The organism is Micromonospora sp. DT68 (genome assembly GCF_049847245.1).
Taxonomy (GTDB): domain Bacteria; phylum Actinomycetota; class Actinomycetes; order Mycobacteriales; family Micromonosporaceae; genus Micromonospora; species Micromonospora profundi.
In genome coordinates, this window is record NZ_JBNCNZ010000006.1 from 57,672 (window position 1) to 115,342 (window position 57,671).

Sequence of the window (57,671 nt, forward strand, 5' to 3'; positions counted from 1 at the left end):
CCTCACCATTGGAATTGCCCCAGCCGTTACCGATGCCCTGCGGGGCGACGAAGATCGTGGTGATGTTCGACTGCGACTGCATGCCGTAGTAGGCCCACGCGGCCCCGTCGGTGCCACCCGACGCCACCTGCTCGGCCGTGCCGCCCAACCAGTGGAACCCGAAGGCCAGCCGGTGGGCGTAGGTGTTGTTGTAGTTGTCGGGCAGCCGAAGGATGAAGCTGCGGCTCTTCCCGCTGCTCTGGATGGTGTGGGTGCCGCTGTTCAGCCCGGGCGCCCTGCCGCAGCCGGCAGTGGTGGCCGCGGCCGCCGACGCGGCGGTCGTGAGGACGTACGCTCCGACGGCGACCAGGGTCATGAGCGTCAGTGCCGCCCCTATCCAGGGGGTGGAGAGTTTACGAACTAACACAGTTGAGCCTCCCTATGGGAAGAAAACTCCGTGGGATCGTCGCCCTACCGGGGCGCTCGGCGGGTCAGCCTCGGCTCCATCGTTGGCTGGCAGCGCCTGTGCAGTCCCAGATCTGGATCCGTGTCCCGTTGGCGGTGCCGCTGCCGACCACGTCCAGGCACCGGCCCGAACCAACTCCGGTGATCGAGCCGTCGGCGTTGAGCCGCCACTTCTGGTTGGACTGGCCGTTGCAGTCCCAGATGATCACCGGGCTGCCGTTTGCGGTACCGGCGCCGCTGACGTCGAGGCACTTGCCGCCGAAGACCCGCAGCTCCTGGGAAGCGGTCGAGGTCCAGCTCTGGTTGGTCTGGCCGTGGCAGTCCCAGATGATCGCCGCGGTTCCGTTGGTCTGGGAGGCGCCGTTGACGTCTAGGCACCGTCCGGAGGACGTGTTGCGCAGGGTCGACGTGCCGCTCGGGGGCGGCGTGGTCGGGGGCGCAGTGGTGGGGCCGGGCGTGGGGTCGGTGCTGCCGAACTGGGTGAAGAACCTCCACACCTCGCCCTTGGTCCAGGTCCTGGCGCCGCTGTCCCCGCCGCCGTCGACCGGGCCGGGAGTGTGCCCGCCGTCGAAGGCGGCCCACACCACCGGATAGCCGGCGCGGCAGCCGGAATAGGTGGTGGTGATGTGGGTCAGGCTGCCCGACCTCGGCTCGGGTGGGTTCTGTGCGGTGCATCCGTTGTTCCGCACGAACCTGTCCCGGAGAGACCGTCCGGCGGAGATGTTGAGCACCGAGTCCCCGAGGCCGTGGATTCCCATGTACGCGATCGGCTCGGTGCCGCCGCTGCACCCGCTGAGCTGCCCGCCCGAGTAGACCGCGACAGCGCGGAAGACACCGGCTCGGGAACAGGCGAGCGAGAAGCTCATGCCTCCGCCGTAGCTGAAGCCGAGCGCGAAGCGCTGCGTCGTGTCGACACAGAGGTCGGCGTCGATCAGCCTGATCATGTCGTCGACGAAGGTGACGTCCTGGCCTCCGGGGTTGGCCCAGCCGTTGCCGTTGCCCTGGGGGGCGACGAAAATGGTGCTGTTGTTCGCCTGCTGCCGTAGCCCGTAGTAGGACCAGGCCGCCCCGTCCGACCCGCCGGAGTCGACGTCGTTGGCGGTGCCGCCGTTCCAGTGGAATCCGAAGATCAACCGGTAGGCGTGGTTCCGGTCGTAGTTGTCAGGGATCCTCAGGATGAAACTGCGGTTCTGGCCGCTGCTCTGGATGGACCGTTGTCCGCTTGTCAACGTGGGTGCCTTGCCGCACCCGGCGGTGGCCGCGGCCACCGCGACGTTCGCGGCCGACGCGGTGCCGCGCACACCGCCGGCCAGTGCTGTCGCGCCCACGGCCACGACGACAGCAGCGGCCGTCGCCAGAGAACGAAGGAGGGGTCTACGTCTTGTCATGATGGGGCTCCCGCCACTCGGCACGGATTGATCCACAGGTGAAAGATGCGCGGCGTCGTGTCCGGGTGCCTCCGCTGACCACTTGCCGCAACGGAGCCCGAGAGGACGCGCTGTGCACGGCGTCCGGCCGGCTCATCGGCACCAGATCCCGCCACCGGTCTCGCCGCCCATGCGGGACCAGTCGGTGGTCGAATCGGTTCGGCCAGACGCTAGATCAGGCAGAGAAGTGTGTCAATGCTGTGTCCGGCAGGTTGCGGGCCGTTGGGCCGGGCGTGCCTGGTGCCCGCGGCGATGCGGGCTGAGGCGTCGGTGGGCCTCCACCGACGGCCTCGCGGCCCTGCTCCATGCCGGTGTGTTGATTTCTTGACACGCATCGATGCGATCGCTAACACTGTTCGCAACGCGAAGGTAACAAGCGCAAAACATGCGCCGCGATTCGCGTGATGTGCCGAAAAAGCAACCGCTCCACTGCCGGTCGCCGTGGCCCAGGCCCCGGTGGTCAATGATCCCAACCGGGATGATCTTGTTAGCGCTAACATAGATGATCATCCGGGACGCGATGCTCGTGCTCTCCTCCAGCTGACTCGTATGGCCATCCGCGAAGGAGAAACACCATGTCGAGAGCCCTCTCCCGGCTGTGTGCGGTGGCGGTTGCCGCGTGCCTGCTGTTCACCACCTGGTCGGCGGCGACGCCGAAGCAGGCGTCCGCGCTCGACCCGACCGTCGGATACCTGATGGCGCACTTCACCGGAGAGTCGTCGACCGACCAACAGATCTACCTCGCCCACAGCACCGACGGCCTTCGCTGGACGGATCTCAACAACGGTGGCCTCGTCCTGCGTTCCCCAATCGGCACCCGCGGCGTCCGCGACCCGGTCCTGGTCCGCTCGCCCGGCGGCGACAGGTACTGGATCATCGCTACGGACCTCTGCATCGGCTGCGGCCAGGACTGGTCGACGGCGATCAACAACGGCAGCCGCAACTTCGTCGTGTGGGAGTCCACCGACCTGGTCACCTGGTCGGCGCCGTGGCTGCTGAACGTCGCCGGCGCCATCCCGGACGGGCGCAACGCCTGGGCACCCGAGGCGATCTGGAATCCGGCCACCGGTGACTACGTCCTCTACTGGGCGACGAACGTCCCGCTCAACGGAGTCACCAAACACCGCATCTACTACGCGCGGACGACAAACTTCCGCAGCATCACCACACCGCAGGTCTACATCAGCCGACCCGGCAACCAGGAGATCATCGACACCCAGATCGTCGAGGTTCCGGCAGGCGTCGGTGCCTACCGCTACGTCCGGGCGTCCCGGGACGGCCAGATCACGCTCGAAGGCAGCAACTCGATCCTCGGCACCTGGACGACCCTCGGAAACCTGTCCGGCATCGGGCTGACCGGCGCCCAGGTCGAAGGCCCGATGTGGATGAAGTTCAACACCCGCAACGAGTGGGTTCTCTACCTCGACCAGTACGCCAGCGGGCGCGGCTACCTGCCCGTGCTGACGACCGATCCGTCGGCCCCGGGCGGCTTCCGGCTACCGGCGTCCGGCTCGTACGCCCTGGGTGGCACCAAGAAACGCCACGGATCGATCCTCAACCTGACCGCCGCCGAACAGAGCCGCGTGCTCGCCCGCTGGCCCGCCACCGCTGTCAACCGGATCCAGTCGTACAACCTCCAGGACCGGTACGTGCGGCACGCCAACTACGACGCCCGCGTCGACGCGAACGTCAGCCCCGCCCAGGACGGCCAGTGGCGGTTGGTGCCCGGCCTCGCCGGCTCCGGCACGGTCTCCATCCAGTCGGTCAACTACCCGGGCTACTACCTGCGCCACTACGGGTTCGACTTCCGGCTGGAAGCCAACGACGGCACCACCACCTTCGCGGCCGACGCCACGTTCCGGCAGGTCGCCGGCCTCGCCAACTCGTCGTGGACGTCGTTCCAGTCCTACAGCCACCCCGACCGCTACATCAGGCACTACAACTACCTGCTCCGGCTCGATCCGGTCACCGACGCGCAGAGCCGCGCCGACGCCACATTCCGCGTGACCAGCTGAACGTCGTCCGAGCCCACACCGATTGGACATGTCATGACACGGATCAGGTCGGCACGGCGGCTGGCGATCACTCTGGTGACCGCGTTGACCGTGCTGGCCGGCGTCATCGTCGTCACGTCGTCGCCGGCCACCGCCGCCACCAGCCAGTTCCGAGGCATGAACTGGGCGGTGCTGGGAGACAACTTCAGCACCGGCCCGCTCGTCGTGCAGGGACTGAATGCCTCCGACAGCAATGCGACGGTGCGGGCCAAGGCCAACGCCCTCTACGACGACATGGCCTCCACCATGGGAGTCAACACCGTCCGGCTGCCCATCAACACCCACACGGTCGGGACGGCGTGGTGGGAGGCGTACCGAGGTGCCATCGACGCCGCCACCGCGCGCGGCTTCAAGGTCATCCTCGCGTACTGGGAGGACGGCGCCGCCTCCGGCGGAAGGATCACGAACCTCGCCGCGTGGAACGCCATGTGGTCCACAGTGACGAACACGTACGGGGCGAACACGAACGTCTACTTCGAGCCGATGAACGAGCCGCACGGTTACAGCTCGGCGGAGTGGCGCAACGTCGCGGCGAACTGGCTCAGCTACCACTACTCGGCGGTGCCCGGCCGGGTGCTCATCGGCGGCACCGGCTTCAGCCAGGACCTGCGGGACATCTGCAACGACAGCCGCTTCGCCTCGACGCTGCTGTCCTTCCACCACTATGCCTTCTTCTACGGCGCGATGACCTACGACGCCTTCCGGAGCCACATCCAGACCCGCCTGGGCAACTGCGCGTCGCGGGCGGTCGCGACCGAGTTCGGCGCCCCAATGAACGACGGCCGCAACTACGCCGACGCGGGCAGCAGCGACAACTTCGTGCGGCACATCCGCGCCATGGCCCAGGTCATGCGCGACAACCAGATGGGCGGCACCTACTGGCCCGCCCTTGGCGGCAAGCCCGGCACCATCGGCTACGACTGGTACTCGATGTTCTCCCTGAGCGGTACCGGCACCGACCTCAACCTCACCGTGCGCAACACCTCCGGCGCCGACCAGATCCGGTACGCGTGGGGCGACACCGTCGGTGGCGGTCCCACGACGCCTGCGCCAGGGACGTCAACGTACTACCGGATCACCGTGCGGCACAGCGGCAAGGCCATGGACGTCCAGCAGCCGAACACCGACAACGGTGCGCGCATCGGCCAGTACACGTACGGCGGCAGCGCATGGCAGCAGTGGCAGTTCCAGGACGCCGGCAGCGGCTACTGGCGCATCATCAGCCGGCACAGCGGGAAGTGCCTCGACGTGGTGGGCGCCTCGACCGCCGACGGTGCCGAACTCATCCAGTACACCTGTGGCGCCGGCGCCAACCAGCAGTTCCAGATGGTCGCCAGCGGCAGCTACTTCCAGCTCCGGGCACGACACAGCGGAAAGTGCGTGGACGTGCCGGCCGCGTCGACAGCGGACGGGGTGGTCCTCAAGCAGTACACGTGCAACACCGGCGCCAACCAGCAGTGGTCGCGCACCGTCGTCTGACGGGGAGCCCATCAAGAGCATCGACCGAGGTGTGAGATAAATTGGCGATCATCGATGTAGTGCGCCATCGTCGAGGTATGACAGGCGTCTTCTCGTCCTCGCTGTTCCGCCGCCTGCGGCCGGGTCTGCTGGCCGCCGCCGCGCTGTCGACGGCGGTGCTCGCGTCCGCTCTGAGCGTCGCACCGGCGGCCGACGCCGGCACGGCACCGGCCGCCGCCGCTTATCCCGGGGTCGCACCGGCGCCCGCTGGGGCGGCCGACCCGACCGGGCCCGCGTCGCCGACCACCACGCCGAGCCTGCCGAGCACCTCGCCCTTCCCGCCGAGCGTGCCCACCAACCTGGCTGCCAGCCAGGTTCGCGCCGCGTCGGTTACCCTCACCTGGACGGCCTCGAATCCGGGCTGCTGCCCCATCGTCGGCTACGACATCATGTACTACGAGGCGTTCAGCGACGTCATCTACAGCGCCAGCGTCGGGCCCGTCACCACCGCCACGATCACCAACTACATCCGGCCGGGCTGGCAGTACTCGTTCCGGGTGTCTGCCCGGAACAGCCACGGACTCCGGTCGAGCTACGGGGACGTGCTGACAGTGGTCACCCCTGCGACGGACACCGGGCCGGACACGACCCCGCCGAGCGCCCCGCAGAACCTGACCGTCGGCGCCGTGACCGCCTCGACCGCCACGCTGTCCTGGTCGCCGTCGACGGACAACGTCGGCGTCCTCGGGTACGACATCTACCGGTTCGACGGCTGGTTCACCTCAAGGCTGATCGCCACCGTGAGCGCAACGACGTACACGGCATCTCTGCCCGCCCCGACGCCGCTGCACAACCTGTACTACGTGCGGGCCCGGGACGCGGTGGGCAACGTGTCGATCGCGTCCAACACGGTCGAGCTGCCCACGACGTCCGATCCGACGTCGCCGCCATCGTCGCAGCCCCCGCCGCCTCCGCCCCCGCCGCCCTCTACCTGCCAGGTGACCTACCGGAACCAGTCCCAGTGGCAGGGCGGTTTCGTGGCCACCGTGACGATCCAGAACTCCGGGGCGACACCGATCGACGGCTGGGTCGTCACCTTCGGCTTCCCGGGAGACCAGCAGGTCACCTCGGGATGGAACGCCACTATCGCCCAGACGGGTGCCACGGTGACCGCCCGCAACGTCGACTGGAACCGCGTCATCGTGCCGAAGGGCTCCGCGGCCTTCGGCATCCAGGGGCGGTGGAGCGCCAGCAACGCGCCGCCGACCGGCTTCTCGCTGAACGGCGCGCCCTGCACTGTGGGTTGAGCGTGACCCCGTCCCCCTTGTGCGAAGGAGTCTCGTGAGCACGCATCCGGCCACACCCCACCGCCTTCGCAGGGCCCTGATCGGCGCCGTCACGGCCGGCATCCTCGTGGCCTCCACCACGCTCGGTGGCACGCGGGCATCCGCCGCGAACACGCTGAGCATGCGGGGCGCCGACGTGTCCTCGTTGCAGCGCAGCCTCGACCTGGGCGCGAAGTACTACGACGCCGGCGGCGCAGCCCGCGACCCGCTGGACATCCTGAAGTCCGTCGGCGTCAACTACGTACGGCTGCGCGTCTGGAACAACCCGATCAGTGGCTACAACAACAAGAGCAAGGTGTTGGGGCAGGCGAGGGCGGCCAAGGCGATGGGTCTCAAGGTGCTCATCGACTTCCACTACTCCGACACCTGGGCCGACCCGGGCAAGCAGTACAAGCCGGCCGCCTGGGCCGGCCACAGCCTGAGCCAACTGCGCAACGACGTGTACGCCTTCACCTACGACGTCTGCGCCAGCCTCAGGGGGCAGGGCACCACTCCGGACAGCGTGCAGATCGGCAACGAGATCAACGTCGGGATGCTGTGGAACGAGGGGAAGGTCGTCAACAACGACTTCGCCCCGCTGGCCGGGCTGCTGAAGCAGGGCTACAACGCCACAAAGGCGTGCGGCAGCGGCATCCCCGTGATGATCCACACCGCGAACGCCGACAGCAACGCCAACGCCCGCTGGTTCTACGACGGCATCCGCGCACAGGGCGTGCAGTGGGACATGACGGCACTGTCGTACTACTGCATGTGGCACGGCAGCCTGTCGAACCTCTACAACAACATCGTCGACGTTCGCGGCCGCTACGGGAAGCCGGTGGTGATCGTGGAGACCGCGTACCCCTTCACCCGGAACAACGCGGACAGCGAGCCGAACGCCATCGGCGACGCGACATGCGACGGGATCAGCGCGACCTGGGCCGGGCAGGCCCAGGAGTTCGACTGGGTCCAGAACACCGCCCGCAACGCGGGAGCCATCGGGGTCTTCTACTGGGAACCGACCTGGTACGCCGTCAACGGCAACGGCTGGGACCCGGCCAACATCAACGGCACCGGCAACCAGTGGGACAACATGGCCGTCTTCGACTGGTCCGGAAGGGTGAACCCGGGCGTGCGCTGGACGCCCTGACCCGCTGCCGAGCGCCGGCTTGATCGACGCCCATCACTCAGGCCGGCGCGTGGCCCGCGGAGGCCGGCGCAAATCGTCGGCGCTGTCGGTTGCGCGGCAGTGTCCGAGCACGGACAGTGCGCGCCATCCGACCTCGGATCGGGCCGATGATGGATCACGTCGACGTGCCGCCACGACTGGCCGGCGGGCGTGGAACTCCGGGCAGGGGGATGGGCATGCCGTTCGAGGTTGACTTCAACTGGGCGTCACAGGCGATCATCGAGACGGTGGCGGTGCCGTTCCCGTCGCTGGAGACGCCGCGCGAGGCGGGCGTCGCCGACCCTGCCGTCCCGCAGTTGGAGTTCAAGCAGTCCGGTCCGGTAACTGTCACCATGTTCGGCTGCGGCCGGTGGAACCGGGACACGAGCTACCGGTTCAACGCCGGCTGCAACCCGGATCGGCACCGCGCGGCGGAGGTGGGGGACGTCGGAGTGCTGCCCCTCGCCGAGGCGCAGCGGCTCGAGCAGTGGTTCCTGGAGCGGTATCCGGAATCCAAGCCGGACGTGCTCAAGACGGGCGAGAAGTGGAATTTCGTCCTCGTCCGCAACAGCGCGGTCTTCAACTTCCACCTCGAGGTGCAGTAGGCCCACGGGTAGCGCCAGCCTCGATGCGGGTCGGGCCGAACCTGGAGCTTCACCGGGCTGGTGGCACGACACGACACAATGGAGGGCGGGTCGCGGATGTCCGGCGCGACCCGCCGCTGCCATACTCGGCTCTGAACAGGTGGGGATCGTCGTTGTGGTGATGGCGTGCAGTTCCGGGTGCTAGGTCCGCCGGAGGTCGTCCGGGACGGGCGGGTGGTGGCCCTCGGAAGTCCGAAGCAGCAGGCGCTGCTGGCCCTGTTCGTGCTGCGGCCGAACCGGTTCGTCGCCGCCGACTGGCTGGTCGAGGCGCTGTGGGACGGGCGACCGCCGGCCAGCGCCCACATGACGCTGCGTACGTACGTGGCCGGGTTGCGTCGGGTCCTGGAGCCCGAGCGGTCCCACCGCGAGCCGGCGCGATTCCTGCGTAGCCGCCCCAAAGGGTACGAGCTGCGGGTGAAGATCGAAGCCATCGACGCGATCCGGTTCGGCAGTCTTGTGGATCGGGCGGCGGACGCGCTCGCGGCCGGGGAGCCGGCGACCGCCGAGTCCGGCTACGCCGAGGCGTTGGCGCTGTGGCGGGGCGATCCGCTCGCGGGCGTCGCCGAGCTGGCTGCGGTGCGCCCGGAGGCGGCACGCCTGACTGAACTGCGGTTGAGCGCCGAGGAGGGGCGGTTGACCGCCGCTGTCGTGGCCGGTCGGCACGCGACGCTCCTGGCCGAGCTGCGTCGGTTCGTGGCGGCACACCCGTTGCGCGAGGGGGCGCGGGCGCAGTTGATGGTGGCGCTGTACCGGTCCGGCCGGCAGAGCGAGGCGCTTGCGGTCTTCGACGAGGGGCGCCGGGTCCTGGCCAGCGAGTACGGGCTCGATCCCGGCGAACAGATACGGGCGGCGTACCGGCTGATCCTTGAGCAGGCCGTACCGGCGGAGACCGGTCCTGCGCCGACGCTCGGTAGGCAGGCTGTGCAGGTGGCCGGCACCGCGCCGCCTGCCGCCGAGACCGGGTCGAGCCCGGCGCCGCCCACCCCGACCGATCCCGGAGCGCGGCCGAGCGATCCTGGACCGCGGCCGGTCGAGCCCGAACCGCAGGCGGGCGAGCGCGATCCGCAGCCGTCCGGACCAAGGCCGACCGAGCCCGAACCCCTGCCGACCGAGCCTGGAGCGCAGGCAGGTGAGCGTGAGGGCGGGCCGTCCGGGCGAGACCAGGCGGGGGCCGGCGCGTCGCCGGACCGGGACGCGGACCCGCTGGTGGGTCGCAGCGCGGAGATGGCGCGGCTGCGGGAGACGCTGCACGCGGCCAACCGGCACGGCGGGCGGATGCTGGCCCTGGTGGGGGAGGCCGGCATCGGCAAGACCAGCCTCGCCGCGGCACTCGGCGCGCAGGCCGCCGCTAGCGGCGTTCCGGTGGTCCGGGGCCGCTGTCCCGACGTCGGGCAGGCGCCACCGTTCTGGCTGTGGAGCCAGGTCGTCCGCGCGCTCGTGGCGATGCCGGAGGCCAACGCCACAGGCTCGGCGAGCCGGCTGGACGGGTTCGCCGCCGGGTCGCTGGCCGGCTCCGCCGACAGCGGCGGACTCGACCCGACGGCGCGGTTCCAGGTGTACGAGGCGGTGTCGGAACTGGTGCACGCGGTGGCCCGGCGGCGGGGCCTGCTCGTCGTGCTTGACGACCTGCACGCCGCAGACCCGGACTCGCTGCTGTTGCTGCGGTTCCTCTCGGCCGATCTGTCGGCGTCGCGGGCGCTCGTGGTCGCCACCCTCCGGCCGTACGACCACGATCCGGTCCTGGTGGCGACGGTCGCCGAACTGGCTCGCGGCTGGGGTTTCGGTCAGCTGCGGCTCGCCGGGCTGGACGCCTTCTCGGTTGCCGACCTCGTCCGGGACCGGACCGGAGTGTCACCGCCGGAGCCGGCCGTGGCCCGACTCGTCACCCGTACCGGAGGAAATCCGTTCTTCATCACGGAGCTGCTCAGGTCTCGGACCGACCCGGTGGATGCCGGGGAGCTGCCGCCGAGCATCCGGGACACCCTCCGGCTGCGGCTCGGCGGGCTGCCCGACCCCGTCCGGCGCTGCCTCGACCTGCTCAGCGTTGCCGGACACGACCTGGACCTCCAGGTGCTGGCGGCGGCGTTGGACACCTCAGCGTCGGCGGTCGCCGAGCAGCTCGTCCCGGCGTACACGTCCGCACTGGTGACCGAGGCCGGACCGGGCGCGGTCACCTTCCGCCATCCGCTCATCGCCGAGGTCACCTACGCCGAGCTGTTCCCGCCGCACCGGGCCGCGCTGCACGCCCGGCTGGCCCTTGCCTACGAACGGACCGCCGACGTCGCACCGGCGGAGCTGGCCCACCACTACGGTCAGGCCATCGGGATCGGCCACGGCGAGGACCACCTGCGGTGGTCGCTGCTCGCCGCCGACGACGCGACCCGGCGGGTCGCCTACGAGGACGCGCTCGGTCACCTCGAGCGCGCCGCGCACCGGCTGGCCCCTACCGCGCAGGTCTCGCCCGACAGGGCGTTCACCGAGCTGACAGTCCATCTGCATCGCGCGTCGCTGTTGCAGATGACGGTAGGCGTCGGCAGCGACGCGGTCGACCAGGTCTGCGCTCGCGCCCGTGAGCTGTTGACGCTCGTGGGGCCGGACGCCGACATCCGTTCCGCGCTCTGGGCACTGGGCGAGCTGGCCGCCAACCGGGCCGAGTTCGCGATCTGCGCCGACCTCGCCGAGCGGCTGGTACGGGCCGAGGACGACGGCAGCCGGCTGATCGCCGTGGCCGGCGAGTACCTGCTGGGCGCGGTCGGCTACTTCACCGGACGACCGGCCGACGGCGAGCGCCGGCTCACCGCCGCGATCGACCGGCTGCGTACCGTCGATCGTGGGCTGCTGCGCCGCGAGGTCGGCAGGCGTCCGGTCCTGGGCTGCCACAACTTCCGGGCGCTTGTCCGCTCGGTGCGCGGCAACCCCTCCGGCGCCTGGGCGGACATCGCCGACGCCGAGGCGCTCGCCGAGGAGATGGACGACCCGTACGGCCGGGCGAACGCGGCACTCTACGCCGCCTGGCTGGCGATGCAGGAACACGACGTCGCCGCGGCCGACGCCGCCGGGCGGCGGTGCCGGAACATCGGACAGGCCACCGGGCTGCCGCACATGATGGCGACAGGCGCGTTCTTCATCGAGTGGGCTGCCGCGCGCGGCGGCGACCACGGCCGGCTCGAAGCGATGCGCGCCGCAGGTCACGAAATCTACCGTCCCGGGCTGCGGTCCACCCGGACCATCACGCTCTGCGCCATGGCCGAGGCGTACCTGACCGCCGGTCGCCCGGAGACCGCGGCGACGCTGGCCGAGGAGGCGCTGGCCGTGGCCGAGCGGTTGGGCGAGCGGGTGTTCGCCGCGGAACTGCACCGCATCCGCGGCGTCGCCCGCCGCGACCGCACGGAGTGGGACCTCGGCGCCCGGATCGCCGCCGCGCAGGGGGCTGGGCTGTTGCTGCCCCGGTTCGCCGGTTTCTGACCCGGCCTGGAGGCCCGCCTCCACGCCGTCTCCACACCTTCTCCACGCCGGCCTGGTGCCCTGGTTCACGTCGGAGGAGGACGGCCGGGTGCCGTCCCCACGGGAACGTGTTCCGAGAGGCACCGCCATGCGTCCAGTTCAGTCGTCGGCCCACCACCCGGTCCAGGATGTCGACGTGGCCGTCATCGGCTGCGGGCCGGTAGGTGCGCTCACCGCCAACCTGCTCGGCGCCCGCGGCGTCACCACGCTCGTCGTGGAGCGCAGCGCGGCCCCGCACGGCCAGCCGCGGGCCTTCTCCTGCGACGACGAGGCGCTGCGCATCTACCAGCAGGCCGGCCTGCTCGACGAGATACGCGGCGAGACGATCGCCCCGCCGCTCGTCGAGTACGTCAACCGCGTGGGCCGGGTCTTCGCCCGGATGGCGTTGTCCGAGACGGATTTCGGGTACGGGCACGCTCCGCTGCGCTTCTTCGACCAGCCACGGCTGGAGCAGACGCTGCGGACCGGGCTGGACCGCTTCCCGCACGTCCAGCTCTCGTTCGGCACCGAGCTGGTCGGTCTCCAGCAGGACCAGGACGGGGTGACAGTGCTCCTGTCCGAGGTGGGCACCGGCCAGCGGCGTGTGGTCCGCGCGAAGTACGTGCTCGGATGCGACGGCGCCCGCAGCGCCACCCGTGCCGCCGTGCGGATCCCGCTGGGCGGTGCGAGCTACGCCGAGCCGTGGTTGGCGGTCTCCGGCGATGTGCCGCCCGACGCGGTGCGGGTCAGGGACACCCGGTTCGTCTGCGACTGGCGGCGCCCGGCGTTCGTGTCTCCCGGCGCGGCCGGCAGCTACCGGCTGGAGTTCATGCTGCGCCCGGGGGAGACCGAAGCCGAGATGCGGCGCCCGGACATGATCGCGGCGCTCGTCTCGCCGTACGTCGACCCGGACCGGTTCGACGTCACCCGGGCGGTGGTCTACAGCTTCCACCACCTCATCGCCAAACGGTGGCGAGAAGGCCGGGTGTTCCTGCTGGGTGACGCGGCCCACCAGATGCCGCCGTTCCTGGGCCAGGGCCTGTGCAGCGGTCTGCGCGACGCGGCGAACCTGTCGTGGAAGCTGGCTCTGGTGCTGTCCGGCGCCGCCGGCGCCACGGTGTTGGACACGTACGAGACCGAGCGGCGCCCGCACACAGTGGAGATGGCGCAGACGAGCGTCCGGCTCGGGCGCGTCTTCCTGGCCCGCAACCGGGCCACCGCCTGGATGCGGGACACCGTGCTCCGGGCGGTCCAGACGGTCCCCCGGGTACGGCGGTTCGTGGAGCGGTTCGAGTTCAAGCCGGTCCCGGCCTACCGGCGGGGTCTGATGGCCGGCGGCCGGCGCGACGGCGTGGTCGGCACGATGTTTCCCCAGCCCCGGATCCTCATGCCGGGTTCCCCCGGCGCGGGGCTGCTCGACGAGGCGCTCGGCGACGGCTTCGTCGTACTCGGCCCCGCCACGGCGGGCGGTCCGCTCGGGCCGCAGTGGCGGGGGCTGCCGGTGCGGTTCGTCGCCGTTCACCCGGCCGGCACTCCGGTGACTGACCTGCCGGGCCCATCCGCGGACGGTCAGCCGGACCGGGTCGATGTCGTCGACGTCGACGGTGTGCTCGGCGGGTGGCTGCGCCGCCACAGCGCCGACCTGGCGGTGCTGCGGCCGGACCGCTTCGTGTTCGCCCTGGCGGCGGTCGACGGGATCGACCGGGTCGGGCAGGATCTGTCGGCCGCCCTCGGCGTGCCGTCGGACCGACCGGGTCGATCCCTGCGACCGGCGAGGGGGCAGGCCGCATGACCGGGCGCGACCACCTGCCCCCGCCGAGGCGCAGGTCAGTATCGGACCGTCACTCCCATCTTGCGCCAGGTGCGCGGGCCGACCGCGCCGTCGGCCGTGAGGCCCTGCATCTTCTGGTACCAGCGGACCCCGGCCTCGGTCCGGGCGCCGAACTTTCCGTCCGCCGCGCCGCACCGCCGCGCGCCGATGAACCGCTGGACGAAGCCGACGTCGTCGCCGGTCGCTCCCTGGCGCAGGGTACGGGAGCCGGGCTCCCGCCGCGGTTGAGCAGGCGGTTTTGTCATCGGCTTCGCCGGCGCCGAGGGCTTGGCGGGCGTCGAGGGCTTGGCCGGTGTGGGCTTGGATGCCGCACGGAGTGCCGTCATGGTCTTCGGTCCGACCACGCCGTCGACGGTGAGTTTTTTCGCCTTCTGGAAGTCGCGGACCCACGCCTCGGTCCGGCTGCCGAAGTCGCCGTCCACCGTGAGCTTCGGCTTCGCCCCGAGCGTGTTAGCCAGGCCCTGGAGTTCGCGGACGTCACCACCCGTGCACCCCGTACGCAGCACCCGATCGCCGAGCTTCAGGAGAGTGGTCGTCACCCCGGTGTCGATGCCCCAGGCCCGGCTGCTGTTCTCCAGGGCCGGGGAGTGGCTGACGCTGACGTGCAGATGCTTGGTGTGCGGATTCGACCCGGTGTACCGGGACGGCGTGAACCCGCGGGTACGGCTCCAGATCGTCCGGTCGAAGATCACGTACTGGGTGGACGGGTGAGCGATGGCCCGACGCACCACCAGCTGCGGATCGATGCCGTCCCGGTCGACGTCGAGTGCGTTGACGGAGTTGTCCTGATCCGGGTTGTGGTCCGATTTCGTGGCCCGGTGAGCCGCGTCGCCGATCCAGCCGTCCGACGCGCGGTCCCGGTTCGGCCAGCGGGCGTTGATCTCGTTTCGCAGGCACACCAGCACCGGGGCGAGCCGGACCGGCGGGCGCAGCCCCGGCGGCGGTTCTTCGCCGTCGTCCGGCTCATCTCCGCCGGGATCGATGCCCGGGTCGTCGTCCGGCCCGAGGTCGTACTCGATCTCCTCGCCGATCAGGCTGCCCGGGTCGTCGTCCTCGCCGTTGTGGGTGACGTCGGGCTCGTCGATGTCGGGTGCCTCGTCCATGTCGTCCTCCCAGAGGTGTGGTTGCCGGCGGCGCGGCGCGGGAGACGAACCGTCCCGGCAGCGGCCGCCACCAGGCTGTGTGCTCCGGATTTCCGTCCACAAGGGCTAGTCGGGTTCCTTGCAGCAGGAGGGCCGGACAGGTTGAGGAGCAGGCGACCGATCGGTAGGTCGGCCGCCCGCAAAAGGCCCCTGGTTGTCAAACGAAGGGTTGCGAGTTGAGCGGCAATCGAACGATGTTACTCATTGGTCACCCAGCGTTGACTGAACGCTCCGGACGTCGGCGAGCGTGGAATGGGTGGCGTGTGAAGGGATCCAGTGCAACAGACATGTCCACTGTGGACATATGTGACCGGCTCGGTGCCGCAGACTCGGGCTCGTGGAGGTCGGCGTGACCTGGCAGCCCCGCCCGCTCGCCAGCCTTCCGCTGGTGCTGGCCGGCCCCCTGCTGCGGCGGGTGGACGGCACGTCCGTCACCGTGTGGCTGGCGCTGCGGGAACCCCGCAAGGTCACCCTGCGGGTCTACTCGTCGGACGCCGACGGGGTCGGGGTGACCCAGGTCGGCGAGGGCAGCCGCAACACGGTCAAGGTGGCAGCCAACTGCCACCTGGTCGCTGTCACCGCCACCGGCGCGGCGCCGCTGGCGGCAGGCACCCTCTACCGGTACGACGTGTTCTTCGGCGCCCCCGGCGACGAATCCGTGCCGGTACCGGCCACCGAGCCTCGGCTGTACTCCCCGAGCGTGGTCGCCGCGACGACGCCCGCCGCCCGCGCTGCCCTCACCTACGCCGGGCCGGGTGCGCCGAGCCTGCCGAGCTTCGCCACCCCGCCGCAGGACCTCAACCGCCTCCGCGTGGTGCACACCTCCTGCCGCAAGCCGCACGGCGGTGGCGACGACGCGCTCGCCGTGCTCGACGAGATCCTGCGGGCCGACGTCGCCGACCCTCTCGCCCGGCCGCAGCAACTGGTGCTCAGTGGCAGCCAGATCTACGCCGACGACGTCGCCGATCCGCTGCTGGCGGTCGTCACCGGGATTGGACAGACCCTCAAGGCCGGCCCCGAGGCGCTGCCCGGAGTCGTCGACGCGGACCTCCGACTGCGTCCCGGGTACCGGCAGGATCTGGTCACCGGGGCGGCCGGACTGACCGCCGCGGCGGCGAAGAGCCACCTGCTGTCGCTTGCCGAGTTCTGGGCGATGTACCTGCTCGTCTGGTCCGACGTGCTCTGGCCGGAGACCCTGCCGGAGTTCGCCGACGTGCACCCGGACGAGCACGCGCTGCTGGAACGGTCGCTCACCGACTCCGGGCTCACCGACGCCTGGGCCACCATGGCCCGGTACGGCCCGGCCAAGCAGCGGCGGGACACATTCGCCGACGAGCGCGCGGCGGTGCTGGAGTTCCGATCCAGCGTCGGCGCGGTCCGCCGGGTGCTGGCGAACACCCCTACCTACCTGGTGCTCGGCGAGCACGAGGTCAGCGAGGACTGGTTCTCCACGCAGAGTTGGGCCGAGAAGGCGCTTGCCACCACCGGCGACGCCAGCGGGCTGGGCCGGCGGGTGATGCAGAACGCGCTCACCGCGTACGCCCTCTGCCAGGGCTGGGGGAACACGCCGGAACGGTTCGCCACCGACGGTCCGGCCGGTGAACCCGGCCGGCGGCTGCTCGCCGCTGTCGCGGGGTGGGACGGCACCGAGAACGACACCTCGGCCGCCATCCGTACCTGCGTCGGCCTGCCCACAGGCTTCAACAGCGGCGTACCGCTGCGCCCGGCCGGCGCGCTGAGTTGGCACTACCACGTCGAGTCGGCCAATCACCAACTCATCGTGCTGGACACCCGGACCATGCGGGTCTTCCTCGGCGGGGCGGGCGACCCGCCCGCCCTGCTCTACGGCGACGCCGCCCTGAAGGAACAGGTGCTGGACCCGCCGGACCTCGGCCCGGAGGCCGCCACCTTCGTGGTCTCGGCGACACCTGTGGTCGGCTACCCGTTCGTCTCCGACTTCGCGCAACAGCTACTCGGCAAGCGCTACCGGGGCCGGGCCACCGTGGACAGCGAGGCCTGGGGGCTGCAACGCGCCGGGTACGAGAAGCTGCTGTCCCGACTGTTCAACAGGGGCGCCGCACGACCGGACGCCACCCGCCGGCAGCGAATCGTCCTGCTCTCCGGTGAGGTCGGCTACGGCTTCGCCGCTCGGCTGCGCTACGAGGGCGCGGCGCCGTTCCGGGCCACCGCTCCGGTGCCCACCCGGGGAGTGGTCGCGCAGTTCGTGGCCAGCGCGGCGCGCAACGAGGACGGGCTGACCCGGTTCCTGCACGGCACCGGCTTCGACGTGACAGCCGACGTGCTGCCCCGCAGCAGCCGGGTCGGCTGGGCGAACCCGGCCGGCGGGAATCTCACGGTCGGCACCGAGCTGGTCGACACGATCACCGGGCACCTCCGGAGCGTGCCGTGGACGGTGAGCGGCACCCCGGCAGTGGCCGAGACCGGGCCGCTGCGCACTGTCACAAGTACCCCGGACTGGTCCTACGACCTGAGCTTCGCCAAGCACGACGCCGCCGACCCGACGATCCCGCCCCGCCCCGGCTCGCCGCGACCGGTCTACCCGCCGACAGGCGACCGCTCGGCGGCCCTCGGGCAGTACCTGGCGGCCACCGAGAACCACGACGATTACCTGGGCAAATGGGGTGACGGCAAGGAGGTGGTGGGCTACGCGAACCTCGGCGAGGTCAGCCTCTCCTGGCAGCCGGGCAACGCCAAGAAGGCGATCCAGACCCTGTGGTGGCGGCTGCCCGGCCAGGACGCCGCCGCGCCGTTGACCCGCTGCGTGGTCAGCCTCTCCACCCGGGTGGCCGGCGCGTCGCACGACCCCGACCACCTCGTCCTGATGACCGGTCGGCCCGCTGTCGACGGCACCGCCGCGAGCAGCCAACCCGCCGAGGACACCTGGGTCTACTGGCGTACCGGCGACGCTGTCCGCCGGCTTCGCGCCGGCACCGACGGCTACCTGTACGCCAGCGCCGTCGCCGGCTCGACCGAGCCGTGGGACTACACCGAGGCGTTCAGACCGGCCGCCGGCACGGTCGCCGAGGTCGCGTACAGCACGGGCGCCCGGCCTCTGCCGGACGCGCTGCTCGGCACCGCCGGCCTGTTCCAGCAGCGCACAGTGCCGCCCGTGCCATCGTCCGGCGACACCGAGCCCGAGCCGGTCACGATCACCCTCCCCGCTCGCCTGCTGAAACTGGTGAGTCCCGAGGAACTGGCGCTCTGGCCGGTGCTGTGGCACGTGCCGGACACCTACGCCACGGGGGGCCTCCGGCAGCAGGCCAACGCGTGGGCGCCTCCCGCCGTGGTGCACGGCGACCCGGCCCCGGCCGCGGTGGCGCCCCACCGGCCGGTGGAGCGGGGCCTGCGGATCGAGGGGCAGGTCGACGGCGCGGCGACGCAGGTACGACTACGGCTGCAAACCGCCGCCGGCGTCGCGCTGCGGTTGCGGACCGGGATCGCTGTCGACGCGCCCACCGCCGACGAGGTGACGGCGACGCTGGCACCCGCTGCCGGCGGGGTGCGCACGTTCACAGCGACCGTGTTCCTGGTCGACGCGGCGGCGGCGTTCGGCCCGGTGGAGGTCCTGGTCGTCGCCGAAGGTCCGACAGTGCCACACGTCGAGTCGTTCACACTGCACCTGTGCGGCCTTCAGACCGCGCTTGTCGACGACCCGAATGCGCAGGATCGCGGCCCGCTGCGCGGCGAGGCGAACGAACTCGTCATCGTGGACTTCCTCCGGTCGCCGCAGAACAACCTCGCTCTGCTCGACGACCAGACGAGGGTCCGCCGGATGGTGCCGTACGAGTTCCGCAACGAGCGACGGCCACTAGTCGCCAATGGCCCGGCCCGGCTGCGGCCGCAGATGCCGATGTGGATGGGCGAGGTGCAGTTCGTCGGCGTCACCGACGCCCAGCTGCGGGACCTGCTGCGCCGGCGGTACACCCGGTCGGCGGTGTCCGACCCGCCGGACCCGACGGCCAACCCTGCTCCGCCGCAGAAGCTGCGCATCGACTGGACCTGGAACCTGCGGCTGAGCTGGGACGGCCCGGACGCCAACGCGAACGCCGTGGCCGGCGCGGTGCAGAACCCACAGATCGGCCACAACTACCAGTTGGACCTCACCGGCAGCCCGACGGTGGTGCTGCACTACGGCGCCACCGGGCAGTTCACCGACGCCACGGGGCGGGACCTCGTCGTGGACGGCCAGGGGCGGGTGCCGGCGGCGTTCACGCCCGCACCGACACCGGTCCCGTTCCCGGTCGCGAACCGGCGGTTGCCCGCCGTGCTTGTCACAGGGCAGCAGCGGCCGTGGGGGCGGCGCGCCGGCACCCAGGCGCGGCCGTCGCTGGTGCTGGAGTTCCAGCCCGCGGTGACGCAGAACGGGGCGGAGGTGATCCGAGGCGGCGACGGGAAGGTGGGCGTGTCGAGCTTTTCCTTCGACAAGCGGCAGGTGGACCCCGGGCTGATTCCCGGCGCGGGGGGCGTGCTCGGGCCGCCGCCGGCCGCCGTGCCGCTGCTGGCGCTGCCAGACTTCCGGGTCCTCGGGCGAAACCCCGCTCCCGACGCCGAGATCGAGGCGGTCATCGAGGACATCGTGCAGGAGTACTACAACAACAATCAGAACCTGGCACGGGTCAACATCCTGACGTTGGCGTGCTGGCAGCGGACCGCACTGTTGATCTTCCAGCACGAGAGCGGTGTACGTGGCGGCTACAACCAGTTCCGCACGGACCCCCCACGCCGACCCGAGTACACGTTCCAGGGCAGTTCCTGGCGGTACGGCCAGGAGACGGACATGCCGCTGTTCGGGCCGCCCCACGGTTACGGAATCGGTCAGCTCGACAACTGGGGCAACCCGCCCACGGGCGTCAATGCCGACCAGGCGTGGAACTGGGTGGAGAACATCCGTAAAGCCGTCGACCTGATCTTCGGGACCTACGGCGCCGCCGCCTACAACCTGGTCGACGACCATCTGCCGAATCCGATCGACCAGCGCACCCGCGCGGTCTTCCAGCGGGAGACGATCCGCCGTTACAACGGCGGTCGAGAGTTCCGGTGGGACAACAACACCTGGGAGATCATGCCGAGTCTGCAGTACGCGACGACGGGTCAGGTGGCCTCAGGCCCGAGCCCACGGCTGCTTTACCCGAACCAGGTCCTGGCCCACGCCGGCGTCCCGGCCATCACCTACTTCAGCAGCGCGGCGGGCGTCGCGAACATCGCCGACCCGGTGAACGTGGTCAACACGGTCTACAACCGGCCGGCTGCCTTCACCGCGGCTCACTACGGACCGGAGACGGCATGACCGACGACGGCAACTTCCAGACACAACTGCTCGGCGAGATCGAGGCGCTGCTGTCGCCGATCACCATGGCCGCCACCAGCCAGTGGCGTCGCTCCGGCATCCTCGACTCGCTCGGCTGGGACCTCGCCGCGCTGGCCGGGATGCCGCCCGAGGAGTTCGAGAAGTGGTTGACCGACTGCGCCGAGGCTGTCGACGGCGTCCGCCAGATCATCGAGCACGGGCCGCCGGAGACGCTCGACGACCTGACCGCGGCGCTGGACACCGTGTCGGCGGCGGTCGCGGCGGTCAGCGGGCTGCCCCCGGCGCTGAGCGCCGGTGCGGCGAACCTGCCGCCCGCCGAGGTGCTGGCCGAGGATCTGATCACCTTCCTCACCGTCAACTACCTGCAACGCCAGCACCCGGTCGCGTACCAGGTGGCGATCCTGTTGACGCTGCTCACCCCGGCCGGCGAGCAGCCGGTGAGCGCGCCGATGCCGGCGACCGGCGCACCGGTACGGCTGCCCCGGTCCCGGCCGCAGCTGCACCTGGACCGGCTCGGTGACCTGCTCACCGACCCGGTCGGCACGCTACGGGCCGAGTACTTCCCGGACGGGCTGGCCACCACGGCGGCGGCGGACGCGGCGGCGGCGAAGCTCTTTCCCCGCATCGCCGCCGTACTCAAGGAACTCGGCGTGCCGGCGCTGTACGGCCTGAACCCGGCCGACGGACCGGACCTGGGCACCGTGGGCACCGCCCTGGCATCCCGGATGCTCACAGTGGCCGCCCCGGTCCGGGTCGGCGACGCCCGGCTCACCGTCGGGGCGAGCGCGGCGCTGTCCGCCGCCGACCGGGGCGGGCTCGGCCTGGTCCTGGCGCTGCGGGGCGCGCTGGAACTCGACCGGATCGTCGCCGGTTGGGCGTTGAAGCTGGCCGTCCAGGGGGCGGGCGCCGGATTCGCGATCGGGCCGGACGGGCTCACCCTGCCGGCGGGCCTGGACGCGATGGTGCGGATCGCGCTCACCGCCGACCGGGTGCCGGACGCGACAGGTGTGGCCCTGCGCATCGGCAGCGTCACCGGCACCCGCCTGGAGGTGCAGGGCCTGCGGCTGGCCGCCGGCGCGGCGCTGGGCGGCGGGGTGGACGACATCGAGCTGTCGATCTCGGCGGCCCGCGCGGCGCTTGTCGTCGCGGCCGGCGACGGCGACGGGTTCCTCGCCCAGGTGCTGCCGCCGGAGGGGCTGCGCGCCGAGTTCGACCTCGCGCTGACCTGGTCGCTGCGCAAGGGTCTCACCTTCCGGGGCGCCGCCGGGCTCGACGCGGACCTGCCGCTGCACATCTCGGCCGGCCCGGTCGAGATCTTCGGGCTGCACGCGGCGCTCGGCGTACGCGGGGAAGGGCTCTTCGCCGCGCTGGCCGCCTCGGCGACCCTGCGGTTGGGGCCGCTGCGCGCGGTGGCCGAGCGGATCGGTGTCGAGGCGGGCCTGACCTTCCCGCCAGGTGGCGGCAACCTCGGCCCGGCCGAGACGGCACTGGCGTTCAAGCCGCCGTCGGGCCTCGGGCTGTCGCTCGCCGCCGGGCCGCTGGCGGGCGGCGGCTACCTCTTCGTGGACGCCGACGCCGGCCAGTACGCCGGTGCGCTGCACCTGCAGTTCGAGTCGATCGCGGTGAGCGCTGTCGGCCTGCTCGCCACGAAGAACCCGGACGGGTCGCCGATCCGGATGCCGGACGGCAGCGACGGGTTCTCCCTGCTGGTCATCATCTCGGGGGAGTTCACCCCGATCCAGCTCGGCTTCGGCTTCACCCTCAACGGGGTCGGCGGGATGCTCGGCGTGCACCGGACGGTGAACGTCGAGGCGTTGCGGTCCGGGGTGCGCAACGGGTCGCTGAACTCGCTGATGTTCCCCACGGACCCGGTGGGCCGGGCCGCGGAGACGGTGGCGGCGGTCGGCACGATCTTCCCGGTGGCCGTCGGCAGGTACGTCTTCGGCCCGATGGCCCGGCTCGGCTGGGGCACACCGACCCTGCTCACCTTCGACCTCGGTCTGGTGCTGGAGTTGCCGGCGCCGCTGCGGCTGGTGGTGCTCGGGCGGCTGCGGATGGCCCTGCCCGACGAGAAGAACCCGATCGTAAAAATCAACATGGACGTCCTGGGCATCGTCGACTTCGGTGCCGAAGAGGCATCCATCGACGCCTCGCTCTACGACTCGCAGATCGCCGGCTTCCCGATCAGCGGGGACATGGCGATGCGGATGTCCTGGGGTGCGAAACCGACGTTCGCGCTCGCGGCCGGCGGGTTCAACCCGCGATTCCAGCCGCCGCCGAACTTCCCGCAACTGCGTCGCCTCGCGATCGCCCTGTCCGAGAAGAACAACCCCCGGTTGCGGCTGGAGTCGTACCTCGCGCTGACCTCGAACACCGTGCAGTTCGGCGCCCGGCTGGAGGTCTACGCCGAGGCGGCCGGCTTCAACGTCTCCGGGATGCTCTCCTTCGACACCCTTGTGCAGTTGGCGCCGTTGAGCTTCGTCGCCGACATCGGTGCGGCGGTGGCGCTGCGCCGGGGCAAGCGGGAGCTGATGGCCGTCGCGCTCAGCGTGACGCTCAGCGGTCCCCGGCCGTGGCGGGCGCGCGGCAAGGCGAAGTTCAAGGTGCTGTTCGTCAGCGCCTCGGTCTCCTTCGACCTCACCATCGGGTCGCGTACCCCACCGCCGCTGCCCACACCTGTCGACGTCGGCGGGCAGCTCGACGCGGCGTTCGCCGACCCGCGCAACTGGACGGCGCAGCTGCCGCCACGAGGCGAGGCCCTGGTCACCCTCCGCAAGATCGAGGCGGCGCCTGGGCAGTTGCTGGCCCACCCGCTGGGCGCGATAGCGGTCACCCAGCAGGTCGCCCCACTGGGCCTGACCATCGAGCGGTACGGCAGCGCGCCGGTGACGCAGAAGACCGCGTACACGATCGCGTCGGTGCGGTTCGGCGGGGTCGACGCCACCGACGCCGGCACGGTCACCTACGAGCACTTCGCGCGGGCCCAGTTCCAGGCCATGACCGACGACCAGTTGCTCTCCACTCCCTCCTTCGAGCGGATGGAGGCGGGCCGCGGCTTCTCCTCCCCGGAGGTGGAGTACGACATGGCCGCCCCGCCACCGGTGGCGCTCGGCTACGACGTGCTGATCATCGACGAGCCCGACGTCGCCGCCCGTACCCCGGGCGGGGCCGGGCGGGCGAAGCGGTCGGCTGTCGCCCCGGCACCGGCCATGCGGCCGATGGACGGAGCGACCCTGAAGCGCCTGACCCGGTCCAGCGCAGCCGCGCTGGCCCCCGCCCGGGTGACCGGCCCGGCCGCGTACCGCGCCGGGCTGACCCCCCTGGTGCGGTTCACCGAGCCGGTCGCCGGCTCACGCATCCCTGAGGAGGCACGCCGGTGACGGCGCAACTGCACTTCCTGGCGTACGTCCGGCAAGGGCTGGCCGCCGCCGGTGCGGTGGCCGACCCGCTGGAGACGGACATCCCCGCACGGCAGCCGGTCACTGTGGGCGTCCGGCTGGCCGGTCGCACCGAGCGCACGTTCGACATCCGCCTGTACGGGCCGGGCGACATCCGGGGCATCGACACCCGACAGGTCATCCGCACCGACCCGCCGGAGCGGGCCAGCGACTTCGAGCCGAACAACCTGGTCACCATCGAGTTCGACCGGCCGGACTTCCCGTGGCTGTTCACCCCGGCCGCGCCCGGCAGCCGCCAGCGGCTGCGCCCCTGGCTGTTCCTCGTCGTGGTGCCGGTGGCGAACTCCGAGCTGCGTACCGACATGGGCGCCCCGCTGCCGGTGTTGCAGTGCGCGCTGTCGGACCTGCCCGACCTGGCCGAGTCGTGGGCCTGGGCGCATGCCCAGGTCGCCACCACCGGGACGGGTGAACCGGTCGCCGATGTGCTGGCCGGTGACCCGCGACGCACCCTGTCCCGGCTGATCAGCCCGCGCCGGCTGGCCGCCGGCATCGCTTACCGAGCCTGCCTGGTGCCGGCGTTCGAGGCCGGCCGGCGGGCCGGGTTGGGCCTGCCTGTCGACGACAGCGCGGCTCTCGCTCCGGCTTGGACGCCCGGTCTGGGTGCCGCGCCGCCGCTGCCGGTCTACCACAGCTGGGAGTTCTCCACAGGCGCCGACGGCGACTTCGAGTCCCTGGTCCGGCGGCTGCAGGCCCGGGCCCTGCCCACCGACGCGGGGCTGCGCCCGATGCTGCTCGGCCCGTCCGGGGTGCCAGGGCTCGACCCGTCGGTACCCACTGTGACCCTGGGTGCCGAGGGCGCGCTCCGGGGGGCGCTCACCATGCCGACCCTCTGGCCGGCGCAGTCCCGGGAGGCGTTCGAGGAACTGCTGCGCGCGTTGATCGCCGACACCGGCACCCGGCTCGGCCCACCGCTCTACGGCGGAAGGTACGCCGGGGTCGACCGGGTGCCCGGCGACGCGGCACACCCGCACTGGCTCCGGGAGTTGAACCTCGACCCCCGGCACCGGATCGCCGCAGCGCTCGGCACCCGCGTGGTGCGCGAGCAGCAGGAGGAGCTGATGGCGGCGGCCTGGGAACAGGCGGCCGAGGTGCAGCGCGCCAACGAGGCCGTACGCCAGGCCCAGCTGGCCACCGAGGTCAGCCGCTCGACGTACGACCGGCGGATCGCCGGCGCGGCGGCGGCCGCTCTCGCCCGGTCCGGGGCTGCCGTCGGCCGGCTCGCCCTCGGCGGCCCGTTGGGGGCCGGCCGGCTGTTGCAGGTCTCCGGGGCGGTGCTGGACGCCGTGACGGTCACCCCCCGCGGCAAGCGGCTGATCAGCGGCGAACTGCACCGCAACCCGACCGCGACGGCGGCCCTGTCGGCGACGTTCCGGAGGATGACCCGGCCGGACGGTCCACTGGCCCGCCGGGCCGGCGTCGCAGCTCTGGACTCGATGGTGGAGGCGGCGGCGAGCAACGAGGTGACCGCGACGCCGCCGGAGCAGCCGCCGACGGGCACCGTGCTGTTCGACGAGGTCGCGGGGGACGACATCGCCTTCCACCTGATCAACCGGAACCGCATCGACCGCGCCAACCCCTGGTGGCGGGGACGCGCCGCGGGCCTCGCGGCAGCCGCGACCACCGGTGCGGCCACCGCTGAGGCACCGGCCGTGGCGGCGGACGAGGCAGCCGTGGCGGCGGACGAGCCGGCCCTGGCGTCGGCCGTCGTGGTGGATCAGCCGGCTCCGGCAGCGGATGCCGTCCCGTCGACGTCGGAGCCGAAGGTCGCGCTGGCTCCACCGGCGTCCGACGGCACCGGTGGCGACAGCCGGCCGGCGCTGACCGGCCTGCTCGACACCCCGGTCGGCGCTGCCACCGTCGAGCAGTTCGGCGAGGTGTGGACGGTGTCGCCGATGCGACCGATCGAGCCGAGGCTGCCCCCGGACGACCCGAACTGGCCGCCGCGGGACCCCTATCCCGATCCGGACCCGATCCCGGACCCGCCGCAGCCGTTGCCGGTGTCGTACCCGGACACCAGCCCGCTGCCGGCCGGCGTGCCCGCCCAGCCGACCGGCCTGCCGGGCGTGGTGCTCAGCCCGCCCGGCCCGGCGGTGAACGACCGGCAGACGTTCGTCAGCACCACCGACGGCCGGTTGTTCGAGCGGTCCTTCGACGGCACCCGGTGGCTCTGGTTCGACCACGGCGCACCGACCGGCACCCAGGCCGCCGGGGTCGAGCCCGGCGGGGTCATGGACGGCGGTCGGCGGATCTTCGTCGCCACCGTGCACGGCGGGCTCTTCGAGCACTACCGCGAGGACGACCGCTGGTACTGGCGCAAGCACCCGATCCCGCCCGGCAGCTACGGGCTCGGCAGCTCGCCCTTCCTGGTGCTCAACAACCAGAGCATCTTCCTGACCAGCACCACCAACGGTGGCGGCAACCGCCTCTGGGAACGGCGCCGCAACGGTACGCAGTGGAGTTGGGTCGACCACGGCAATCCCAGCCACTACAGCGCCGAGAAGATCGTCAGCACGCCGGGCAGCGCCCAGGCCAACGGAAGCTTCTTCGTCACGAGCGACGCCGGCAGACTGTGGCAGCGCTACTGGACCGGCAGCCGCTGGGAGTGGCGCTGGCACGGGCACATGGCCGGCGCCCCGCTGCGGCACATCGCGCCGCGCACCGCACCCGTCAGCGTGTTCGGCATCTCCTACGACGGGCGGCTGATCGAACGGGTACTGACCAACAGCACCTGGGGCGACCACGGCACCCCGCCGGGGACCACGCTCAGCAACGCCCCCGGCGACATCATCGTCAGCGGCAACGAGGTGATGGTCTTCTGCGGCGCCTCGAACGGGCGGCTGTACATCCGGTTCTGGAACGGCTCTGCCTGGTCGTGGCGGGACCTGGGTTCCCCGCCCGGCACGACGGTGATGCAGGTGCCAGGCGCGGCGATGTGGGGCCGGTTGACGGTCTTCGTGACCGGCAGCGACGGCCGCCTCTTTTCGGTGAGCCGTACCGGCAACGAGTGGACCTGGGAGGACCAGGGCTTCCCGGTGGACTCCCGAGGCGCCGGCTCGATCGCCGCGGAGCCGGCCGGCGGCGTCCGGTGGGCGCTGCCGCTGGGCTTCATGTCCAATCTGGTCGCCGCGCACGTCGACAACGGCGTGACCGACAACGTCATCTACCACCGGGTGGGCCGCAACCTCGGGTTCGAAGCCGAGGTACGCGGCGGCTGGACCGCGCAGATCGACAAGCCGGGGCCGATCGGCTGGGAGACGCAGGGTCTGGGCATCGCGGTCGCCGACATCAACGGCAACGGCCAACCCGACCTGATCCTGATGTGGGTGGACAACCCGGCAGGAGCCAACGCCGTCTACTACCAGATCGGCTGGAACCTGGGCGCCAACGGTGCGGTGACCGGAGGGTGGAGCCCGACGTACCGGTTGCCCGACGAGGTGGCCGCCGAGATCCAGGGCGCCGACCTCGCCGTGGCGGACCTCGACGGCGACGGCCGTCCCGAACTGATCCTGGCGTACGCCACCGGCGGTGCCGCCCCGGGCCTGTACTACCGGGTCGGTTGGCGGCTGGACACCCAGGGCGCGATCAGCCGGGGATGGTCCGACTCGGTGTCGGTGCCCTGGACGCCGAGGCCGGTGCAGGGCGTCGGGGTGGCCGTCGCCGACCTCAACGACAACCTGACTCCGGACATCGTGGTGCTCACCATCGAATCGGCCGGCGGTGCCAACCAGGCGGTCTACCGGATCGGGTGGCAGCTCAACGCCCGGGGCCGCGTCACCGGCGGCTGGGCACCGGCCAAGGTGGTCGGCGGCGGCCCGCTGCCGGCGGCGCACCAGGGCGCCGGCATCGCCGTCATGGACGTCACCGGCACCCGCCGGGCCGACCTGGTCCTGTTCCACGTCGCCAATCCGGCCCAGTCCAACCGCGGCTACTACCGGGTCGGGTGGGACCTGGACCGGTACGGGGTGGCCCAGCGGTGGTCGGCCGACGCCGAGGTCCCCGGGTGGTTCGGATGGGAGGGGCAGGGGGCGGCGGTCGCCCTCGCCGACCTCGACCCGGCGTTGACCGCGGCCCGCGCCACCATGGGCGACCAGTTCGCCGCCGCCGCCGGGCGGCACCAGGACCGAATCCTGGCGGCCCAGGCGCTGGCTCGGCCGAAGCAACGGGTTGCCGTCGACACCGCCACGCTGGCGGCCCGGATGACAAGCGCCCTGGAGCCCGTCGGCGGGATCACCGACAAGACCGCCGGTCGACTGAAACTGGCCGGCGCCGAGTCGGTGGAGGAGCTGCGCGAACTGGTGGTGGTGCCCCGGTTCCCTCGCCCGATGTACGAGGCGCTGCGGGACCTGTCCCAGGAGCTGCTCTTTCCCGGAGTGTCCGAGATCCCGCCGGAGACGGTCACCCTGTTGCGGGTCAACGCGTCCTTCGTGGAGGCGTTCATGGTCGGCCTCAACTCCGAGTTGGGCCGGGAGATGCTGTGGCGGCGGTACCCGACCGACCTGGGTGCCACCTTCTTTTCCCAGTTCTGGGACGTCCGATCCGCGCAGTCGTCAGTCGGTCCGCTGTCCGACATCCCACCCATCCAGGGCTGGAAGCCCGGCAACGGGCTGGGCGAGAACGCCACCGCCGTCGGCGCCGGTGACCTGCTGGTGGTGCTGGTCCGTGGAGAGCTGCTACGCCGGTACCCGGGCACGGCGATCTACGTGCAGAAGGCCACCTTCGCCGCCGACGGCAGCCGGCAGCTGGCCGACGAGACGCGCGAGCCGCAGTTCGCCGGCCGGCTCGACCCGGACATCCAGTTCTTCGGACTCCCGCTGGAGGTTTCCGAAGCCCGGGGGAGTGACACCGACGCCGGCTGGTTCATCGTGTTGCGGCAGCCGCCGACCGACGCCCGGTTCGGGTTGGACGCCCCGCCCGACGGGGCGAGCTACGGCGGTGCCCCGACGCACTGGTCGGACGTGCACTGGCGGCACCTGACGGGCGACGCGTCCGAGGAGGAGCGACTGCGGCACGCCCAGGCCTCCGGCCGGCTGAGCAGCCTGCGACTCGGTGGCCTGGAGTGGGGCTACAACAGCGCCCACCAGGCGCAGATCACCCTCCAGCGGCCGGTCATGGTGGCGATCCATGCCAGCGACATGATCCCGGCCATCGACGACACCTGGCAGATCGAGGCGGTCGCCCGGCACTCCGGCGGGGTTCCCCAGCACCGGATCGTCGCCGTCGGCGGGCACCGTGCCGACGGCACACCGTGGCGGATGGGCACCGAGGACGTGATCGCCGCGATCGGTAGGCACGAACGGTTCTACGTCGAACGCCCCGTCGGTGACCAGGTCCAGGTGCTGGTCTCCCGTACCGCTGCCGGTCGCCCGTACCTCACCACCGAGGCCGACGGCGACCTGCCCAACAACCTGCTATCCCTGCCCGAACTGGCCGAGGACGCGTGATGACTGCACCCAACCCGACGTGGCACCTGCCCACCCAGTGGCCGGTGGCCATGCTGCCGGTGCGCGTGGAGACCCGATTCGTCGACACCGGACCGACCGGCACCGAGCTGTGGCTGCGGGTGCTGCCGGACGTACTGCACGTCGACACCCACCAGCCAGATCTGACCGACGACGAGGTGGCCTGGGCGAAGCAGTACTGGATCGACGTGTGGCGGGCCGGCCGGGTCTCCGCCGACGAGGTCACCGCCTGGCGGCGGCTGTGCCAGCTCGTCGACCCGGAACGGGCCGTCTGGATCGCCCGGGCCCTGGAGCCGGCGGCGGACGGCCGACCGGGCAAGCCCGTCCCACCGGGCCGTCCACTGCTGCGGGACCCGGACTTCCCGCCGGTGGCCGGTGGCGCCGACGCCTGGGACCGTGCGCCGGTGGCCCGCGCCCTGCCCAGCCAGTGGCACGTCACCCTGTGGCGGACCGGCGTCGCGCCGGTGTACGCACAGTCCACGCCGGTACACCGTCCGCTGGTCGTCGGCCCGTCACCCTCTGTCGACTTGACCTCGGTCAGCAACGAGGAGCCTCCGGTCGACGACCGTAGTCGATGGCTCGTCGACTTCCAGGCCGCCGTCGACGCCGGCATGGCGATGCGGATCCCGCTGCCACCGCAGATGGTCCAGGGTGGCATCGACCGGCTTGTGGTGTTCGGTGTGGACGCCGACGAGGTGGTCGCCCCGGAAACCCCGGCCGGACGCGGGGCCCGGGTGCTCGGTGAGCTGCTCGACGCCCACTTCCACACCCACGGGCTCGTCTTCGTGCCGCCGGGCACCCCTACCAACAACACCGCGGGCGCCCGCTCCGGCCATGACCCCGACGATCCGCAGCGGATCGACCTGCTGCGGGTGCTGCCCGGTCAGGAGCCACCCGCCGAGGTGGACGGCGACGCACCGGTCACCGCCCGGGCGCTGGGTGTCCCGCTCGTCGCGCAGCCGGGCGACCCGCTGCACGTGGTCCGGGGTGACACTGTCACAAAGTCGCCCCGGGCCCTGGCCCGCGCCGCGCTGCGCCCCGAGGGACCGCCCACCGCCCCAGCCAGGGCCGCCGTGTCCCAATCCGCCGGCGCGCGACACATGAACACCGTCACCTGGGCCACCACCTGGGGATACTTCCTCAGCGACATGGTGACCGGGGTGGTCACCGAGGACGACATCCGATACGGGCGGCGGCACTACATCGAGCACGTACGGGCGGCCGGTCCGGTGCCGGCGCTGCGGGTCGCCGAACAGCCGTACGGGGTGCTGCCGGTGACGGCGTTGGACCGGTGGACCGGCACCGACGCCCGGGACAACGCCCTGGTCGGCTTTCTCCGGCTGCTGCGGGACCGGGTGTGGCGCCCGTCGACCACCGAGATCGAGCCGGATACCAACCTGCCGGGCGTACCCCGGGTGGGTGGTCCCGGCGACCCGCGCGAGGTGTTGTTTCGGATCCTCGCCCAGGGGCCGTTGGGCTCGCAATGGCAGGCCCGCAGCCTGCTCGGCATGGACTACCTGACGCACCTGTGGCGGTTCCTGCGCCTCGACATGGACGAGAACTGGCGCGTGCGGCAGGCGTTCGAACCGAGCCAGGTGATGGAATTGCTCGAACTGGGCTGGGAGACCCGGCTGGCCCAGGCCGCCTTCGCGCAACGGGCCTTTCCGGTCGGTGGACCCCTTGTCGCCCCGCCCGAGGGCGCGGGACCTGCCGACTACCTGCCGTGGCTCGCCGCACTGGAACGGACCTGGACCGACCTGCGGGACCAGGCCGAGACCAACGGTACGGCCACCCCGCTGCTCTACCGCCTGCTGCGCCAGTCCGCCCTGGCCGAGTACGCCACCGCGGCGCGCCGGCTCCAGCAGATGGTCGCGCCACTGCCGGCCGACGCGTACCGGGACGCGGAGCTGATCGACATCCGCCCCGACCGGACGAGCTGGCCGCTGTGGCGCCAACTCGCACGCCAGGTCCCGCTGCCGGGCGGGTCGACCGCAGTGGTCGGCGAGCACCTGCGTACCGCCCCCGGTACGGATCTGTTCGCGTTCCGGGAGAGCGCGCTGGCGCTGGCCGCGTACCCGGCCGCCGATCTGGAGCGGTTGCTCGCCGAGTCGATCGACCTTTCCTCGTACCGGCTCGACGCCTGGATCACCTCGTTCGCCACGAAGCGCCTCGCCACGATGCGCCGGACCCAGCCGACCGGAGTGCACCTCGGCGCGTACGGCTGGGTGGAGAACCTGCGCCGAAGCGGCACCTCCGCCGACCCGGGCACGCTGCGCGAGGGCGCCCCGAACGCCGGGTACGTGCACGCGCCGTCGCTCGGCCAGGCGGCCACCGCCGCAGTGCTGCGCGCCGGATACCGGGCGCACGCCTCCGGCGGTGACAACCCCCTCGCCGTGGACCTCAGCTCCGACCGCGTACGGCTGGCGAGCTGGCTCCTCGACGGCGTACGCCAGGGGCAGCCTCTCACCGAGCTGCTCGGCTACCGGTTCGAGCGCCAACTCCAGGACCATCCGCGGGTGCTGGAGCAGTACCTGCCCCGGCTGCGGGAGATCGCGCCGGTGCGTGCGCTGCGGGTGCAGCACGACGCCGAGGTCGAGCCGGTGATCGCCTCCGCCGCAGTGGTGGACGGCCTCGACCTGTACCAACGCTGGCGCGCCGGCGGGCTCGACTGGAACGGCGACCCGGAGCTGCCGAACGCCGGCGCCGGCGACCAGGTGGCGCTCGTCGAGGTGCTCACCTCGCTGGGCGAGGCGATCGACGCGGTGGCCGACGCGCTGCTGGCCGAGAGCGTGCACCAGGCGGCGCAGGGCAACCCGATGCGGTCCGGGGCCACGCTTGACGCCGCCTCCCGGGGCGACGTACCGGCGAGTGAGCTGGAGTTCGCCCGGACACCGCGCACCGGCCTGGCCATCACCCACCGGGTCGCGCTGCTCGGCAACGACTGGCCCGCCACGACGCAGGACTGGCCGACCACCGGGCCGACGCCCCGGGCAGCGGCCGAGCCCCGTCTGGACGCGCTGGTCGGCGGGCTGCTGCCCCGGCCGGCGTCGGTGCGCGCCCGGGTGGAGTGGGCCGGGCCGGGCGCCCCGGTCATCGGAGAGGTCGGCCTCGACCGGATCGGCAGGTCCCCGCTGGACCTGCTCGCGCTCACCGACGGCGAGGAGATCTCTGCCGACGGTGAGCTGGTCGCCCGGATCCTGGACGCCGCGACCCCGCCGGTGGGCGCGACCGGATCCCGGCCGCAGCGGGTGCTGCCGGGCCGGCGCGAAGACTGGACCGCCGACGTGCTGGCACTTGACGAGTTCGTTGAGGTCGCCCGCGCGGTGCGAGCCCTTGTGGCCTCGGCCCGCCCGCTGAGCGCCGTCGACCTGCACCCGGGCGGCGCCGATCCGGGCACTGACGGGTCCGCGCCAGCCGATGACCCGACTCTGCGCGACCGCGCCGACGACGCCGCTGACCTGCTGGGCCAGCTCGTCGCCGACCTGGCAAGCGAAGATCCGGCGGTGCTCGCTGCGGCGCTGGCGACCGCCGCCGGCATCGGGGTGCTGGGCGCGTACCTCGGTCCGGACGCGACGCCGCCGGCGCTGCTGGCGCGGGCCCGCGCGGTCGGCGCGGAGGTCGGCACCCGGCACGCCGCCCTGCTCGTGCTTACCAACGGGTTCGACCGGGCCAGGGCGACCGCCGAGGAGCGCCGGGACCACGACGTGGCCCGGTTGCAGGCGGTCTTCGGCGCGGACTTCCGGGTCCTGCCGGCGTTCACCATCGCCGACCCCGCCGGTCTGACCGCGGCGCTGGCCGCGAGCACCGATCTTCAGGGCGGGTCGCCACACGAGGCCGATGACTGGCTCGCCGACTCGGCGCCGGTCCGGGCCGGAGTCGACCGGCTGGAGACGGTACGCGGCTACGCCCAGGCGGTCCGCCCCGACCGGTACGGGGACCTGCGGGTGGCGCAGCTTCCCTACGCGCCCGGCGACCGGTGGGTGGGGCTTCGCTTCGGCGCCGACCGGCCCGCCGGGTCCCGGCTGTCGATCGTCGTCGACGCCCCGGCCACTGTCGACCCGGCCGCACCGCTGTGCGGCCTGCTCGTGGACGAGTGGGTCGAGGTGGTGCCGAACGAGGCCGAGACCACCGGGGTCGCGTTCCACGCCGAGACGCCCGGCCAGGCGGCACCGCAGGCCATCCTGCTCGCCGTGCCGGCGGACGACGCCACAGTGTGGACCCGGGACGCCCTGGAACGCACGCTCGTGGAGACCCTCGAACTCGCCCCGCTGCGCGCCATCGACGTGGCGACCCTCGGCGAGGTCGGCCAGTTCCTGCCCGCGCTCTACTTCCCGTTCAACACCGACGGCGAAACCGCCGCCACCGACTTCACCCGCACCGTCCCCGCCGGCTAAGGAACCCAGGATGCCCTCTGTCACCTCATGGACCCGGCTCGAACCGGGCGCCCGCAGCGACGACCTCGCCCCCGGTCTGCAAGCCCGCGTCCACGACCCGCTCTGGATGCTCGCCCGGCAGTGGCAGTTGGGCGAGTTCACCGGCGAGGACGCCGGTTCGCCGGTGTCGGTGCGCCTCCAGGCGGAGGTCGCGCCGGTGACCCGTTACCGTCCGTTCGGCGGAACCGCGCGACCGTACGACCGTGGTCGTCCACTGGAGACGGCCGTTGAGGCCGGTTCTCCCGGCCGGCTCACCGACCTGCGGATCGCGGCCCGCGCCGGCCAGCACTTCCTGCGGCTGCTCGGCAGAGATCAGCCGCTGGCCGGCTACCGGGACCGCTTCGCCGAGGCGTACCCGCTGACCGTCGACGACGGCGGCTCACTGGACCCGCAGAGCCGGCGCTGGCTGTCGGTGCTGGCACGGCGGACGCCGAGCGGCGCCCAACTGCTGCCGGAGCTGCGCGCCCTGGCCGACAACGGCACGCCGCCGACTCGGGTGACGGTGGCCTTCGCGGACCTGCGTGCGTTGCGGTCCCGGGCCCGGTCGTGGCTGGCCTGGCTCGACTCGCTCGGGCTCGACGACGACGAAACGGAGACGACGCCGCCGGCCTGGGATCCGTCCAGGATGGAGTACCGGTTCGAGGTGGCGGCCCGCTCCGGCGGAGCCGACACTGTATTCTCCGCGCCCGAGTACGACGGCGGCCGGCTCGACTGGTACTCCTTCAGCGTGGACACGGGCGCCACACTGCCGGCGGCCGATCCGACCGAGGCGCCGGTCGAGGAGATCGTCCGGACCGTCCTACCGGCCCCGGCCGGCTATCCGGGTATGCCGGCGGCGCGCTGGTGGGAGTTCGAGGACGCGCGGGTGGACTACGGCCGGGTCGAGGCCGAGCCCACCGACCTGTCCCGGCTGCTGCTCGTGGAATACGCCACCGTCTACAGCAACGACTGGTACCTGCTGCCGCTGACCCTGCCGGTGGCATCCGTGGTGCGGATCGGGTCGCTGGTGGTCACCGACACCTTCGGTTTCCGGACCCTGATCCGCCCCGCCGGTGCGCTGCCCGGCGACGGTCAGGACTGGAGCCTGTTCCGGCACACCGTCACCGGCCCGGGGGCGGCGACAGGTGGGCGCTCGGACCGATTCCTGGTCGCCCCTGCGATCGCCGACAGCCTGGAGGCCGAGCCGGTGGAGGAGGTCCGCCTGTTTCGGGACGAGATGGCGAACGTCGCGTGGGCGGTGGAGACCACTGTGGCGGGGGCGACCGGCCGCCGGGTACGCCGGCACGAGACGGCGGACCTGGCCGGCGCCAGCGCTCCGACGGGCTCCGGCGGCCCGGCGGTGGGCTCCGGCGCGGCGGGGGCCGACCACTACCGGCTGGCCACCAGTGTGCCCGAGCACTGGTTCCCGCTGCTGCCCGTGGAACCGGCGCGGGGCGCCTACCTGCTGCGCCGGGGCAGCGTGCCCCGACACGACGCGGGGCACACGGTCGACCCCCGGCCGCGGGGCGAACTCCTGGAACCAGGGCGCGACCTGACGATCCACTCGGAGGAGGTGCCGCGCGAGGGGCTGCACGTCACACGCGTACACCAGCGGGCACGCTGGTCGGACGGGTCGACACACACCTGGATCGGCCGTCGGAAGCGGCCGGGGCGCGGCGAGGGTTCGAGTGGTCTGGTCTTCGACGTCGTCGAGCAGGGCTCGGTGGAATAGGCGCTGTGGGCCGCCGCCGGCTCCGGCTGGTGGCGGCTACCTCTCGACGGCCGAGAATCCCCTGAAGAAGCCGCCGGTGGGTCCGCCGTCGGGCAGGGTGGCCAGCCACACCGCCGCCGAGGCGAGTGGCGTGGGGGGAACGGCCCGTCCGGTCAGGATGCCCGCGCGTTCCGGGGTGCAGGCGTTGACCAGTATGCCGTCGTCGGCCAGCTCGGCGGCGAGCATGCGGGTCAACGTGTTGACCGCGGCCTTGGACAGTCGGTACGCAGGCAGACCGCGCCCCAGCGGTGGAACGCCGTCACCGTCGCTGGACATGTTGACGATCCGGCCGTACCCGCAGGCCCGCATGAGAGGCACGACGGCCTGGGTGAGCCGCCACGTGCCGAGCAGGTTGGTGTTCAGGGTGCTGACCACCACGTCCAGGTCGACGGCGGTGGCGTCGATGTCGTCGTCGTCGAGGAGCACGGCGGCATTGTTGACAAGTACGTCGCATCGCCCGAGCCGCCGGTCCATCCATGACGTGAGCGCAGCGACACTGTCCGGGTTGGTGATGTCCAGTTGGCGGACCGCGACCCGGTCCGCGAGGTCACCCAGGGACTCGATCGCGTCACGGCCGCTCTCCACCGAGCGGCTGCCCAACACCACGCGCATGCCGCGTTCAGCGAGCATTCGGACGACCTGAAGCCCCAGCCCGCGGTTGCCTCCACTGACGAGCGCGACCCTGCCGTCCTCCGGCTCGGGCGACGAGGGCGGCGACTCGGCCGGCCAGGCGACGTACAACGCTGGGGATCCTGCGGGTGCCCGCTTCCGTGTTCTCGGGCTGCGGCGCGCCACCGCGCGACCGCTGTCCCCGCCTTCGCTCAAGGCGGGCTGGTCACCCCTGGGCCCATCCTGGCGCGTAGCGTCGTCCAGTGAGATCCCACGGGTCATCGGATGTGGTGCGGCTGCCTGGCCGTCATGCAGCCCCCTTCGGTGTTCGGCGTACTGGGAGAGTCTAGGTGGCTGGCTGGATAGCAAGCTGTTACCGCGACACTACCATCCGGATTCGCCTATTTGTTAAGTCAATTAAATCAAGCCAAGCACCTGCTCGTACACGGGAAATCGGTCGGTGCCACCTGCCGCTCTGGTCATCGTCGGCTTGGCTGACGAGGGCATGGGCGTGTCGTCGGAATAGACAAGCGCGCGGCGCGTCGTCGAACCTGCGCGCGGGTGCCGTGAGCTCGGCGCGACACGCCGCGTAGTAATGAGTCGTGGCGTAATGCTCGCATACCTTCGCCCGGTCGCGCCGCCCGGCCGCGAGCCCGCGCTGAGGACGCCCGCGAGCATGGGCGGCGGGGCATCGAGCAGGGCCGGCTCGGTGGGAACGGCGACCGGAGGGCTGCCCATCTCGGTGCCGACGGGAGGCCAACGCTGGCCTCCTGCTCGACGAGATCCTCCACGGCGGCGTGCCGCTGTCAGTCGCTCGGCGGCTCTCAGATTGTGCTGCTGGGCCCGTCGTCGCCGCGCAGGACCGGGCCGATGGCACCGGCATGACAGGCAGTGCCCTGATAGCCAGTCGGGTCGGGGACCACGCCCGTGATGCTACGGCTGTCAGGCCGCGATGTTTCAATCTGGCCGGATAGGATTCTGTCTATCTCGTCACACTTCATAGCGTTGTCCGCGACAGTTGCGCGAGCAAAGGTGATGATGGCGCGTACGGCTGGGCTGAGAACGTTCTCTGACCGGTAACTCCGCACGGACATCAATTCAGGAGGCATCTCAGCATAGGTAAGAGAATGCACCGTCGCCGGCTTGACCGTGGCCAGCAGCGCAGTGCTGTCGGCGTGCTGGTTCAACCCGCAACGCCATCGACGATCCGAGTAGGAAAGGGCGCCGGTGCGGTCGTACCGGCCCGAGGATGGACACTGTGACGATGCGAAAGGGCCTGACCATCGGCGAGTTCGCCACAGTGAGCCACCTGAGCGTGCGGACGCTGCGCCGCTACCACGAGGCCGGCCTGTTGGAGCCCGCGACGGTGGACCCGCACACGAACTACCGGTACTACCTGCCCGACCAGATCGCTACCGCACAGGTCATCCACCGACTCCGTCAGCTCGATGTGCCGTTGGCCGAGGTCAAGTCGATCCTCGCGACGGACGACACCACACAGCGCGCCGAGCTCATATCGGGTCACCTGCGGCGACTCGAGGCCGAACTCGACCGCACGCGCGCCGCCGTCGTGTCGCTGCGCCAACTGCTGCACCCGGACGCTGCGGCGCTCGACGTCGACCTGCGGTCCGTGCCCGCCAGGACCGTGGCCGCCATCCGTGAGCAGGTCCGTCAGGAGGACGCGCTCGCCTGGTTCGACGCGGCGATGGACGAGCTGGACGAGGCATTTCCGCCCGCCGAGCGCAGCGGGCCCTCCGGCGGGCGGTACGACAACGAACTGTTCACCGACGGAGCAGGCGTCATGACGGTCTTCCGGCCGGTGCGCGACCCGCGCGCCAGAGGCCGGATCGAGGTCGTCGAGTTGCCGTCGGTCGATCTCGCCGTGGCCGTCCACCAGGGGTCACATGACGACATCGACGTCACCTACGGCCGCCTCGGTGCGTGGGTGGTCTCCCACGCGTTGGGTGTCGCAGGGCCGGTCCACGAGACGTACCTCGCCGGTCCCCGGGACACCGGCGACCCCGGGCGGTGGCGCACCGAGTTGGGCTGGCCGGTCTTCCGCGTAACCTCCGCCTGACCCCCTGAGTCGACAGGGCTGCGCGGCGGCGCTGGCCACCACTGTCGAGGCGAGGGATTCCGGCACCCACCTGCACCTCGCCCCGCTGACAGTGGCCGAGTTGGCTGCCGTCCTGCCGGGGATGCCGGCCGGCTGACGCGAGGGTCGGGACGGGTGGAGCGGGTCACGCTCTTGACTCTCCCGCCGGGGGAGACCTGACGGTGGAGACATGGAAACGAACGCAGGCCGAGGCGCCGTCATCTCCTGGGACGAACTTCCGGCCCCGATCGCGGCGTACCTTCCCGCGCACCAGGCCCGTGACACGGAGACCGCGATCAGCGCCTTCGCCGCCGACGCCGAGGTGACCGACGAGGGCCGCACCCACCGGGGCCGCGACGAGATCCGGTTCTGGCTGGACAACGGGGCCAGCGAGTACACGTACACCACGGAGTTCGTCGGTGCTTCCCGGACAGGGGAGGGGCAGATCGATGTGGTGCAGCACCTGGAGGGGAACTTCCCGGGAGGGTCGGCCGACCTGCACTACCGGTTCGACCTGGAGGGCGCTCTGATCCGCCGGCTGGTGATCGAACCGTAGCGGCGACGCCGCCACCGTCCCTTGACCCTCTCCCGAGGAGAGGGTTGACGATTCGTGGGCGCTGCGGGCCGGTCAGCCGGTCACCGGTGCCTCTTCTCAGGCAAGGAACACACACGCAATGAAGACCTGGTTCATCACCGGCGGCACCCCGGGCGGGTTCGGCATGGCATACGCCGAGGCCGCGCTTGACAACGGCGACCGTGTGGCGTTGACAGTGCGCCGGCCCGACGAGCTGCGCCAGTGGGCGCAGCGGCACGGCGACCGCGTCCTGGTCCTGCCCCTGGACGTCACCGATCCGACGGCCGTCGAGCAGGCCGTGCGCGCGGCCGAGGAGCACTTCGGCGGCATCGACGTGCTGGTGAACAACGCGGGACGAGGCTGGTGCGGGTCGATCGAGGGCATGGCCGACGCCGACGTCCGTCGCATGTTCGAGCTGAACTTCTTCGCCGTGCTGTCGGTCATCCGGGGCGTCCTTCCCGGCATGCGTGCCCGGGGCAGCGGCTGGATCATCAACATGTCCTCGGTGGCGCGGCTGCGCGGCATCGACGGGTTCGGTTACTACAGCGCCTCCAAGTTCGCGCTCGAAGCCGTCACCGAGGTCCTCCGCGCGGAGGTCGCGCCGCTGGGCATCCGGGTGCTGGCGGTGGAGCCCGGCGCCTTCCGCACCCGCGCCTACGCCGGCTTCGCCGACGAGGCCCTTCAGGAGACCATCACGGAGTACCTGCCGATGCTCGAGTACGTCCGCAAGGCCATGATCGACGAGGACGGTAACCAGCCCGGTGACCCGCAGCGTGGTGTTCGCGCGGTGCTGGCGGCCATGGTCCAGGACGCGCCTCCGCGCCGGCTCGTCCTCGGCAGCGCCGGATTCGACGCTGTCGTCGCCACGCTCGAGGACACCCTCGCCGACGTCCGCGCCTCCGAAACGCTCTCCCGGGGTGCCGACTTTCCCGGCGCCTGAAGGGCAGCGGAAATGGTGGACGCGCCGTCGGGGCGGCGAAACGGAGTCGCGCCGTTGGATTGACGCTGTTCAGTAGTGGTGAGCCCCTCGTTGACGGTTGGTTCATCGCGGTGTGGAATATGTTGCATGCCGATCCCCAAGCGTCAGGGTGTCATCCCGCGTGCCCTACTGCGGGAAAATGCGTTCCGGACCATCCGTGACGCGATAGTCGACGGCACCCTGGCGCCGGGGGAGCGGCTCAACGACGCGGAGTTGGCGCAGTGGCTCGGGGTGAGCCGCACCCCGGTGCGCGAGGCGTTGGCCCGGCTGGAGGAGGCGGGCCTGGTCCACACCAAGCCCGGCCGGTACACGATGGTCACTCCACTGGACGTCCAGGCCGCCCGCGCGGCGCAGTCGGTCACCGCGGCGATGCACGAGCTTGCCGTACGTCAGGCGGTGCCCAATCTGTCGTCCGAGGAGATCGAGACGATGCGGGCGGCCAACCGGCGGTTCGCGGAAGCTCTGCACGCGGGCGATGTCGACGCGGCGATCGCCTCGGACGACGAATTTCACTGCGTCACTGTGACGGCTTCGGCCAATTCGGCGATCGCCTCGGTGCTGGAGCAGTTCACGCCGATTCTGCGCCGGCTCGAACGGCTCCGTTTCTCCTCGCTGAACGGGCGCGACTCGGTGGCCCTGCACGACCGCATCATCGATCTCTGTGCGGCCGGCGACGCTGAGCGGGCCGCGTTGGCCGCCCGGGACAACTGGTTGAGTCTGGATCCGCTCTTCGAGTGCGGGAAGTCCGACGATCCGCCCGCGCACTGAGCGCATCGGCTCCGTCTGTTCCGCCCCTCCCAGGGGCGGAACAGACTCGGCCGCGGTGCCGTCAGTCCCCGGCTTTCCTCACAGGATGCGCAGGTCGTTGACGGTGTAGGACAGCGAGCCGCGGAATCCCACGCCGACCCGCCTCGGCGTGAGATCCGCGAGTTCCTCCCGGGGTGCGGGCAGGAATCGCAAGTCGCCTGTGCCGACCCAGGTGTTCGCGAACTTCAGGTTGTCGAGCACCGACATGGTCAGCTCGTGTACGGCAGGGTTGTCGTGCTGCCCGGCGGAGAGTCGCGGGAAGTGGCGCAGGTTGACGAGCGGGCGCGTCAGCGCGGGCAGCCGGTCCGCGGTCCGGTCGAGAGTCACCGTGGTCTCGGCCAGGCGCCGGCCACCGGCGGACATGACCGCCGCGAAGCGGCCACCCTTGCCGACCGCCGGCGCGGCAGGACTGTTGATGGCGAAGGCTCGGGTCTGCTGGATGGAGCCGATCTTCTTGGGGAATCCCTGCACCCAGCCACGCGCGAGCGAGGCGTCGTTGTCCACCCAGATGTACGGGCACCAGGCCACCGGGGTGCCCTGCCACTGCGCGTCGAGCAGCACCAGGAACTCCGAATACTGGCTGAAGGGTGGGTCGAGGTAGTCGTCGTCGGCGCCGTTGAACTGCCAGTCGATGAACACGGCGTAACCGTGACCGGGGTTGGCCGGATCCGGGTCGAGGCCGGTGGGCAGGGAGGCGTTGGCAGCCTCCGGGCTGGTCCAGAACTCCACGCCGACGGCGTCGCCAACGTAGTGCCACGGCGGCTTGCCGGCCAGGTTTGCCACGCCGCGTGGGCTGAGCGGATAGGTGTAGCCCTTCAGTCGCTCGGCCGGCGTCGGGGTGGCGCTCGCGCCGGCTGGTGCCGACGCCGCGAGACCGACAGTGGTGCCCGCCATCGCGGCGAGCACGGCGCGCCGTTGAAGGTTCTTGTCCATCCTGGTCCTTCCGTTTGTCAACGTCCACCTGGATGACGCGATGAAGGTCCAGGGGTTCATGCGTCGTCTCTTCCAACTCCTTGACAGGCGCAGAGTGGAACGCAATATATTGCATGTCGATCGCTGGTGACGTCGGCGGCGAGGCGACCCGATCCGGCTGCCTCGCCTGATCTGACTCTCCTGTTCTCGCGAGCCGCTCCCAGCTCGGAATCCTGTGGAAGGAACGACATGCCCCTCGACGCGTTCGAGCGTTACCCGCTGCTGTTCGGCCCCAGCCCCATCCACCCGTTGGACCGGCTCAGCGCGCACCTTGGCGGTGCCCGGATCTGGGCGAAGCGCGAGGACTGCAACAGTGGCCTGGCCTACGGCGGCAACAAGACCCGCAAGCTGGAGTACCTGCTTCCGGACGCGCTGAAGCAGGGCGCCGACACGCTCGTCAGCATCGGTGGAGTGCAGTCCAACCACACCCGTCAGGTGGCCGCTGTCGCCGCCCGTGCGGGGCTCAAGGCCGTCCTCGTCCAGGAGAGATGGGTGGACTGGCCCGACCCGGTCAACGACAAGGTCGGCAACATCCTGCTGTCACGGATCATGGGCGCCGACGTACGCCTCGCGCCGGCCGGTTTCGGCATCGGCTTCAAGCAGAGCTGGCACGAGGCCCTCGACGACGTTCGCGCCGCAGGCGGCACACCGTACGCGATCCCGGCTGGCGCGTCCGACCATCCGCTCGGCGGTCTCGGCTTCGCGAACTGGGCCTACGAGGTGCAGCAGCAGGAACGTGAGCTCGGCGTCTTCTTCGACACGATCATCGTGTGCAGCGTGACCGGCAGCACCCACGCCGGCATGATCGCCGGTTTCGCCGGTCAGGACCGGCCGAGGCGGGTGCTCGGCATCGACGCCTCCGCCACTATCGACGCAACCCGGACCCAGGTGGCGAAGATCGCCCGCAACACGGCCGAACTCATCGGGCTCGGCCGTGACCTGCGCGACGACGAGATCACCGTGCTGGAGGGCTGGGCCGGCGACCTCTACGGCATCCCCGTGCAGTCCACACTGGACGCCGTCCGGCTCACCGGCCAGCTCGAAGGCGTGATCATCGACCCGGTGTACGAGGGGAAGTCGATGGCCGGGCTGATCGACCTCGTCAGCAACGGCGAGATCCCCCGGAACTCGAACGTCCTGTACGCGCACCTCGGCGGCCAGCCTGCGATAAACGCCTACAGCACCGTGTTCGAGTAGCCCTTGACGTCCCCTCCGACTCTTGCTCAGGCCGAAGAGGTGGTCGCCGTGGCCGTGAGTGACGTGGACGTGGGTCAGCCTACGGTCGAACGACCGTATTCGGTAGATCAACTGCTGGTTCTGCTCAACGGTGACGTGGTGTCGCTCAGCACCGCCTCGCTGGCACCCAGCAGGTCCTGCAAGCCGTAAGGCAGGTTCCGGGTCCGGCCGGAGCGGGGGTTCACAGTCAAATGGCAGATGCCCGGCGGCGCCTCTGGCCGGCAGTCTCGTCGGAAAGATCCGACCGAGGAGGTTCGATGGCCACGATAAACGCTTTCGACGGCACGCCGATTTTCTACAAGGACTGGGGATCGGGCCGGCCTGTCGTTTTCAGCCACGGCTGGCCGTTGAACGCCGACGCCTGGGACGCTCAACTCCGGCTCGTCGCGGACAACGGCTTCCGCGGCATCGCCCACGACCGCCGTGGTCACGGCCGGTCCGGGCAGCCCTGGAACGGCAACGACATGGACACGTACGCCGACGATCTCGCGGCGCTGATCCAGGAGCTCGACCTCAGGGACGCCGTGCTCGTGGGTCACTCGACAGGCGGTGGCGAGGTGGTCCGTTACCTCGGTCGGCACGGTACCGGCCGAGTGTCAAAGGCCGTGCTGCTGGGTGCGGTGCCGCCGTTCCTGCTGCAAACCGCTGACAACCCGCAGGGCGCGCCCATCGAGACGTTCGACAGCATCCGGGAGGGCGTGGAGAGCGACCGCTCGCAGTTTTACAAGGACCTGCCCACCGCGTTCTACAACGCCAATCGCGAGGGCGTCACGATCTCGGACGGCACGCGCGACGCCTTCTGGCTGGCCGGCATGCAGGTGGGCCTGAAGGCCGCGTACGACTGCATCGCCGCGTTCTCGGAGAGCGACTTCCGCTCCGACCTCCCCACGATCGACATCCCGGTCCTGGTGGTGCACGGCGACGACGACCAGATCGTGCCGGTCGCCATCTCCGGCGTGAAGACCGCCGAGCTGCTCAAGGACGCGACGCTGAAGGTGTACGAGGGTGCGCCGCACGGCATCGTCGGCAGCCCCTACCAGGCGAGGTTCCACGCCGACCTGCTGGACTTCATCACCTCGTAGCGGCGGTCGCGAGCGCAGCCGTACACCGCATGGCGTTTCTCAGGGGGTGGAGCTGACCCCGGCCGGGTTTGTGGGGATCTGGCCGGGGTCGGTCTCCGTGGACCGCCGTTCGCCGCACCGAGGGTGCTCCTCGACCGATATCGTGCGGACCGCCTACCGTGCGTGGATCCACGACTCGGACAGCCGATGGACAAGGTCGAGAGGATTGCGGATCATCTATTTCATGACAACCCGGTCGACCGGCGCCCCACCAACAGACGAGCACGCGAAACCCGAGCAGGCCTCCGATGACCGGAGACCTGGCGATCGGGGTCGATGGCGCTGGCCCCGCCTGGAATGGACAATGGCGACGCTTGGCAGTCTGCTGTTGGCGGTGGTGCTGACCTGGCCGACGCTGCGACACCCGGCGACCACGATCCCCGGCGACCTCGGCGACCCGACATTGCAGGCCTGGCAGGTCGCCTGGTCCGGGCACGCTCTGCTCAGCGACCCCACCAACCTCTGGAATTCCAACACGTTCTATCCGGAGAGATACACGTACGCCTACAGCGACACCCTGCTCGGGTACGCCCCGTTCGGGATGCTCGGCTCCGGCTTCGAGGCCGCCGTCATCAGGTACAACGTGCTCTACGTGCTGCTGCACGCGCTTGCCTTCCTCGGCGCGTACGCGCTGGCCCGGCAGCTCGGGGCCAACCGGTGGGGCGGGGCGTTCGCGGGCATCGCGTGGGCGTACGCGCCGTGGCGGCTGGCGCACTCCGGCCACCTGAACATCCTGTCCAGCGGGGGAATCGCGCTGGCCCTGGCGATGCTGGCCCGTGGCCACGGTTGGTCGCTGCGCCACGGATACCGGCCGGAGCGACGACGCCCCGGCTGGGCACTTGCCGGCTGGCTCGTCGCCGCCTGGCAGATCAGTCTCGGCTTCGGCATCGGGCTGCCGCTCGTCTACTTCCTGCTGGCCGCGGTGCTCGTGGCGGCCGGTTGCTACGGCTGGTCGTGGTGGCGCAAGCGGGAACGCCCGCCGTTCGGCCGGCGACTGCTGCTCGCGGACCTGGGCGGTGGGGCCATCTTCGGAGCGGTGACGCTGCTGCTCGGCCTTGTCTACCTGCGGGTGGTCGACCTCAATCCGCAGGCCGAGCGGACGCTGGACTGGACGAAGATGTTCTCGCCTCCGCTCATCGGTTTCGTCACCGCGCCAGCGGACTCGTGGCTGTGGGGCGAGCGCCACGCCGCCGCACGGGAGCAGCTGTCCTGGCCGCCGGAGATGGCGCTGCTGCCGGGGATGACAGTCATCGGGTTGGCAGCGGCGGGGCTGTTCGTCTCGGCGTTCCCGTTCCGGCACCGGATCGCGCTGGGGCTCGGCGTGCTCGGCACCGTGTTGCTGGGCCTGGGCGCGACCCTCGGCGGCGACGGGGATCCCGGCTACCTGACGTTGTCCACGCTCCTGCCCGGCTGGGATGCGCTGCGTACGCCGGGTCGGATGATGCACTGGACGAGCCTGCTGCTGGCGGTGCTGGCCGCCGGGCTGGTGACCGCGCTGGCACCGTCGTCGGAAAAGGCATCGGACCCGACGTCGGACCAGTCGTCTGACCCGCCGTCGGAGCAGCCGCCAGACCGGTCGTCCGACCCGGCGTCTGACCCGGCGTCCGGCCAGTCGTCGCCTCGGAGCTGGACGCGGATGCTCATGCCGGTGGTGCTGTTGGTGCCGCTGGCCCTCGTCACCCTGGAGGGTGTCAACCGGACGCCCCACCCGACGGTGCCACGGCCGCCGGCCGCGATGCAGGCGGCGCCGGAGCCGATGCTCGTGCTCCCTGCCGGCGGTGTGGGCGACCTGACGGTCATGCTGTGGACGACCGACGGGTTTCCCCGGGTGACGAACGGGCTGGGCGGCTTCGAGCCGGTCACCCAGGCGCAGACCCGGATCGCTGTGGCGTCGTTCCCCGACGCGGGCAGTGTGGCGTACCTGCGGGGGATCGGCGTCCGATCGGTGCTGGCCGTGCCGAGCCGCGCCGCGGGGACGCCGTGGGAGGGTATCGAGACCCGGCCCGTGGACGGGCTCGGCATCACCCGGGAGGATCATGATGGTGCGCTTGTCTACCGCCTCTGACCGACCGCGTGCCGACGGAGGCCCGCGCGCGGGCCGGGCGGGGTGACGACGATGCGTCTGTCAGTGGTGGTGCCCTGCTTCAACGAGGAAGCGTCGGTGGAGCGGCTGCACGAGAGCGTGACCGCCGCGCTCGCCGACCTGTCCGACGTGGAGATCGAGGTGGTGTACGTCGACGACGGCAGCGAGGACGGTACCCTCGCGGCGCTGCGCCGGCTCGCCGCCGCCGACCCCGCCGTCTGCTACACGTCGCTGAGCCGCAACTTCGGCAAGGAGGCGGCGATGCTCGCCGGCCTGCAACGGGCCACCGGCGACGCGGTCGTCATCATGGACGCCGACCTCCAACACCCGCCCCGGCTGCTGCCCGAGATGGTCGCGCTGTACCGGCAGGGCTTCGACCAGGTGATCGCCCGCCGGGACCGGCGCGGTGACCGGTTCATCCGGATGGTCGCCTCCCGGTCCTTCTACCGGGTGGTCAACTGGTGGATCGACGTACGCCTCCAGGACGGCGCGGGTGACTTCCGGCTGCTGTCGCGGCTCGCGGTGGACGCGATCCTGGCGATGCCGGAATACAACAGGTTCTCCAAGGGCCTGTTCTCCTGGATCGGGTTCCGGACGGTGGTGGTGGCGCATCAGAACGAGACCCGCCAGACGGGAAAGAGCAGGTGGACGCTCAGCAAACTTTTCAACTACGCCTTCGACGGCCTGCTGTCGTTCAACAACCGGCCGCTGCGCCTGGCGATCTACGGCGGCCTGTTCCTCACCCTCATCGCGGTGGCCTACATGGCCTGGGTGGTCGCCGACGCCATCGAGAAGGGCATCGACGTTCCGGGCTACACCACCATCATCGTCAGCGTGATCGGGCTCGGCGGCATCCAGATGATGATCCTGGGTGTGATCGGTGAGTACATCGGCCGGATCTACTACGAGACCAAGCGCCGACCGCACTACCTGGTGCAGGAAACCGAGCGGCTGGCCGACGAGGCAGGCGAGGGCCCACGGCTGCCGACCCAGCACACGGCGCGGTCGACGGAGGCGGGCAGGCGGGCGGTTCCGGTCCCGGAGGATCCGTCCCGACGCGACCCCGAGGGCGGCCGGCCGGCCGGTCCCTGACCGGCGTCCTGCCCGCAGGGCACGGCTGGCGGCCACAGGTGGGGGGGGAGGGGGGAGGTTTCACTTTCGCGTCCTGGGTATTCATGCGGACCGCCGCGGCCGGTGGGTGGAACAGTCACGACGTGAGGAGCCTGCCATGTCCGATCCGCAGCCCACAATCGTCCTCGTCCACGGTGCGTTCGCCGAGTCGGCGAGCTGGAACGGCGTGATCGACCACCTGGGTGCCGCGTACAACGTGGTGGCCCTCGCCAACCCGCTGCGGAGCGTCGCGTCCGACGCCGCGTACCTGCGGGATGTGATGGGCGGGATCGGTGGCCTGGTCATTCTCGTCGGTCACTCCTACGGCGGCATGGTGATCACGCAGGCTGCGGCTGGCGATCCGTCGGTGCGAGCCCTCGTGTACGTGAACGCCCTCGCACCGGACACCGGCGATTCGGCGCTGTCGTTGTCAGCGAAGTTCCCCGGCAGCACGCTTGCCGACACGCTCGTGCAGTACCCGGTGTCCTCAGGCGGTAACGAGGTGGCCATCGGCCAGGACGGCTACCACGCGCAGTTCGCCGCTGACGTGTCGAACGATGTCGCCGCGCTGATGGCCCGGACCCAGCGCCCTGTCACCGAGCAGGCACTGAACGACGGGCTCACCGGCGACCCCGCCTGGCGATCGCTGCCCAGTTGGTTCGTGTTCGGCGAGGCCGACAAGAACATCCCGGTCGCCGCGCACCGGTTCATGGCCGAACGCGCGGCGGCCCGGGGTCAGCGTGAGGTCGCCGGCGCGTCCCACGCGATGGCGGTGTCCCAACCGAGCGAGGTCGCCGAGACGATCATCGAGGCGGTCCGCGGCGTGGGTGGCTGACGCGTCCACGAGCAGTGGCACCGGCCCTCTCAGCGGTCGAGGCAGCCGACCCGGTCGCCGAGCTCCGGCGGGATGCCGAAGGGGCTGCACTCCAGCGCGCTGCCCTCACCGAGCTTCTTCCACCTGCCGTCGGCGTACGTGAAGAGCAGCACCCCGTCGCCCTGTTGCGTGGGGTCGACGGCGATCACACCGGCCGTGGCCCACTGCCCGGCGCACTTGATCTGATCGGGGTCGATCCGGTGGGTGCTGCTCGCCAGCCCCGATGCCCGCTGCAGCGTCGCCGCGCTGACCGGACAGATCTTCGTGCCGGTGTCGGGCGTCGGCGATCCGGCGGCGGCGGTGGGCGATGCGGCGCTGCGGGTCGGTGCCGCGTCGCCGGTGGCCGAGGGCAGCGCCACGCCAGGGGTGGGTGTGGCGCTCGCCCCGGCGGTGGGGGAGGAGGTGCCGGTGCAGGCCGCCAGACCCGCCAGTAGGGCGACGGGCGCGAGGACGCGGAGCGCGGTCGGGGTCATTGTTCCTCCGGGATCGGCATGGGCGGCGATTTCTCACAACACGCCCATCGGTCCACGGAGGTTGCGCTCGCCGTGCGGTGCGTCCGATCTCCGACTCGGTGACGCGGCTTCCCCTACGCCGCAGCCGCGTGGGGATCGCCGGCGGCGTCGTGGGCTGCCATGGCGTCCTGCCGCTGTGGTTCCTCGCGCAGCATCGTGCAGTGCAGCCACGCGTCCGGGATGGCGAAACCGTCCACGAGCGTGCGCATGTGCGGGCGCAACTCCTTGAGCAGACCGTTCACCACCGAGGTGATCGCCTTGGCGCGGGCCGGGGTGAGCCGGCCGTGCTCCAGGAACCAGCCCTTGTTGGCCTCGATGACGCTGAGGGCGTACAGGTCGCAGACCTGGGAGAGCAGCGCCTGGACCGCCGGGTCCGCGGTGTCCTCGATGCCGGCGACGAACGCCTCCAGGGTGACGCGGTCGATGTGCGCGGCGGCGACGGTGAGGACGTGGTCCTGGACGTCGTTGAAGATGTCGAAGGGGCGGTCCTTCTTCGTGGTCGCGCCACCGCGCAGGCGGCGGACCGCGCCGTCCAGGAGGTGCTTCTCGCGGTCCTCGAACGCCTTGAGCTGCCAGCCCCGGTCGGTGACGGCGACCTCCTCGTCGCGGCCGGGCACGGCGCCGATGAGCCGTTCGATGAGCGACCGCGCGGCGGTGCGCTCCAGCACCATCTCGCGGACCTGCTCGGCGACGAACGAGGCGCGCCCCCAGCCGTCCAGCGAGCCGAACTCGTCCCGGTAGCCGGTGAGCAGCCCCTTGGCGACCAGTTGCAGCAGCACCGTGTTGTCGCCCTCGAACGTCGTGAAGACGTCGGTGTCGGCCTTCAGGCTGGGCAGCCGGTTCTCGGCCAGGTAGCCGGCGCCGCCGCACGCCTCGCGACACGTCTGGATCGTGCGGGTCGCGTGCCAGGTCTGCGCGGCCTTGAGACCCGCCGCCCGGGACTCCAGCTCACGTTGCCGGTGCTCGTCGACCGGCCCGTCACTGCCCTGCACCTCGTGCAACGCGGCGACCAACTCGGCCTGCGCGAAGTGCAGCGCGTACGTGGTGGCCAGGGCGGGCAGCAGTTTGCGCTGGTGGGCCAGGTAGTCGTTGAGCAGCACCTCGCGGTCGGAGTCGGGCGTGCCGAACTGGCGGCGGATGTCGCCGTAGCGCACCGCGATGGCGAGTGCCGACTTGGTGGCCGCCGCCGCGGCGCCGCCCACGCTGACCCGTCCGCGGACCAGGGTGCCGAGCATCGTGAAGAAACGGCGGGAGTCGTTCTCGATGGGGCTGGAGTACGTCCCGTCCTCGGCGACCTGACCGTAGCGGTCCAGCAGCATGTCGCGGGGCACCTGTACGTGGTCGAAGCTCAACCGGCCGTTGTCGACACCGAGCAGACCGGCCTTGGGCCCGGCGTCGCCGATCGTCACGCCGGGAAGCGGATTGCCCTCGGCATCGCGGATCGGGACCAGCCACGCGTGTACGCCGTGCCCCTCACCGTTCGTGATCAGCTGCGCGAAGACCACAGCCATCCGTCCATCGCGGGCGGCGTTGCCGATGTAGTCCTTGCGGGCCGCCTCGTGCGGGGTGTGCAGGTCGAAGGTCTGCGTCTGCGGGTCGTACGTGCAGGTGGTGCGCAGTTGCTGGACGTCGGAACCGTGACCGGTCTCGGTCATCGCGAAGCAGCCGAAGATCGTGCCCGAGATGATGTCCCGCAGGTAGGCGTCGTGGTGTCGACGGGTGCCCAGGGCGGCGACCGCTCCGCCGAACAGGCCCCACTGCACGCCGGCCTTGACCATCAGTGACAGGTCGACCTGGGCCAGCATCTCGGTGGCGACGATCGAGCCGCCCACGTCGGATCCGCCGCCGTACTCGGCGGGGAACGCCGACGCGATGCCCAACTCGACGGGGAGTTCGCCGAGCAGGCGGGTGATCCGCTCACGTGCCTGATCGCCTGTCTCGCCGTACACCGGAAGGAAGCGCTCGTCGAGGTGCTCCCGGTGCTCGTGGCGGACCTTTGCCCACGGCCCGTCGAGCGTCTCCTGCAGGCGTGTGACGTCGATGCGATCGGGCATGGTCACCCCTCCGGTGCGGGACATATGCGTACAGTCTGGACCCGATCAAGACTACCGGGTGGTCACAGCGGCCCACCCGGGAAGACCACGGTGAAACATGACACCATCGTGCGACGTTTGACCCCGCCCGCGTGCGGGATCGCCCCGTTCAGTAGGCCAGCCCCGTCTCGTAAGCCACGGACCAGGCCTGGGCGACGAGACGGTCGACGACGGCACGGTCCGGCAGAGAGCCCGGCAGCGCGGCGTTCGCCGGTTCGTCGAGTGCGCGGCGGTACACGCCCTCCAGGATGATGGCGACCTTCCACAGGCCGAGCACGTGCCAGAAGGGCAGCGCGGCCAGGTCACGGCCGGACCGTTCGGCGTACGCGGCGCTCACCTCGGCTCTTGACGGAAACCCGGGCAGGCGGGAGGCGTTGAACAGGCCCAGGGGCGGGTCGTCCGGCTCCTGCCAGTAGGCGAGCAGGCTGCCGAGGTCGGCCAGCGGATCACCGAGAGTGGAAAGCTCCCAGTCCAGTACCGCGCGGACGGCACCGGACGACGGGTCGACGATCTGGTTGACCAGGTGGAAGTCGCCGTGCACGAGCACCAGGTCGCCGGGCTCGGGAATCCGGTCGTGCAGCAGGGCTGTCAGCTTCTCCACTTCGGGCAGTTCACGGGTACGACTGGCAGCCCACTGCCGGGACCACCGTTTCAACTGTCGCGGCGCGTACGCGGAGTGGCTGGCCAGATCGTGCAGGCCCACCTCGGTCGGGTCGACGGCGTGCAGGTCGGCGAGCACCCGGCCCAGTTCCAGGCCGACGGCGCGGCGCAGGTCGGGCGTCATCGCCGCAGCGGTCTCCACCCTGTCCACGACGAGGCCCTCGACGTGCTCGACGATCAGCACCGGGACGTCGGCCACCTGATCGTCGCGGCACAGACCCAGGACGCGGGGAACCGGCACGTCGGTCCGGCCCAGCGCGGCGAGGATGCGGTGCTCGCGGGCGACGTCGTGCGCCGAGGCGAGGAGGTGCCCGAGCGGCGGCCGACGTGCCACGGCTCGCCAGCCCGCCGCGTCGGTCAGCAGATACGTGAGGTTGGACTGGCCGAGCCCGATCCGGGTCGCGGTCAGCGGCTCGACAACTGCCTGCCCCGACTGCCGTAGCCAGCGCCCGAGCGCTGTGACATCCACTGTCATCTCAGGCGCTCACCGGCTCGACGGCGGAGCCGGTGAGCAGTTGCCCACCGTCGACGAGGACCGTCTCCCCGGTGATCCAGGACGCCGAGCGGGAGGCCAGGAAGACCACCAGTTCCGCCACGTCGAGGGGCTCGCCGATCCGCCCGAGCGGTGTCACCGCGTTCACGTCGGCCTCGTTCTCCTTCCACAGCGCCTCGGCCAGCCGGGTCCGGACCACTCCCGGCGCGACGGCGTTCACCCGTACCCCGGGTGCCAGTTCCAGAGCCAGTTGCCGGGTCAGGTGGATCAGCGCGGCCTTGGAGACGTGGTACAGGCCGAGGTCGGGGCTCACCGCCAGCCCGCCCAGCGACGCCACGTTGACGACCGCGCCACCGTTGTCACGCATCCACAGCCGCCAGGCCAGCGAGGTCCACAGCAGCGGACCCCACAGGTTGACGTCCATCAGCTTCGCGAAGCGCCCGTGGTCCTGCTCGACCACCGGCCCGAACGCCGGGTTGGTGCCGGCGTTGTTCACCAGCAGGTCGATGCGACCGAAGCGCTGCAGTGTGGTCTCCAGGCACGCCTGGGCGCGGTCCTGGTTGGTGACGTGCGCGCCGAAGCCGAGTGCCCGCTCGCCGAGCGTCGCGGCGGCAGCCTCGGCGGCCTCGGCGGTGCGGGCGGTGAGCACCACGTTCCCGCCCTGCTCGTGCCAGTGGCGGGCCACGGCGAGACCGATCCCGCGCGACGCGCCCGTGACCACGGCGGTCCGGCCCTCAAAAGAATCCTGCACGCGATTCGCTCCTGTTTCTGAGTTCCGGATCAGGGGACGAGCAGCGAGATGGCGGCGACCGCACATGCCGGCGGTCCGCCCGTCTCCAGGTCGATCTGGATGTCCGAGGTGACCTGGAAACCGCGACGGGCCTCGTGCACACCGGTGAGGGTGATCCCGGCACGGATCCGCGACCCGACGGGCACCGGCGCGGGGAACCGCAGCCGGTCCGAGCCGTAGTTCACGCCCATGCTCATTCCGTCCACCCGGTACACCTGCGCGGCCAGGGTGGGGATCAGCGACAGGGTGAGGAAGCCGTGCGCGATCGTCGCGCCGAACGGCCCGGTGGCGGCCCGCTCCGGGTCCACGTGGATCCACTGGTGGTCACCGGTGGCCTCGGCGAACGTGTTCACCTGCTGCTGCGTGACGAGGTGCCAGTCGCTGTGCCCCAGGTGCTCGCCGACAGCCGCGCGCAACTCGTCGATGCCGCTGAAGACCCTCATCGCACCGGCCCGCCCGCCACGTCGAGCACCTGACCGCTGATGTAGCCGGCCCGTTCCCCGAGGAAGAACGAGACCGCCTCGGCGACGTCCTGCGGCTGCCCCACCCGGCGTAACGGGATGCCGGCGGCCGCCTCGGCGATCAGCTCGTCGAACGGGCGGCCGATCCGCCGCGCGGTAGCGGCGGTCATCTCGGTCTGCACGAAGCCCGGCGCCACCGCGTTCGCGGTGATGCCGAACGGGCCCAGCTCGACGGCGAGCGTCTTGGTCAGGCCCTGCAGCGCAGCCTTCGCCGCCGAGTAGTTCGCCTGACCGCGGTTGCCGTACGCGGAGGTGCTGGACAACGAGACGATCCGCCCCCACCGCTGCTTGACCATGTGCGCCTGGACGGCCCGGCTCATCAGGAACGCGCCCCGGACGTGCACCCCGAGAACCGTGTCCCAGTCCGCGGAGGACATCTTGAACAGCAGGTTGTCACGCAGGACGCCGGCGTTGTTCACAAGTGCCACCGGCGGCCCCAGCCGCTGCGCGATCTGCTCGACACCGGCGACGACTGCCGCCTCGTCGGACACGTCGGCCACCACCGCGTACGCCGGAACGCCCTGCTCGCCCAGGTCGGCCACCATCTTGTCGCACCCGTCGGCGTCCAGGTCCCACACGGCCACGGCGAAACCGTCAGCGCCGAGCCGGGTGGCCACCGCCGCCCCGATTCCGCGTGCCGCCCCGGTGACGACAGCTACCCTGCGCTCAGCCATTGTGGGTCACCGCCGCGTCGTCGAAGCGCTTCTGGAGCTTGCGCATGCCGGTCAGCCAGGCGTCGGTCCGGCCCGCGCGGGTCTCGTAGTACCGCTGCACCTCGGGGTGCGGCAGGATCAGGAACCGGTCGTCGTGCAGCGCCTCCCAGACCACCTCGGCGACCTGTTCGGGCTCCAGCGCGACATCGTGGCTCAGCAGATCCCGGAACTCGCCCGAGTCGTCGAGCATCTTCGTCCGCACCCCCTGCGGGCAGAGCGCCTGGACGGCGATGCCGCGATGCCCGTAGGTGACCGAGAGCCACTCCGCGAACGCGACGGCCGCGTGTTTCGACACCGAGTACGGCGCGCTGCCGAGCATCGTGAGCAGTCCCGCCGCGGAGGCGGTCACCACGAACCGGCCGCCGCCGGACTCCAGCCAGCCGGGGACCAGCGCGCGGGCCGCGCGGACGTGCGCAAGGACGTTCACCTCGATGGCGGTGTGCCAGTCGGCGTCCGGCGTGTCGATGCCCTTTCCGACACCCACTCCGGCGTTGGCGAAGAAGATGTCGACCCGTCCGGCGGCGGCGATCAGCAACCGTGCCACGCCCTCGTCGGTCGACACGTCGCCGCCCACTGCGACGCCACCGACCTCGGCCGCGACCCGTTCGGCTGCGGCGGAGTCCAGGTCGCCGACGACGACGCGCGCGCCCTGGGCCGCCATTTTCCGGGCGATGGCCCGGCCGATACCGTTGCCGCCGCCGGTGACCACCACGCACCGGCCGCGGACCAGATCCTGTTCACTCATGGGTACGTCCTCAGATGGGGTTGTTGACGAGCACGACCTTGCCGACGGTGCGGCGGTCGCCGAGGTTGGCCAGGGCGGACGGGGCGGCGCTCATCGGGAGCACCTCACTGACCAGGGGATCGACGAGTCCCTTGTGCCACAGTTCGACAAGCCGCTCGTGGGTGCTGGCGATCACGGCCGGGTTCTTGACGTGGTACAGCCCCCAGTACAGGCCGACGACGCTGTAGTTCTTGATCAGAGCGTGGTTCGTGGGCGCCTGGGCGATCCGGCCGCCCGCGAAGCCGACCACCACGATCCGGCCCTCGAAGGCGACGCACCTGCGGCTCTTGTCGAAGACATCGCCGCCTACCGAGTCGTAGATGACGTCCGCGCCGGCCCCGCCGGTGACCTCCTTGACCACAGGCACGAAGTCCTCCGCCAGGTAGTCGACGACCACCTCCGCGCCGAGGTCCCGGCACACCTGCACCTTGTCCGGTCCGCCCGCCGTGGCGATCACCCGGGCACCGGCGGCCCTGCCGATCTGGATCGCCGCCGACCCGACGCCGCCGGCCCCGGCGTGCACCAGCAGCCACTCGCCGGGTTGCAGGCGGGCGCGGGTGTGCAGGCCGACGTACCCGGTCTGGTAGGTGATCAGCATGGACGCCGCCTTCTCGGCGGGCATGTCGTCAGGGATGACGAACACCCGGTGCGGTGCCACGACCACCTGCTCGGCGAGCCCGCCGTACGGCAGCTCGGGCGCGGCGAGCACCCGCTCGCCGGCCCGCGGCCCGTCCACGATGCGCCCGCACACCTCAGCGCCGGGCGTGAACGGGAGTGCCGGCTTGTCCTGGTACTCGCCCCGGCACAGCAACACGTCGGGGAAGTTCAGGGCCACCGCCTCGACAGCCACCCGAAGGGCGCCGTCGGGTGCCGAGGGCTGCGGCACGTCGGTCCACTCCAGAACGTCCGCGGGCTCGCCCAGCCGGGTCACCTGCCACGCCTTCATCCGACCTCCTCCTCGTCGTGCCGGCCCGGTCACCATGCGGGGACCAGGGGTCGCTTCTTCCCGGCCCGAGGTGCTGGCGGCGGAGCCGCGTCCAGCACGCCGACGATCCGGTTCCGGGTCTGCGCCGGGTCGATCACGTCGTCCACCTCGAACACGCTGGCGATGTTCAGCGCGCTGCCGCGCTCGTACATCTGCGCCACCAGCCGCTGGTAGAGCGCCTCGCGCTCGTCCGGGTCGGTGACCGCGTCCAACTCCTTGCGGTAGCCGAGCCGTACCGCGCCCTCCAGGCCCATTCCGCCGAACTCGCCTGTGGGCCAGGACACTGTCAGCTCCGGCTCGTAGAAGCCGCCGCGGGCCATGGCCTGCGCGCCCAGCCCGTACCCCTTGCGCAGCACCACTGTCACCATCGGCACGGTCAGGCTGGCGCCGGCCAGGAACATCCGGCCGAAGTGCCGCACCTGCGCGCTCTCCTCAGCCGCCGGGCCGACCATGAAGCCCGGTGTGTCGCACAGCGAGACGATCGGCAGGTCGAACGCGTCGCACAGCTCCATGAACCGGGCGGCCTTGCTGCCGCCCTCGGCGTCGATGGCACCGCCGAGGTGGCGCGGGTTGTTGGCGATGAGCCCGACCGGGCGGCCCGCCATCCGGATCAGCGCGGTGATCATGCCGACGCCGTGCTCGCGCCGGAGTTCCAGCACCGAGTCCCGGTCGGCCAGGGTGTCGATCACGGTACGGACGTCGTACGTGCGCCGCCGGTTCTCCGGCACCGCGTGGCGCAGCGCGCGCTGGTCCGGCTCCTCCCAGGTGTCGATCCGACCCTGGAAGTAGGAGAGGTACCGACGGGTGGCGCGCACTGCCGCCGCGTCATCGGAGACCACCAGGTCGACGACGCCGTTGACGGCGTGTACCGCTGTCGGCCCGATCTCCTCCGGGCGGTACACGCCGAGGCCGCCGCCCTCGATCATCGCCGGTCCGGCCATCCCGATGTTGGCGTCCGGGGTGGCCACGATGAAATCGCTGCACGCGACGAGGGCGGCGTTGCCGGCGAAGCACTTGCCGGTCACCACCGACACCGTCGGCACGAGCCCACTGAGCCGGGCGAGCAGGGCGAACGCGCGAGTGTCCAGGTTCGCCACGCCCGGGTTCTCGGTGTCGCCGGGGCGACCGCCGCCGCCCTCGGCGAACATGACGACCGGCCACCTGTTGCGTTCGGCAAGCTCGAAGAGCCTGTCCTTCTTGCGATGCCCGTTGTAGCCCTGGGTGCCGGCCAGCACCGTGTAGTCGTAGGCCATCGCCACGCAGCCGGTGCGGTTGATCTGGCCGACACCGGCCACCAGGCCGTCGGCGGGGGTCCTGTCGATCAGGTCGTCGAGGCTGCGCCGCGCCCGCTGGCCGGCAAGTACCAGCGAGCCGTACTCGGAGAAGGTGCCCGCGTCGCAGAGGTCGTCGAGGTTCTCCCGGGCGGTGCGGTGCCCCCGGCCGTGCCGCTTCGACACCGCATCCGGCCGCGCCTCGTCCCGGGTCTTGTGCTGCCGGTCCAGGACGCGCCGCAGGTCGGGGCGGATCAGGTCCGGGTCGGCCTCGGCGACCGTGTCGACAGTCGTCGCCTGGACCTCACCGGCCAGCAGCGAGGCGAGCAGCGTGCCGGGGTGCACGGTCTGGCCGACGGTCACCGGCAGCCGGTCCACCACGCCGCTCGCGCCGGCCACGACCTGGTGTTCCATCTTCATCGCCTCGAGCACGACCAGGACTGACGTCGCGGTCACCTGGTCACCCTCGGCAGCCGGGACCGCTATGACAGTGGCCTCCATGGGTGCCCGGACCGCGATGCCGTCCGTTCCCTCCTCCGGCTCGGATGCGGCGGCCGGATCGACGTCGGCGCCGGGGAACCACAGCGGCTCCCGCGCCGGCGCGGTGGCCAGCCCGGCGGCGTGCTCGTCGAGGAAGGCGGTGGTCGCGGTCCCGTCGGTCACCTCGGCGTGCTCAAGAAGCCGTCCCAGTACGCCCAGATTCGTGTCCACACCCTCGACGCGGAACTCCGCGAGCGCCCGGGACGCCTTGCGCCGCAACACCGACGGGTCACCGCCGGGCTCGTGCACGACCACCTTGGCCAGCAGCGAGTCGTACCCGGTGCCGACCCGGTAGCCGGCGTAGCCGTGGGTGTCGGTGCGTACTCCCCGGCCGGCGGGCGGGTCGAAGGCGGTGAGCACACCGGTGGCGGGCAGGCTGCCACCGTCCGGGCGGACCGTCTCGGTGGTCACCCGCAGCTGGATCGCCGTTCCGGCAGGCTTCGG

At 71.3% G+C, this 57,671-nt stretch carries 36 protein-coding genes (2 of these 36 cut by a window edge); 21 read left to right on the forward strand and 15 right to left on the reverse strand.

Features of this window, described 5'->3' with window-relative positions; all coding sequences use genetic code 11:
• A protein-coding gene (locus ACPXB1_RS13045) for a ricin-type beta-trefoil lectin domain protein (RefSeq protein ID WP_425735317.1) crosses the window boundary here: on the reverse strand, positions 1-406 show its beginning. It extends 932 nt beyond the left edge of the window; only the first 406 of its 1,338 coding nucleotides appear in the window; the start codon lies at positions 404-406; its stop codon lies beyond the left edge, outside the window.
• A 64-nt stretch (positions 407-470) separates the two neighbouring features.
• On the reverse strand, positions 471-1,832 hold the full coding sequence (locus ACPXB1_RS13050; protein ID WP_355591973.1) for an RICIN domain-containing protein: 1,362 nt from the start codon (positions 1,830-1,832) through the stop codon (positions 471-473).
• 614 nt (positions 1,833-2,446) lie between these two features.
• On the opposite strand from ACPXB1_RS13050, the gene ACPXB1_RS13055 reads away from it, so the two are divergent.
• From ACPXB1_RS13055 to ACPXB1_RS13085, 7 genes are all read left to right on the forward strand, one after another.
• Complete coding sequence (locus tag ACPXB1_RS13055) at positions 2,447-3,886, forward strand: glycoside hydrolase family 43 protein (RefSeq protein ID WP_355627685.1); 1,440 nt, start codon at positions 2,447-2,449, stop codon at positions 3,884-3,886.
• 33 nt (positions 3,887-3,919) lie between these two features.
• Positions 3,920-5,404, forward strand: a complete 1,485-nt coding sequence (locus ACPXB1_RS13060) for an RICIN domain-containing protein (protein WP_355591969.1) — start codon at positions 3,920-3,922, stop codon at positions 5,402-5,404.
• Positions 5,405-5,481: 77 nt separating this feature from the next.
• The gene (locus ACPXB1_RS13065; RefSeq protein ID WP_425735318.1) at positions 5,482-6,690 is read left to right on the forward strand and encodes a cellulose binding domain-containing protein; all 1,209 of its coding nucleotides are present in this window, start codon (positions 5,482-5,484) and stop codon (positions 6,688-6,690) included.
• Positions 6,691-6,724: 34 nt separating this feature from the next.
• On the forward strand, positions 6,725-7,858 hold the full coding sequence (locus ACPXB1_RS13070; RefSeq protein ID WP_425735319.1) for a glycoside hydrolase family 53 protein: 1,134 nt from the start codon (positions 6,725-6,727) through the stop codon (positions 7,856-7,858).
• A 146-nt stretch (positions 7,859-8,004) separates the two neighbouring features.
• Positions 8,005-8,481 carry a hypothetical protein gene (locus ACPXB1_RS13075; protein WP_355591966.1) on the forward strand — a complete coding sequence of 159 codons (477 nt, stop codon included), beginning with the start codon at positions 8,005-8,007 and terminating at the stop codon, positions 8,479-8,481.
• A 165-nt stretch (positions 8,482-8,646) separates the two neighbouring features.
• Positions 8,647-11,985, forward strand: a complete 3,339-nt coding sequence (locus tag ACPXB1_RS13080; RefSeq protein WP_425735320.1) for a BTAD domain-containing putative transcriptional regulator — start codon at positions 8,647-8,649, stop codon at positions 11,983-11,985.
• A gap of 127 nt (positions 11,986-12,112) precedes the next feature.
• The gene (locus ACPXB1_RS13085) at positions 12,113-13,795 is read left to right on the forward strand and encodes a bifunctional 3-(3-hydroxy-phenyl)propionate/3-hydroxycinnamic acid hydroxylase (RefSeq protein WP_425735321.1); all 1,683 of its coding nucleotides are present in this window, start codon (positions 12,113-12,115) and stop codon (positions 13,793-13,795) included.
• Positions 13,796-13,830: 35 nt separating this feature from the next.
• Here the strand turns inward: ACPXB1_RS13085 and ACPXB1_RS13090 are convergent, their stop codons facing one another.
• The gene (locus ACPXB1_RS13090) at positions 13,831-14,937 is read right to left on the reverse strand and encodes a peptidoglycan-binding domain-containing protein (protein WP_425735322.1); all 1,107 of its coding nucleotides are present in this window, start codon (positions 14,935-14,937) and stop codon (positions 13,831-13,833) included.
• 376 nt (positions 14,938-15,313) lie between these two features.
• Here ACPXB1_RS13090 and ACPXB1_RS13095 point away from each other — a divergent pair, with 376 nt between their 5' ends.
• Genes ACPXB1_RS13095 through ACPXB1_RS13115 form a run of 5 tightly spaced genes read left to right on the forward strand, consistent with a single transcriptional unit; the run spans position 15,314 to position 35,366 of the window.
• Complete coding sequence (locus ACPXB1_RS13095) at positions 15,314-20,284, forward strand: hypothetical protein (protein WP_425735323.1); 4,971 nt, start codon at positions 15,314-15,316, stop codon at positions 20,282-20,284.
• Positions 20,281-23,685 carry a DUF6603 domain-containing protein gene (locus tag ACPXB1_RS13100; protein WP_425735324.1) on the forward strand — a complete coding sequence of 1,135 codons (3,405 nt, stop codon included), beginning with the start codon at positions 20,281-20,283 and terminating at the stop codon, positions 23,683-23,685. The genes ACPXB1_RS13095 and ACPXB1_RS13100 overlap by 4 nt, the downstream gene beginning before the upstream one ends.
• The gene (locus ACPXB1_RS13105; RefSeq protein WP_355627698.1) at positions 23,682-29,204 is read left to right on the forward strand and encodes a DUF3892 domain-containing protein; all 5,523 of its coding nucleotides are present in this window, start codon (positions 23,682-23,684) and stop codon (positions 29,202-29,204) included. Before ACPXB1_RS13100 ends, ACPXB1_RS13105 begins: the two co-directional genes overlap by 4 nt.
• Complete coding sequence (locus ACPXB1_RS13110) at positions 29,204-33,616, forward strand: hypothetical protein (protein ID WP_355627701.1); 4,413 nt, start codon at positions 29,204-29,206, stop codon at positions 33,614-33,616. The genes ACPXB1_RS13105 and ACPXB1_RS13110 overlap by 1 nt, the downstream gene beginning before the upstream one ends.
• A gap of 10 nt (positions 33,617-33,626) precedes the next feature.
• Positions 33,627-35,366 carry a hypothetical protein gene (locus ACPXB1_RS13115; protein ID WP_355591951.1) on the forward strand — a complete coding sequence of 580 codons (1,740 nt, stop codon included), beginning with the start codon at positions 33,627-33,629 and terminating at the stop codon, positions 35,364-35,366.
• A 36-nt stretch (positions 35,367-35,402) separates the two neighbouring features.
• Here the strand turns inward: ACPXB1_RS13115 and ACPXB1_RS13120 are convergent, their stop codons facing one another.
• A complete protein-coding gene (locus tag ACPXB1_RS13120; RefSeq protein WP_355591949.1) occupies positions 35,403-36,296 on the reverse strand; it encodes an SDR family NAD(P)-dependent oxidoreductase in 894 nt (297 codons plus the stop codon).
• A 542-nt stretch (positions 36,297-36,838) separates the two neighbouring features.
• Complete coding sequence (locus tag ACPXB1_RS13125; protein WP_425735325.1) at positions 36,839-37,201, reverse strand: hypothetical protein; 363 nt, start codon at positions 37,199-37,201, stop codon at positions 36,839-36,841.
• A 77-nt stretch (positions 37,202-37,278) separates the two neighbouring features.
• On the opposite strand from ACPXB1_RS13125, the gene ACPXB1_RS13130 reads away from it, so the two are divergent.
• From ACPXB1_RS13130 to ACPXB1_RS13145, 4 genes are all read left to right on the forward strand, one after another.
• The gene (locus ACPXB1_RS13130) at positions 37,279-38,091 is read left to right on the forward strand and encodes a MerR family transcriptional regulator (RefSeq protein ID WP_425735395.1); all 813 of its coding nucleotides are present in this window, start codon (positions 37,279-37,281) and stop codon (positions 38,089-38,091) included.
• A gap of 208 nt (positions 38,092-38,299) precedes the next feature.
• On the forward strand, positions 38,300-38,665 hold the full coding sequence (locus ACPXB1_RS13135) for a nuclear transport factor 2 family protein (RefSeq protein ID WP_355591945.1): 366 nt from the start codon (positions 38,300-38,302) through the stop codon (positions 38,663-38,665).
• A 118-nt stretch (positions 38,666-38,783) separates the two neighbouring features.
• Entirely contained in the window at positions 38,784-39,623 is an 840-nt protein-coding gene (locus tag ACPXB1_RS13140; protein ID WP_425735326.1) for an SDR family NAD(P)-dependent oxidoreductase, read from the forward strand.
• A gap of 126 nt (positions 39,624-39,749) precedes the next feature.
• Positions 39,750-40,430 (forward strand): GntR family transcriptional regulator, encoded by a 681-nt coding sequence (locus ACPXB1_RS13145; RefSeq protein WP_355591941.1) that lies wholly within the window; start codon positions 39,750-39,752, stop codon positions 40,428-40,430.
• Between the two features lie 78 nt (positions 40,431-40,508).
• Here ACPXB1_RS13145 and ACPXB1_RS13150 read toward each other — a convergent pair whose 3' ends face one another.
• Positions 40,509-41,402 (reverse strand): acetoacetate decarboxylase family protein, encoded by an 894-nt coding sequence (locus ACPXB1_RS13150; RefSeq protein ID WP_355591939.1) that lies wholly within the window; start codon positions 41,400-41,402, stop codon positions 40,509-40,511.
• A gap of 228 nt (positions 41,403-41,630) precedes the next feature.
• Here ACPXB1_RS13150 and ACPXB1_RS13155 point away from each other — a divergent pair, with 228 nt between their 5' ends.
• The 5 genes from ACPXB1_RS13155 to ACPXB1_RS13175 all read left to right on the forward strand — a co-directional run bounded on the left by ACPXB1_RS13155 (position 41,631) and on the right by ACPXB1_RS13175 (position 47,826).
• On the forward strand, positions 41,631-42,638 hold the full coding sequence (locus ACPXB1_RS13155; RefSeq protein ID WP_355591937.1) for a 1-aminocyclopropane-1-carboxylate deaminase: 1,008 nt from the start codon (positions 41,631-41,633) through the stop codon (positions 42,636-42,638).
• 296 nt (positions 42,639-42,934) lie between these two features.
• The gene (locus tag ACPXB1_RS13160) at positions 42,935-43,759 is read left to right on the forward strand and encodes an alpha/beta fold hydrolase (RefSeq protein ID WP_355591935.1); all 825 of its coding nucleotides are present in this window, start codon (positions 42,935-42,937) and stop codon (positions 43,757-43,759) included.
• A 343-nt stretch (positions 43,760-44,102) separates the two neighbouring features.
• A complete protein-coding gene (locus ACPXB1_RS13165; protein WP_425735327.1) occupies positions 44,103-45,863 on the forward strand; it encodes a hypothetical protein in 1,761 nt (586 codons plus the stop codon).
• Between the two features lie 42 nt (positions 45,864-45,905).
• On the forward strand, positions 45,906-46,973 hold the full coding sequence (locus ACPXB1_RS13170; RefSeq protein ID WP_355627723.1) for a glycosyltransferase family 2 protein: 1,068 nt from the start codon (positions 45,906-45,908) through the stop codon (positions 46,971-46,973).
• A gap of 136 nt (positions 46,974-47,109) precedes the next feature.
• Positions 47,110-47,826, forward strand: a complete 717-nt coding sequence (locus ACPXB1_RS13175) for an alpha/beta fold hydrolase (protein WP_425735328.1) — start codon at positions 47,110-47,112, stop codon at positions 47,824-47,826.
• 29 nt (positions 47,827-47,855) lie between these two features.
• Here the strand turns inward: ACPXB1_RS13175 and ACPXB1_RS13180 are convergent, their stop codons facing one another.
• The 9 genes from ACPXB1_RS13180 to ACPXB1_RS13220 all read right to left on the reverse strand — a co-directional run.
• On the reverse strand, positions 47,856-48,338 hold the full coding sequence (locus ACPXB1_RS13180; RefSeq protein ID WP_355591924.1) for a hypothetical protein: 483 nt from the start codon (positions 48,336-48,338) through the stop codon (positions 47,856-47,858).
• Positions 48,339-48,451: 113 nt separating this feature from the next.
• Positions 48,452-50,431 (reverse strand): acyl-CoA dehydrogenase, encoded by a 1,980-nt coding sequence (locus tag ACPXB1_RS13185; protein WP_425735329.1) that lies wholly within the window; start codon positions 50,429-50,431, stop codon positions 48,452-48,454.
• A gap of 148 nt (positions 50,432-50,579) precedes the next feature.
• A complete protein-coding gene (locus tag ACPXB1_RS13190) occupies positions 50,580-51,605 on the reverse strand; it encodes a phosphotransferase family protein (RefSeq protein ID WP_355627728.1) in 1,026 nt (341 codons plus the stop codon).
• A 1-nt stretch (position 51,606) separates the two neighbouring features.
• A complete protein-coding gene (locus tag ACPXB1_RS13195; RefSeq protein WP_355591915.1) occupies positions 51,607-52,374 on the reverse strand; it encodes an SDR family oxidoreductase in 768 nt (255 codons plus the stop codon).
• Between the two features lie 29 nt (positions 52,375-52,403).
• On the reverse strand, positions 52,404-52,856 hold the full coding sequence (locus ACPXB1_RS13200; protein WP_355591912.1) for a MaoC family dehydratase: 453 nt from the start codon (positions 52,854-52,856) through the stop codon (positions 52,404-52,406).
• Positions 52,853-53,608 (reverse strand): SDR family oxidoreductase, encoded by a 756-nt coding sequence (locus ACPXB1_RS13205; RefSeq protein ID WP_425735330.1) that lies wholly within the window; start codon positions 53,606-53,608, stop codon positions 52,853-52,855. The genes ACPXB1_RS13200 and ACPXB1_RS13205 overlap by 4 nt, the downstream gene beginning before the upstream one ends.
• Positions 53,601-54,392 (reverse strand): SDR family oxidoreductase, encoded by a 792-nt coding sequence (locus ACPXB1_RS13210; RefSeq protein ID WP_355591906.1) that lies wholly within the window; start codon positions 54,390-54,392, stop codon positions 53,601-53,603. Before ACPXB1_RS13210 ends, ACPXB1_RS13205 begins: the two co-directional genes overlap by 8 nt.
• Before the next feature lie 10 nt (positions 54,393-54,402).
• Positions 54,403-55,377: an NADPH:quinone oxidoreductase family protein gene (locus tag ACPXB1_RS13215; protein WP_425735331.1), complete on the reverse strand. Its 975-nt coding sequence runs from the start codon at positions 55,375-55,377 to the stop codon at positions 54,403-54,405.
• A 29-nt stretch (positions 55,378-55,406) separates the two neighbouring features.
• Positions 55,407-57,671: the 3' portion of a carboxyl transferase domain-containing protein gene (locus ACPXB1_RS13220; protein WP_425735332.1), read on the reverse strand. It continues 1,014 nt past the right edge of the window; only the last 2,265 of its 3,279 coding nucleotides appear in the window; the start codon falls outside the window, past its right edge; its stop codon occupies positions 55,407-55,409.

Coding starts and splice junctions, on each gene's coding strand:
- ACPXB1_RS13110 (WP_355627701.1), top strand. CDS start 29,204: ATGACTGCACCCAACCCGACGTGGCACCTGCCCACCCAGTGGCCGGTG.
- ACPXB1_RS13155 (WP_355591937.1), top strand. CDS start 41,631: ATGCCCCTCGACGCGTTCGAGCGTTACCCGCTGCTGTTCGGCCCCAGC.
- ACPXB1_RS13050 (WP_355591973.1), bottom strand. CDS start 1,832: ATGACAAGACGTAGACCCCTCCTTCGTTCTCTGGCGACGGCCGCTGCT.
- ACPXB1_RS13060 (WP_355591969.1), top strand. CDS start 3,920: ATGACACGGATCAGGTCGGCACGGCGGCTGGCGATCACTCTGGTGACC.
- ACPXB1_RS13215 (WP_425735331.1), bottom strand. CDS start 55,377: ATGAAGGCGTGGCAGGTGACCCGGCTGGGCGAGCCCGCGGACGTTCTG.
- ACPXB1_RS13055 (WP_355627685.1), top strand. CDS start 2,447: ATGTCGAGAGCCCTCTCCCGGCTGTGTGCGGTGGCGGTTGCCGCGTGC.
- ACPXB1_RS13140 (WP_425735326.1), top strand. CDS start 38,784: ATGAAGACCTGGTTCATCACCGGCGGCACCCCGGGCGGGTTCGGCATG.
- ACPXB1_RS13150 (WP_355591939.1), bottom strand. CDS start 41,402: ATGGACAAGAACCTTCAACGGCGCGCCGTGCTCGCCGCGATGGCGGGC.
- ACPXB1_RS13175 (WP_425735328.1), top strand. CDS start 47,110: ATGTCCGATCCGCAGCCCACAATCGTCCTCGTCCACGGTGCGTTCGCC.
- ACPXB1_RS13100 (WP_425735324.1), top strand. CDS start 20,281: ATGACCGACGACGGCAACTTCCAGACACAACTGCTCGGCGAGATCGAG.
- ACPXB1_RS13075 (WP_355591966.1), top strand. CDS start 8,005: ATGATGGATCACGTCGACGTGCCGCCACGACTGGCCGGCGGGCGTGGA.
- ACPXB1_RS13115 (WP_355591951.1), top strand. CDS start 33,627: ATGCCCTCTGTCACCTCATGGACCCGGCTCGAACCGGGCGCCCGCAGC.
- ACPXB1_RS13190 (WP_355627728.1), bottom strand. CDS start 51,605: ATGACAGTGGATGTCACAGCGCTCGGGCGCTGGCTACGGCAGTCGGGG.
- ACPXB1_RS13185 (WP_425735329.1), bottom strand. CDS start 50,431: ATGCCCGATCGCATCGACGTCACACGCCTGCAGGAGACGCTCGACGGG.
- ACPXB1_RS13160 (WP_355591935.1), top strand. CDS start 42,935: ATGGCCACGATAAACGCTTTCGACGGCACGCCGATTTTCTACAAGGAC.
- ACPXB1_RS13180 (WP_355591924.1), bottom strand. CDS start 48,338: ATGACCCCGACCGCGCTCCGCGTCCTCGCGCCCGTCGCCCTACTGGCG.
- ACPXB1_RS13205 (WP_425735330.1), bottom strand. CDS start 53,608: ATGGCTGAGCGCAGGGTAGCTGTCGTCACCGGGGCGGCACGCGGAATC.
- ACPXB1_RS13090 (WP_425735322.1), bottom strand. CDS start 14,937: ATGGACGAGGCACCCGACATCGACGAGCCCGACGTCACCCACAACGGC.
- ACPXB1_RS13165 (WP_425735327.1), top strand. CDS start 44,103: ATGGCGACGCTTGGCAGTCTGCTGTTGGCGGTGGTGCTGACCTGGCCG.
- ACPXB1_RS13130 (WP_425735395.1), top strand. CDS start 37,279: ATGCGAAAGGGCCTGACCATCGGCGAGTTCGCCACAGTGAGCCACCTG.
- ACPXB1_RS13085 (WP_425735321.1), top strand. CDS start 12,113: ATGCGTCCAGTTCAGTCGTCGGCCCACCACCCGGTCCAGGATGTCGAC.
- ACPXB1_RS13145 (WP_355591941.1), top strand. CDS start 39,750: ATGCCGATCCCCAAGCGTCAGGGTGTCATCCCGCGTGCCCTACTGCGG.
- ACPXB1_RS13135 (WP_355591945.1), top strand. CDS start 38,300: ATGGAAACGAACGCAGGCCGAGGCGCCGTCATCTCCTGGGACGAACTT.
- ACPXB1_RS13200 (WP_355591912.1), bottom strand. CDS start 52,856: ATGAGGGTCTTCAGCGGCATCGACGAGTTGCGCGCGGCTGTCGGCGAG.
- ACPXB1_RS13065 (WP_425735318.1), top strand. CDS start 5,482: ATGACAGGCGTCTTCTCGTCCTCGCTGTTCCGCCGCCTGCGGCCGGGT.
- ACPXB1_RS13120 (WP_355591949.1), bottom strand. CDS start 36,296: ATGACCCGTGGGATCTCACTGGACGACGCTACGCGCCAGGATGGGCCC.
- ACPXB1_RS13210 (WP_355591906.1), bottom strand. CDS start 54,392: ATGAGTGAACAGGATCTGGTCCGCGGCCGGTGCGTGGTGGTCACCGGC.